Below are 57,671 nucleotides of genomic sequence, written 5' to 3'. Positions count from 1 at the left end.
TGGTTTTAGCAACCTTAAGCATAAATATCTGTTTCATTTTGCTAGCAATAAACCCTTAGAGGGAGAACAAATAATTGATGCCAATCCTGGGACGTTTTACAGTGCACTGAGTAATGTTGCAATTGTAATAAAAGATGGCAATTCTTCAGCAGTTGCTGTTCGATCGCATTTTGCACAGCATTCTTTTATTTCACATGTCGACTTTTATGTTGGTAATGCTCTGGCAGGCATTGAAGAGATTGGTAATGAAATTGAAGATTGTAGCTTCGTGGATGGGAAATATGGCATTATTGCAACTAAAACCTCACCAAGCTGGCCATTTCTTATCATAGATTGTACTTTCGAAAATCAGAAAAATGCCGCAATTAAAACTGAAGAAGCCGGTCTTACTATTGTTAATTCTGTTTTCAAAAATTTATATAACGCAATTACTGTTAATCCAGATAGATCAGAAAAACTTTTCATCACCCATTCTTATTTTGAAAACATCCGCGCCACACTCCTTACACTTAGCGAAGAATATAATTCGACTGCGCAATATAATTTGAAAGATGTATTGTGTATAAATGTTGATACTATTGCATTTTTTAGAAAAAGTGGGAAGACAATAAAAGTGCCCGATAAAAAATTTCGGATAATTAATTTTATACATGGACTTCAAATCGATAGTCTATCTGCCAGATCTGAAATCAAGACACTCTTTGAATATGACAATGAAAATGAGCCCTTAATAAACTATACTAAAGAAATTCCTCCACTTCCTAAAGAAAAAGACTGGGTAAATATCAAAAGACTCGGAGCGAAGGGGAATGGAATTGATGACGACACAGAAATTATCAAAGAAGCAATTTCAAAATATGATGTTATTTATTTCCCTTCGGGTAGATATAAAGTTAAAGAAACTATCCAGCTAAAGAATAATACTGTTTTAATCGGCTTGAATCCTATTACTACACAAATAGTTTTAGAAGAAAAATCACCTGAATTCAATCGTGAAGGCAGTCCAATTGCTTTAGTGGAAACTTCAAAAGGTGGGAATAACATAGTGACTGGTTTAGGTATCGATCCAGGTCTATATAACAACAGAGCAGTTGCAGTAAAGTGGATGGCAGGGAGTAAATCATTAATGAATGACGTACGGCTTCTTGGTGGACACGGTACTTATACTGTTTCAGGTAAGTACGTCCCAATTTATAATGAATACAGAACAGGAGATCCTTTGAAGGATTGGGACTGGGATAAACAATACTGGAGTTTGTGGATTACCAATGGAGGTGGAGGAATATTTAAAGATATCTGGACACCGAATACGTACGCAACAGCAGGTGTCTACATTTCCGAGACTTCTACACCGGGTAAAATTTATGCTATGTCTGTGGAGCATCACGTACGCAATGAAGTTATTTTTAAGAACGTCTCTAATTGGGAAATTTATGCTTTACAGATGGAAGAAGAGAGTGCCGAAAGCCCCGAAGCGCTCCCATTGAAAATTGAAAACTCATCAAATTTATTATTTGCGAATCTCTATCTCTATAGGGTAATTAGAATTAAAACTCCATATCCGTACGGCATCCTTGTAAATAAAAGCAAAAATATTGACTTCCGCGGCATACACGTTTACAGCCCTACAGTATTTTCATACGACAATACATTGTATGATGTAAATAAAAAAATTTACGTTCGTGAAAGAGAAATTGCACGACTCTTAATTAAAGGCACTGAATCGCCAGATAAAAAATGCAACTTAGTAAAGTTGACAGGCGGTTTTGAATTTATTGCTGGTGCTACTCTCGATGAAAAAGGCAACCTCTATTTTACTGATTCACGTTTTAAGAGGATATATAAATGGTCGGCAAATGACAGCACACTTTCTACCGTTAAGGATTTAACATTTGAGCCATTGGCTCTTGCTTTTGATAAAAGTGGCAATTTAATAATTACTTCAACTTCAGGAGGAGTTTATAGTACAAACTTAGACAGAACTGATGAAAACCTTTTACCCTTGAAAACAATTAAACCTGGAATTATACAGCCTCAATATGCTGCGCACCCATCTCATCTATGGCGGGACGAACACGATTTCCTGACGATTACAACAGATTCCATTGCTTGCAACCCATATAGCCATTCTTCATATACTATCTATTTCCGAAATAATAACAATCCATTCGAAGAATATTTTATTTCGATAGACAGTACGTTGATTATTCCAAAGTACAATGACCTTAACAGAGCAGTCGCGCTCAGACTCGCATTTCCCGGTAAAGAATTTTATATGGCAGATGAATTCGGTCAAAAAACCTGGAAATTCAAAGTCAGGAATAACGGTATGCTTACCGATCCTGAATTATTTGCAGAACAGGGAGAACTCGACGTAGCAGTCGATTCGCAAGGAAATGTCTACATTCCTGCAGGCGATGTTTACGTCTACGATAAAACTGGTAAATTGCTGAAAAGAATTAAAGTACCAGAAAGACCAACTAATGTGGTGGTCGACAATAAAAAGAATCAGCTTTATATCGTTGCAAGAAGTTCAATTTATAGTTATAAAATCAGCGAATAATCGGCATATAAGTGGCGCAATGAAATTTTTTACCACGATTTTTTTTCTATTAACAATTTTTACTATCGAGGCACAAGTTATACTGAAAGATACAGTTATAACATGGTATACATTCAAGTACAACCTTAATGACGATTATACGATTGCATACTATTCACAAGAGCCATTCGATACAGTATCAATTAAATTAAATGCTTTTATCCTCGAAAACGATTATTTAAAAATTTTATTGGTACCTTAATTTGTAGTAAGAAAACTTTCCATGATATATAAACCAACAGGACACGAACAGCTATACAGAAATCCCGTTGGTGTACCGTATGGAGTTGGTCAGGATTGGTTCTATTAGAAATGGTTGATGGTTTATGGTGGCATATTCCCTACATTAACTGAGCCAGAGCATGGTAAAACCTGATTCTTACCCTGGGATTTTGATACTCTTCATCAATCTGTGGACAGCATAAGTTGCGTTATTAGGTGGTGGGATACAATTCAATTTAAAGATGCAGATCCGTATAAGTGGAAATACGGTATGACCGATATCCTATGCGATTATATCATTACACTCGTTAAAGGAATGCCAGTTCTTAATACAGAAGTAGTACTTAAGAATAATAAAGGTGAAGACATTGAGTATGAATACTGGACATGTATGAGACTAGCGCCAGGCTCAACGCCAGATAATACATTTTGTACGGGCGGTCTTGAAATAATTGTCCCTGCCGAAAAAATTAAAATACCTTCCTGGTATCCTGACATTGCTCGACAAGAAAAACAAGTGATTGGTCAAAGAGGCATCTATTACTTCGAGGAATTACGTTTTTGGAAAAATTGGACAAACGACGGCATCGCTTATATCTGGGATGACGAAAATCGTAATTACTGGGGAGCAATAAATCGCAACAACGAAGAGGGATTGATAAGGATTGCTGATAATAACATTACTCCTGGTACAAAAATCTGGGCATGGAAATACGACGATTATGAAAGTATCAATCCACTTGTTAATCCGCAAAATATGAGAAGACCTTATGTGGAATTATGGGCTGGCAATTCACATGAATTTTTTGAACCAGCAGTTCTACCAGCTGGTTCTACGCTTAAGTGGCAGGAAAAATTTTTTCCTACTATAAATATCAATAAAATAACACGGGCAAATTATAACTTTATCCTCTCCTTAGATACCACAGATTTTTATAACAACAGAGAAATTCAAATTAAATTTGCCACAGATAGCCCCGCCGTTGACCATATCGTTTATGTGAAAGCAGAAGGCGATACAAATTTTATCGTAGTATTTAAACGGAATATAAAACCAGATCCCTACTCAGGAAACGAGATCTTATTCGAAATACCCGACGAAGTTTATGCTTCCAGTATCGATTCGTTACGAATAATGGTAACAAATCCGAACAACAATAAAAACATAGACGTTACCATACCACTGAAAAAATAACCTCTGTAAGTGAAAAAGGATTAAAAAGAATCGACAAGTTTTATCTTAAACAGAACTATCCGAATCCGTTCAATGCTGTTACGAATATCGACTATTATATCCCTGAAGCTGGCGAAGTAAAAATTATTGTTATTGATGCTTTAGGCAGAGTACTACTTTATAGTGGAAATAAGCACGAGGGCAAACAGAGCATCGAATGGTATGCGAGTTAATTTGCTTTGAGAATATACTACTACGGTATTTTTTATAATGGCAAATCGGAAATAAGAAAAATGATTCTGTTGATATGAAATTTTAACAACTCTACTTAATAAAATTCATCTATGTTGATTCCATAGTGTCCTGTTTGATTTTTTCTGAGTTGAGCGAATAAGTATAATTAACTATCAGTATCGATTACAATAATTAAACTCCACTATTTCTCTTTCTATTTCGAGCGTTTATCGAAATATTTTTTTATACTTGCCGTCGTTAATATTCAATCAAAGAAGAGCAACGATATGAGAGCTACAAAAGTTTTTATATTAACCATAATATTATTTTCGTTTGTAAACTCTACAGGCGCAGAGAGTAATGAAAACATTAATGATTGTGATACTCTGAAGTTTGTCAGTTTCCCGGACTTTTTCAATTTCGATATACCGGAGCCCTGGCCAGATTATGATACTGCGGTTGACTATTTTCTGACTCAGGTTAAAAACGAAAATCCCGATTTTGTATTGATTGCTGGTGATCTTGTCAATGGCCACTGGTGGGACAGTCCTCAATGCGTTGAACATATGGGCACTGTTTACTATTCTGGATGGGTACGACGACTCAACCGATACGGCTTAAAATACTTTACAGCTGTGGGCGATCATGAATTGGGCGACGATCCCTGGCCGCCCGAAAAAATTAAATTGATCCCCTATTTTGAAGAGATTTACCGGAAAATTCTTGACATGCCTCAAAATGGTCCCGAAGGGAAAAAAGGATTGGCATATTATTACAGGGAAAATGATTTGTTATTGATAACTGTAGAAACATTTGAAGTCGTATCAGACACTATGAATCTTGGAGTTATAGGAGAACAGCTCGACTGGTTAAAAAAGGTATTGAGCGAAAATCAAGATGCAAAATTCAAAATTGTACAGGGGCATGTTCCGATATGGGGGAATATTAATGCACGTTCCTCCAGTAAATTGATGCTCAATGGAGGAAAAGAGAGTGAATTCTATAAAACTTTGAGAGATTATAATGTCGACTTATATCTTGCTGGTGAATTTCACGACGTTACAATTCTTCAGTCAGAAGGTATATGGCAGATTGTTCACGGTTCGTCGTGGGGAAGAGAAATAGTAAACACACTCGATTATCTCGTTGGCGAGTTGTGTGGTAATCAGCTGAAACTGACGATGAAAAGAATTTATATTGACGCTCAGGGTGAATATATGTGGAATCTCAACAAGGATAGAGGACCACGAGAAAAAGTACGAATTAATGATAAAACACTTTTAAACGGACCTGAAATAACGGGAACTCTAACGATTATTAAAGACAAAAACGAAAAGATATTTACAGAAAGAACAGGTTATTTTAATGAGTAATTATGATCAATAAAGTTCAATATCTAATTGCAGCAGGAATTGTAATCTCTTTCTTACATTACTTATTATTATAGCTAAAGCACAGGCTCCTGAGAGGATAGCTCTTTTTGCAGTATATTTAATTAATATTGAAAAGTAATGTTCATTTAATCAGTTACTGAGTTAATTAAGTGAGAAATAATAAACAGGCTGAATTGGTATTGAGCCACTTTCAGCCTGCTTTTTTATTATTTTGCAATATAAGCTCCAACGGCTTTGTATCTTTTCCCGATTAACTTTTCAATATAAGTCGGCAATTCCGTACCGGCCTTTGCAGCAGGAAATTCTTTTAAGAGTTCAAGGTTATGTAGTTCTATATTTTTGAACAACGGACCATTATAGTTTTTGTAATATTTACTATGCTCTGTGTATTGTGGAAATGCAACTGCAAATTCATCGTATGAATCAAATAGATATTGGCAGCGTTCGTTATTAGCAGGACTCCAGATAAAAGCCGGTTTGTGTGGGTCGACTGACTTATGAATATAAACATTATAATCCAATTTTAATACCTGAGGATCATTAATGGAATCACAAATAGTTGCAGGCTGCCATATATAAAGCAAAGGTCTGTTGTAACTTTCGTCGGCATATAATAGATTGTTAACGAATTCGTGTCCCACTCTTTCGTCTACATCAGGGCCTGTGCTTGGATGCCATCCGAAATGGTCGCCCTGAGCGCTTCGTGCATTGCGGGAAATACATGCCATACTATTTATAAATGTATTATTATAAAACTTCACATTTGAGCTGTTGAGCGCCCAGACGCCGTGGTCGCAATTAACGAAAACATTACCTGCACAAATGGCTCCCTTCGAAATTTCGAAGAAAAAACCGTTGTTACTCGGCCACGGTTGTTCGATTGAATAAGGCGATTTGAAGTTCCCGATATTTTCAATCCAGTTATTTATGAAAACGCCGTCTACATTACCTACGTCGTACCATATTCCGTTCGAGTATGGATGGTCAATTACAAGATTATCATTACATGTTACCCGATAACATTGATTAAATATTTTTACTGCTGCCGGATAGTAGCCGGTGATTTGTTCAATATTGTTTCGTTTAATAATATTCTTTTCTAATAACACGTCAGAAGAACTGAGGATGTAGATTCCCTCCGTGCTTGTGTCGCTGATTAAGCAGTTGCGAATTACGAGACTATCGCCTCGGAAATATCCAGCTACGCGCGAACAGTAAGTAATTGTACAATTTTCTATAACTGTACCGACGACGTCTTTTCCATGATCTTTTTCATTAGACAAACCTTCAGGGTCTTTGCCTTCGATTTCGATGGCGCGGTATGCATATTGCGTCAATGTAATGCCTCTGAGTTTAAAACCTTTTTTATCTGGAGTCTTTCCATTGATTTCTTTGGTTGTTCTAATAAACGCCGCATCGAAAGCTGTAATTTCGATTAAATGATTTTCGGGATTAATGCCAATATAAACCAGTCCTCTTTCGTAATCGATGTAATAACTGTTTTCGTCCACTTCGCCTTCCCATCCAGCAGATTGGAGGAATCTCCCGTCGACAAAAACCATATCATTGTTGAATTTATGCAATGGCGTATTTTTGCCTTCACGATCCCTGCGCCACCAGCTTTGTGGTTTGGAAGGGAATAGACGTTCCCATTTTGTAATCCAGAGACCATTACCCAGGTTCTCCCATTTATCGGCGACGTACGTACCTTTAAGAATTGGCTGTTCGTCCTTATAAGGTTGAATTGTTATCCCTTGATTGAATATCAGGTTGCCAGTTCGATACACACCACCGCGCATAACAATGGCATCGCCGGTTTTTGCTCTTTTAATAGCTTCCTCGATTGTTGTAGGGTTATCGAGACTTGTTCCTTCAGCTCCGATATTACCATTTGGAGAAACATAATAAATCGTACCGCTTACTTTGGGCAAATCGTATTTCAAAGTCATCGGTCCATAAGGACCTCCGGAAGGTTGTGCTAAAAGAGGAGTACTAAACATTATAAATAAGAGTAATTTTTTTACAGATGATTTTAGTAAACTTAAAAGAATTTTCATATTTCCCCCGTCTTTAATTAAGCAATTGAAAATTAATAACGATTGTAAGTTAATAAAATTAGTGTATTAAATACATAAATAAGGAATGACTTGTGTGCTATTAATTTTTAATCTGTTTCAGCTTACTTTTTGCAGTTCTGTAACCGATTTCAATTAATTCTTCTGCTTTATTGAATTCGAGGAGTTTGTATTTGCAGGTATCCGGCTCGATCAAAATATCGGGTCTGGCAATTCGTAGTGTAAGCTCGCTGATTTGAACTTGGACTATAATGAACATCTGATACAAAATTTCCCAAAACTTTGGGTCGGGTGTTTCATTCCGGCTATTGATGTAATGAAGAGGATTTTTTATAAAGTACTGAATCTTTTCGTTTAGTGATAACTTTTTGAGTTCGTTGTCGGACATCTTTTTGTTTTCCGTTTCGTGAATTTGATTTATTCCATAGGTTTCGAATCTTCGTAAGTTGACGGCAATAACGGTATCGATATTTTGTTTCCTTACAATATCCACAGGAGTCGGATTAACCAATCCTCCGTCAAGAAGTTTATATTTACCGTAAGTAACCGGAGAAAAAATAATCGGCAGAGAGATACTGGCACGTATAGCAGTTGTCAAATCTCCCTTGTCAAGAACCACCATTTTACCGGTTAAAATATCGGTGGCAATTGCAGAGAATGGAATCTTTAGGTCATTAAAATTTTTGCCGCCGAAAATAGTACTCAAAAATTCATCCAGATAATCTGAATTAACAAGGGATGATAAAGATAAAGTAGGGGTAAAAATTTTAGCCATCAATTTCCAGTTGGTCTTAAGGGCAATTTCTTCAATTTCTTTTGCGCTCATTCCCATTGCATAAGCGCCACCTATCAATGCACCAATACTACTGCCCGATATGTAATCAATTTGAATTCCGTATTCTTCAATGGCTTTAAGCACTCCAATATGAGTAAGTCCTCTTGCGGCGCCTGTACCAAGCGCAAGACCCGTCTTCTTATTTTTCATGTCCATCATTTTCAGTAAAAAATAAAATGGAACACAATTTAAGAATAAATGATGGATTAAAGTTATTTGAGTCGTTAAAAAAATTGACAGGCGGTAAATTTTAATAAAAAATTGAGCAATCTACTTGACAAAAGAATGAGGAAGTGTTAGATTCGCTTAAAGGTTTTCGAAAACCTTTTCGTTATTGAATTTAGACTCTGTTTCTTGTCCTCTTTATAAAATTAAATAAGAGGAGGGTTGTTTTGCCCGGCTTCGACATAAATAATGATGCGGCTAAAAATTACGACTCGGAAGAGAAAAAGTTTATTACAGCTATAGTTGATGAAATTTCCCGCTCGATTGAAAGAAAGTATAGCACTTTCTTTAGAAGTACCTTCCCTCCAATCCCCGTAGGTGTGTCAAACAGGCACGTTCATCTTACCGAAAAGACATTTAAAAAACTCTTCGGTTTAGATGCTAACCTCGAAGTTATGCGCCCTTTATATCAACCGGGAGAATTTGCCTCGAAACAGACACTCACAATCGTCGGACCAAAAATGAGATGTATCGAGAATGTAAGAATACTTGGGCCTTTGAGAAAGTATGATCAGGTAGAAGTTTCACTTACTGATTCGATCTATCTCGGGCTGGAACCGCCGGTTACAAACTCGGGCTCACTCGATTCAGCGGCCCCTATTACCCTCGTTGGTCCTAATAGCTCGGTTTTCCTAGAAAAAGGCGCAATAATTGCAAATAGACATATTCACATGAATTCTCAAGACGCTCTCGCTCTTGGAGTCAAGAACGGCGACAATTGTAAGGTTAGAATAGCAGGAATCAAAAGCACTATATTCGAAAATGTTTTGATTAGAATTAATGACAATTGGCGGCTTCAGATGCACCTTGATACAGACGACGCAAATGCAGCATTCATAAAAGGCGAAGTGTATGCCGAATTTTTGGGGAAAATGTAAATATGAAATTTGGTCTAGTCATAGGAAACGTAGTCTCAACCAGAAAAGCAGGTAGAATGAAAGGCTTGAAAATTCTTGTGGTTAATTATCTTAATGAAAATTTAGAACAGACTGCTCACACTGCCGCGTGTATCGATACAGTTAATGCCGGTCAAGGGGATATTGTTTTGCTTTGCTCGTCATCATCGGCAAGATTAACAGCACAAACTAAAGAGGTAGCAACCGACAATACGATCATCGGAATTGTCGACTCGGTTTCACACGGGAATAAAATTATTTACAAAAAACAAAAAAGTTAGTCTTGGACAAAATTAATATCAAAACACTAATCGAAGTAATTATTAAAGAAGTTATAAAAGAATTAGAAAAGAGAGGTTACGAATTTACCTATGAAGAAATCGAGAAAAGTAAAAACGACTCATTCGAGATTGATATGAGTAATTTCAAAACACCTGTGCTTACAGAAAACATGCTAATGCAGATTGAAAAAAACTTTTCTGAGATTATAATTCCCACAGGCACAGTTATTACACCTGGCGCAAAAGAGTTTTTGAATCAAAGAAGAATAAAAATAAATTATAAACAAATCGGATAGGAGAAAAAATGACAAAAGGAGTTGCTCTTGGTTTTATCGAAACAAGAGGTAATACAGGAGCAGTTAATGCAATCGACGCCATGCTTAAAACGGCAAATGTAGAATTTGTGAAGCGCGTTGAAATAGGCGGAGGATATGTAACTGCTCTGGTAAGAGGTGAAGTGGGTGCTGTCCGTTCTTCTGTCGAAGCAGGTGCAGAAGCGGCTGCACGAGTGGGAGAATTGGTCTGTACCAATATTATACCGTCGGCACACGAGGAAGTCTTCGAACTATTAATGTTAAAAAAATAGGAGCATGATATGCTGGAAGCATTGGGAATAATTGAAACCCTGGGTTTTACGGCTGCAATTCAAGCTGCTGATGCAGCAGTTAAGTCCGCCAATATCAGATTAGCACAATGGATTAAAGTAGGAGGCGGCAGAGTGAGCATTGTTATAAGAGGCGACGTAGCTGCCGTTAAAGCTGCTGTAGAAGCCGGCACACAGGCAGCTTCGAATATTGGAAATGTATTATCCCAAATTATTATCCCTCGTCCTTCAGAAAAATTGTCGGGTAAATTTCCTATTGAACCTCTAAATTTGAAGAAGTAATAAAAGCTAAACGAGGATTGCAGTGAATCTGAACGAAAATGAAATTAGAAAAATTGTCGAACAGGTAGTCGAAAAAGTAGTGTCGCAAACAATGACCCGTTCAGCTGAAGTAAGCTCGGACAAGGGTGATTGGGGAGTATATACTGATATGAACGAAGCAGTCGAAGCCGCTCACGAAGCTTTCCAGAAGTATAAAGAAAGAAGCCTTCAGTGCCGTAAAAATTTTATCGATGCAGTACGAAAAATGGCTCTCGAAAATAAAGAAGAATTAGCTGAAATGACTGTTGAAGAAACAGGGATGGGGCGTGTCGACCATAAAATAGCAAAATTTGTGAATGCCGCTAATCATAGTCCCGGGGTAGAATATTTATATCCAAAAGCATGGTCGGGCAAAAACGGTCTGGCAATTGACGAATATGCGCCGTTTGGTGTTATTGGTAATATTTCACCAAGTACACACCCTGGTCCCACTATAATTAACAATATCATAATTCAATTGGCAGGCGGAAATACGATTGTTTTTAATCCACATCCGTCGGCTAAAAAGGTGAGTGCAAAAGTAATTCAACTTGCAAATAAATATATGGTCGCCGCAGGTGCTCCGAAAAATCTGGTAACCTGCGTTGCCGAGCCCACGCTTGAAACGGCAAAAATTTTGTTTGGACATGAAAAAGTTGAACTTTTGTCGGTCACCGGGGGACCTCAGGTGGTTAAAATGGCTCTGCAGTATCTCAAAAAAGTTATTGCGGCTGGTCCAGGAAATCCTCCTGTATTAGTTGACGAAACCGCCGACCTCGAACTCGCAGCAAAAGAGATTACTATGAGTGCAAGTTTCGACAACAATATTCTTTGCATCGCTGAAAAAGAAATTTTTGTTGTCGATACTGTCTTTGAACAATTTATGGATGAAATGAAAAAAGCAGGGAATTATCGCCTTTCAAACGAAGAGATGAATCGACTGGCTGAAAAAGCTCTTGAATTATCGGGCAAACACTGGTTGATAAAAAGAGAATTCGCTGGGAAAAGTGCCGCCTTTTTAGGAAGTGCAATAGGTCTCAAATTGCAGCAGGATGTACCTTTACTGTTCGGTGAAGTTGAAAAGAATCATCCCTGGGTGGTTGCTGAACAGATGACTTGCTGCATACCAGTTGTGAGAGTAAGAGATTTCGAAGAAGGGCTTCAGGCTGCATTAAAAGCAGAGCACGGTTTTAAACACACTGCCAGTATTTTTTCAAAGGATATAGAGCGGGTCACACGATTTACTCGCATTTTGGACTGTGACGTTCATGTAATTAACGGCGGAACTTTGAGAGGAAATGGCGGCGACCTCGGTGAAGGTTATTTTTCTCACACAATTGCAACGCCAACCGGTGAAGGCATTTGTACTCCAATTCACTTTGTTAGAAAACGCCGTATAATGACGCATAAATCTTTCAGATTTGTATAAAAATATTAATGGAAGGAGCATACAATGGCAATTAAAAATGCAATCGGTATTCTGGAAACAAAAGGCTTTGCGCCTTTAATATTAGGTGTCGATACAGCGGTAAAAGCCGCTAATGTCGATATTGTGGAATGGCGGCAGGTGGGAAGCGGATACGTTTCGTTTGTAATTGAAGGCGATGTGGCTGCAGTACGCGCGGCAATCGACGCTGCCAACGAAGCAGCCTCCAGAGTCGGAGAGGTTATTTCTCAACTGGTAATTCCACGACCGGTAGATGAATTGGAAGAATCATTTAATCGTGATATTAAATAATGATATTTGCAAAAGTAATAGGAACTGTAGTTTCAACTCATAAAGATCCTAAATTAATAGGGAAAAAAATGCTACTATGTAAAGAAGTCAATCACGAGGGGAAACCGATCGGCTCGTACCATGTGGCAATCGATGCCGTTCAAGCAGGCGATGGCGATTTTGTACTTTTGACTTATGGTTCGTCTGCCCGTATGACGGAAATTACAAAAGATTCTCCAATCGATGCAGTTATTGTAGCTATTATTGATGACGTCCAGATTACTAAAAAGATTACAGCTTAGTCATGAAATTGGGAATAGTTATTGGAAAAACCTGGGCATCTAAAAAAGTTAAAGAACTGGAAGGATGTCATTTGTATATCGTTCAACCTGTTTCGTCGGAAATACAACCGATCGGCAATCCAATTGTAGTAGCCGATCCAAAAAATATTGCTGCCGAAGGCGACCTGGTGGTCTACGTTACAAGCACCGACGCGACGCAAGCGTTCGATTCAGGATTTGCGCCCGTTAATGCAAGCATAGTTGAATTAGTTGAAAGTGTGGTTTAATGTATCTTGCAAAAGTTACAAAAAAAATAGTTTCCGTCGTTAAGCACGAAGCTTATAACGGTAAAAAAGTTTATGTCGTTAGACCTGTGCTTCCAGACGGTACGATATTAGAAGATGAACATGTGGCTCTCGATTATATTGGAGCTGGTGTGGGCGACATTGTTGTTTGTGGTGGCGCCCCAGGTGTGGCTCAATCTATTTTCGGTCTCAACCTGGCCCCCATCAGGACGCTTATTATTGCCATCGTAGACAAAATTGATTATAACAAAACTGAATTATAAAATATCAGCTGGCATTTATAAAGATTATATTGCATGTTCAGAAAAATATTGGATATTTTATTTAGATGTTTACAAAAGAAAATAATAATAAAGGAATAAACCATGCAAAACGAATGGGAACTACGTAAACATATTGTGGAGGTCGGTAAAAGGATCTGGACGCGGGGATATGTAGCTGCAAACGACGGCAACATAACAGTTTTATTAAACGACAATGAGGTTTTAACTACTCCAACTGGAGTCAGTAAAGGTTTCATGACAACCGACATGATAATTAAATGTGATAGAAAAGGGAACGTAATTACAAAAAATTCGAAATATCGTCCTTCGAGCGAATTAAAAATGCATCTCGAAGTCTACAAAGAACGACCCGATATCAAATCTGTGGTACATGCGCATCCGCCATTTGCAACAAGTTTCGCGGTTGCCGGCATCCCTCTGGACAAATGCGTATTGCCAGAAGCAATTATTGTAATAGGTGCTGTGCCTATAGCCCCTTACGGTTTACCATCCACCTCTGAAATACCAGATAAAATTCGACCTTACATTAAAAACTCGGATGCAATCTTGCTCGAAAACCACGGGGCTCTCACTCTTGGCAGTGACTTGTTCAATGCTTATTATAAAATGGAAACTCTTGAACACACTGCCAGCATTGTCTGGAAAGCCATTCAATTGGGCAATTTAAATATTCTTTCGCCTGAAGAACGCGATCGGTTGCTTGGTTTGAGAGAGAAATTCAATCTACCAGGAAGAGTTACAGTCTGCAGTACGGATCCTCTGCCAATAACTCAAACTAAAAACACTCAGCCACAGAAATTAAATGAAAGTATGATTCAGGATATTGTGGAACAGGTGATGGCAAACTTAAAGAATAAATTAACAAAATAGATCGCCATGAAAATATTAATTGCTAACCCGGGTAGCACATCGTACAAGTGCAAGTTTTATGATGCCGAAAATATGGATATAGTGTTTCAGGCAGTAGTTGAAAAGATAGGTCAAAAGGATGCAATATTCAGATATGCTTTCAAAGGAGAGAAAGAAATTATAAATTATCTTGAGATTAAAGATTATTATTCAGCAGTTGATATGACTTTAACTGCACTTAAAGAAAAATATTCGACAGACGAGATTTCAGCGGTTGGTTTCAAAACTGTTCATGCAAAAGGAATATCGGGATGCGTTGAATTAAGTGAAGAAGTTTTAGAAGCAATGAAAGAATATCGTCCTCTGGCTCCGGTACACACAGACGTTTATTTAACTGCCATATCGATTTTCAAAGATCTGTTGCACTCCGTTCCTTTAGTTGGTTTGTTCGAAACACATTTTCATACAAATATTCCTCCCGAAGCTTATATGTACGGGATCCCTTATGAATATTACGAAAAACATGGAATTAGAAAGTATGGCTTTCACGGTGCATCGCATCGTTATATTGCAATGCGCGCAAAAGAATTGTTCGATGCAAACAAAGTAATTTCGTGTCATCTTGGCGGCAGTTCTTCGGTCTGTGCCATTAAAAATGGAGTATCGATTGATACTTCGATGGGAATGAGTCCTCAATGTGGTTTGATAAATGCCAAACGTGTTGGCGACCTCGATTCGTATGCACTTCTTTACTTAATGCAAAAAGAAAATCTATCAATCGAAGATACAGTCGAAATATTAATGACAAAAGGTGGACTCTATGGTATCTCCGGCATTAGATCGGGCGATTTAAGAGATATTGAATTAGAAATGGGGAAAGGCAATTACCGCGCAAAACTCGCTTTCGATACTTTTGTCTATAACGTGAAAAGGTATATTGGAGAGTATCTTGCAATACTTAATGGTGCTGATTGTATAGTATTTACTGCTGGTGGAGGACAAAATAGCATTTTATTGAGAAAAAGGATTACGGAAAACATGGAAAATCTCGGTGTCATCCTCGATGACCAAAAGAACGAAATGAATCCTAAAGAAGGGTTGATATCAAGCGAAAATTCACGTGTTAAAATTGCAATTATACCTACTAACGAAGAGTTCATTGTTGCCTCTGAGGTAAAAAAATTTCTGGATAAAAAAAATTAATGAAAACAAAAGAAGAATTGTTGAAAGAGTTTATAATCAATGCAGAGGCTGCCTGTGCAAATGTAGTTACGGTAAGAGGGGACATTTCCTCAATTAAATCAACTTTACAAAAAATTACTGAAGGCGAAAATGAAATACTCGTATCGAATCCAGGCATTATAGAACACAGTTTTTTCGAGAGGCTATTCGATGAAAAAAAATATTTAAAAAGTTTCGACAAAGAGAAATTAAAAAATACCCGCACGGGAATTACACCAGCAATATGCGGCATCGCTTCTTCGGGCTCGGTTGTAGTTCCAATTCTCGACGACTATACAAGTTATATTTCCATGTTAGTACGAAATCATATAGTAATACTCGACGTTAAAAATATTGTAAGCAGACCGCGCGAACTTTTTGACGAAGAAAAAGGAAATATATTTTTGAATGGGAGTTACTCAATCATAACAGGGCCGAGCGCTACAGCCGACATGGGACCTCTGGTGCGGGGTGTACACGGACCAGGTAAATTGCATATAATTGTAATGGAAGAGTAATGAACGATAAATCAATTCATCCGAAAGATTTTGCAAGCAAAGCTATTAAAGATAATTTATTTAAAGCAATCGATTATTCTCTGGCATTTGAAACCGATTCAATTCGACATAACACACAAACTTTTAATAATGGACGTTACAGGGCAATAAGTCAAATTGAGGATTATGAAAGACTAAAGGTGAGGGCACGTGAAATCAAAGAGAACTCGATCAGGAATCTCCCCTTCTTGATCGAAAAACTTACTGAAACAATCGAAGCGCGAGGGGGAACAGTATTTTATGCAAAAGATAAAAAGGAAGCTGTAAATTTCATAAAAGAAATCTGCCTGGCAAATTCGGTTAAATTAGCCGTAAAATCCAAATCGATTACTTCAGAAGAAATTAAATTGAACGAAACACTTAAAAAAGAAAATATCGAAGTGGTCGAAACCGACCTGGCAGAATTTATTTTGCAGTTATCCAATGAACAGCCTTCGCATATTGTAGCCCCTGCAATTCACCGCAGCCGGGAAAGCATTTCAAAGCTCTTCAAAGAAAATATTAAAACTACTGACCCTCTTGAAACAGGAGAAGAATTGACTGCATTTGCCAGCAAAACGTTACGCGAAAAATTTCTCAAAGCAGATGTTGGAATTACAGGTGCAAACTTAATCTCTGCAGAAGAAGGGACAATCCTTCTGGTTGAGAGCGAAGGGAATATAAGATTGACGACGCATCTGCCAGCAATTCACATCGCAATTGCTGGCATTGAAAAAATTATTCCCACCAGAAAAGATTTTGGAATTTTTATCGAATTACTCGCTGCCAGTGCTACCGGGCAGGTGTTGACGTCCTACACTAATATACTTGAACCTCCTTTGAAAGCGCCAGTACTCAATCTTAACAAAAGATCCGATAAAGAGAGAAAATTCTATCTGGTTTTAATCGACGACGGTCGAATGAATATGAGAGATGATCCCGATTTAAAAGAAGCACTCTACTGTATTAGATGTAGTGCTTGTATGAATGTATGCGCAAATTTTCAGACTGTAGGAGGACACGCATTCGGAGGCGAATGTTATACCGGTGGTATCGGCGCAAGCTGGGCTGTCGGAACTACCGGTAAACTGGAAGAAGGACGTTTCGCAGAACTGTGTACTGGCTGTTCACGTTGCATTCCAAATTGTCCGGTTAAAATTGATATACCGGCTTTGAATACAGTTATCAAGAATAGATTATTAAAACTCGAGGCTCCTTCTTTTCAAAAGATATTCTTTGCTTACTTCAGCTCTTTGGCGAAGATTGCTGCTAAATTTCCTTCGATCGTAAATAATTTTATGAAGTTGAGTCCAGTTAAACTATTGATGGATAATTTCTTAGGAGTCGAAAAAGAAATAAAAATTCCTGAATTCCCCAAACATACGTTTATTGAATTGTATAAAAAAAGAGAATCAATAAGTACCGATAAGAGAAAACAAAAAATTATTGTCTTTGCGGATGTCTTTACAAATTACAATAATCCCAATGTAGGCCTGAGTGCAATTGAATTATTAGATAAACTTGGAATTCATGCGGAAATTAGCAAGGTATTTGATGACGGGCGAGCAGCGTTGTCGCAGGGCATGATTCAATACGCAGAAAAAAAAGCAGCACAAACAGCATCTTATCTAAAAAACTTAATAGACGAGGGCTACGATATCATCGTACTCGAACCGAGTGTATTGGCTATGATACGCTCTGATTACAAAAAGTTATTACATGACGATAAATTGTTTAACGGAATAAAAGGAAGATGTTTTGATATGTTCGAGTATTTGAATCGAAAGATTGCTGATGGAATAATCGATATAAATTTTCTAAGAAAAATTATTAAACCAGTCAGCGAGAAAATATTTTATCATGGACATTGTCAATTGAAGTCGATTGGTCTGGGAAATGAAGTTTCTGAGTTTTTTAAAAAGCTCGATTTCAACGTAGAAGTATCGACTCAAGAATGTTGCGGGATGGCCGGCAGTTTTGGATATAAAAAGCATTACTATAAAATCAGTAAGTCATTAGGGATCAGTTTGTGGGAACAAATAAAGAATAAATTTGGAAACAAGGACGAAATAATAATACTGGCAAGTGGAACTTCTTGTAGAGAGCAATTAAAAAATTATTCTGAAACTATAGAAAAAGTTTATCATCCTGCAGAGTATTTAAATAGTTTGATTGACGTGAAAATAGACGTTAAGAATGGCGGATAAAAAAAGTTTTATACTAAAAAAATAACTTGACAGAAGAAAATATTCTTAATATTTTCCTGTCGACATCGAAAACGTTTAAGTAATGGTACGAGGAGCTTAGAAGGCTCTTTTTTAGGGTTAAATTACTTAAAGGTTTTCGAAAACCTTTTCCGACTGTTGTTTATTTCTCCTTTTTCTCTATAAGTCATTCAAAATTTGGGACTTACGTGGCGGAGCTGTACCCAGACCTTCTCCTTAAATACTCTTGAAATTAATTACTTTATATCGTAATATTAGCCATCAATAATACTACTTTTGAGTTTTGACTGTGAGCATTAAAAAGAAAAAAGTTACCCTTAAAGATATAGCTACCGAACTATCTCTTACTCCTGCTACTGTGTCAAAAGCACTGAGAGATTCAACCGATATTTCTTCAGAAACCAAAACTCTTGTTAAAGAAAAGTGTAAAGAGATGGGCTATCGCCCGAATATTTTGGCTCGATCGCTTATTACAAACAGGAGCAAAATCCTGGGCGTCCTCATTCCTGATCTCAGAATTTCGTTTTTCTCAGAAGCTGTTCGAGGTATGTATGAAGAATCGGGCAACGAAGGATACGAATGCATTTTAATGGTTCACGACGAGGATGCTAAAAAAGAAAGGAAAAAAATTGAATTCTTATCGGATATCGGCGTGGACGGTATTTTATTGAATGCTGTTGGCGGTGACGAAAATTTAGAACTCTACAAAAAAATGGACGAAGAAGGAATCAAAATTGTGTGCTGGGATCGTAAAATTCATCAATTGCCATTTACTACCGTTAAAATTAACGACGTCGACGCTGCCTACGAACTTACAACCGACATGATTAAAGAAGGTCGCAGAAACATCCTTTTTCTTGGACCGAATACACTCATACCTGTTTGCGAGGACCGTTTCCAGGGCTATAAAAAAGCACTCGAGGATAATAACATCGATTTTAATCCCGACCTCGTACTTCAAACATTCCGTAGCATTGAAGACAGCTATAATAAAATGACAGGCCTTCTAAATACCGGCATTAAAATCGACGCTGTAATTAGTATCGGTGGCTTGATTACTTATGGCGCAGGCAAAGCTATTCTCGATAAGAATCTTTCTATTCCAGATGATATACTCCTTGGCGAATTTGGCGATAACACGATTGTTTCCCGTCTTGGTGTGCCGTACTATTCCGTCCAGCAAAATCCATATATAATTGGAAAAACTGCTACCGACATCCTTATCGATATGCTCGAAAATAAAAAAAGCTACGACGATTACGAAGACGTAACAGTAGAATACAGCATACTCAAAAGATAGCGTAAAATGTCTGGACATTTTTCCTTGGGGTTTCTTTCTTTTCCATTTCTACTAATTATCTATTCTTTTATCGAAGCAAATTAAATAGGTAATAGATTTATTTGTACAAACGGGTTATTCCCATTTAACTTCATAGAATCATAGGCTCATCTTTTCTCTTAAAAAGAATATCAATCTTTCTTTCGACAAATAATAATCACGGGTAATTTATGGCTGAAAAAAAATTTATTGCATTCGACATCGGCGCCGAAAGCGGCAGATGCATGGTGGGTCTTTTAAATAATAAAATTATATCTCTCCACGAAGTGCATCGTTTCAGAACTCCATCAATTAAATATGATTACGGATTCCACTGGGATATTCTGGCAATTTATGAAGAAATTATCGAAGGACTGAAAAAGGCAAAGAAAGAGTTCGGTAATTATTTCGACGGGATTGGTATCGATACATGGGGAGTGGACTATGTACTGCTCGATTCCGAAAACCGACTTCTTGGATATCCTTACCATTACAGGGACGATCGTACTGATAATATGATGGAAGAAGCTTTCTTACTCTTGCCTAAAGAAAAAATATATAAATCCACCGGCATACAATTCGTTCAGATTAATACCATTTATCAATTATTATCCGAACGAAAAAGAAAAGCAAGTCTTTTGGACGTCGCCGATAAAATTCTTTTTATCCCTGATTTCCTAAATTTTTTGCTTACTGGAGAAAAAGTATCCGAGTATTCGATTGCATCAACTTCAGGACTGGTTAATCCTGTTACCAGAAATTGGAGCTGGGAAGTTATTGAAGCTTTAGGTCTCAGGAAGGGCATTTTCCCAAAACTTATTGAACCAGGTTTAGTACTGGGAAAAATTTCAGCTTCGACGGCAAATTTAACCCAGCTGGATCCAAACATATCTGTTATAGCTACAACGTGTCACGATACTGCTTCGGCTGTAGTCGGTGTTCCGGCCTTAAGTGATAGCTGGGCATATTTAAGCTCGGGCACATGGTCATTAATGGGAGTGGAACTTAATCAACCTGTATTAAGTGATGATGCACTTAATAATAATTTTACAAATGAAGGCGGTTTTAACAATACAATTAGATTCTTAAAAAATATCCTGGGACTTTGGCCTATTCAGGAATGCAAACGTTACTGGGACGAAAAAGAAGAGAAGAAATTTACTTATGCAGAATTAACTGAAATGGCTGATAATTATGGTAGTGCAGGAGCCTGGGTAGACCTTTCTGATTCGAGATTTTTAAAATCAGGCGATATGCCCGAAAAAATAATTGCTTTTCTAAAAGAGACCGCACAAAAGCACGACAATAATTACGGGTTTGTCATCAGGGTTATAATCGAAAGTCTTGCATACAGTTACAGGGATACATTAAAAAAAATCGAATCGGTTACCGCTAAAAAAATAGAACGACTTCATGTAGTTGGTGGTGGTATTCAAAACGAACTACTTACTCAATTAACGGCAGACGCAACAGGATGCGAAGTAATTGCCGGGCCGGTTGAAGGAGCGGTGTTGGGTAATATCGGAGTGCAGGCAATTTCAAAGGGGATTGTTAAGAATATCAATGAGTGGAGAGAAATTGTCGGTAATTCCTCCAAACTGAAGACCTATTTACCCAATAACAAAGACTATTTTGATAAAAACATCGAACGATATAATAAAGTATTGAGATGAAAAAATAATTCTATAATTAATAATTCTCTAATTAAAAAGGGAGTTAAGTTATGAAAGTAAGTAAGACAATACTCAAGTGTTTGATTCTAATCTTGTGTATGGCAGGTATTATTCAGGCTCAGAGCTCGGGCAGAATAAGAGGTAAAGTTCTGGATAAAGAAACAGGCGAAGTTCTCCCGGGTGCAAATGTATTATTGGAAGGTACCAGTATTGGCGCTGCAGCATCATTTGAAGGTGAATATTACATCCGTAGCGTTCCCCCCGGAAATTATACTCTGATTGTAAAATATCTGGGTTACAAAGATGAAAGAATACCTGTTACGGTGGTCGCAGGTAAAACTATTGAACTTGATGTTGAACTTGAATACGTGGCTCTTGAAACAGGCGAGGTTGTAATTACAGCTCAGGCAGAAGGACAGATGGAGGCTATCAACCAGCAACTCTCAGCAAATACTATTAAAAATATCGTATCGTCCGACCGCATTAAAGATATACCGGATGTAAACGCTGCTGAATCGGTAGCTCGCTTACCCGGTATCTCATTAATACGCAGTGGTGGTGAAGGACAAAAAGTTACAATAAGAGGTCTTTCACCTCAATATAATGTTATGATGGTCAATGGTGTACGATTACAATCAACAGATCGTGAAAATCGCAGTGTCGATCTCAATATGATTGCTCCAAATATTCTCTCTGGCATTGAAGTTACTAAAGTTCTTACCGCCGACATGGATGCAGATGCCGTTGGCGGAACTGTTAATCTTAGAATCAGCAAAGCTCGCGAGGGCTTGCATACTAACTTTTCTATGCAAGGTGGATATGCTTCGCTGGCTAACGACAATCCTTATGGTAATTACAGAGCTACTGCGCTTGTAAGCAACCGTGTTTTTAACAATAAACTGGGGATACAAATTTCTGGCTATCTCGACAATTACAATAGGAATTCTGATAGACTAAGTGCCTCCTATACGACCAACGTTGAATCAATAACAAATGAGGGACTAATACCGACACTATTAAATGATGTCAATATTTATGACATAGTTAGAGATAGGAAAAGATTGGGTGGTAGCCTTGTGTTTGATTATCAGTTCACAAACGGCACGTTATTGTTAAATAACTTCATTGGCAGTCTAAAAGAGCATCAAGTCGAGCAGAGAAACTATTTCACAACCTCGTATGATTGGAGAGGGTATGCTTATGACCAGGAATTTACAAATACAGTCATAAGTAACGCTCTGCAAGGTGAATTTGAATTTCTAAATCTAAATCTCGATTTCTCTCTTTCTAATTCAATTACCACGCAACGTCATCCTGGTGATCTGACACTCGACATGAGAACTCGCTCTGGTGGTGTTCAGGGTTGGGTGCCAGATTCTGTTATAGCCGGTAAAGAAAATCAGGTTTCCCCGAGTATGCTTTTAAATCATCTGCAGGTTCTTGAGCAGGATAAAATTATTAATAACGCCAGCACTCTCAAACGTGATGTCGATGAAACTGCTCAATCGGCCATCTTAAATGTTAAAATGCCGTATAATTTTTTAAGTTTTATTAGAGGCGAAGTAAAATTAGGCGGTAAATACGAAAGGAATACTAGAAAAAATGACGAAACTGCGTGGGGTATTGATGTAGATAGAGGAGGTCTTGCCCTGGATTTCAATACTTTGCTAAGAGATGTAATATGGACAGACCTTGGCATTTCTACCCAGGATAACGGTCTCAAGGCTTCTTTATTTGCCGATCCAGAATATGATATCGGCGATTTTCTATCTGGCGAGGAAGGAATTGGCAGCAATGTTTTCTATAATAAAGTCTCGATCTGGAAAATGCATCATTTAGCTGATCTGGCTAAAGAATACGGGTACTATCTTATTTCACCCCTTGAGTCGACTCAGTATGATTATCACTATACAAGAAACTTCTATGCCTTTTATGTAATGACCGAAATGAACATCGGGAAATTTATTACTTTGACTCCAGGTGTAAGATATGAAAAATTTGGTTTCGATTATACTGCAGATTCAACGTATGTATTTGGTCGCTTGACAACACCGGGCGAATATTATTATGACTATAAAGAAGTACACTGGGATTCAACAAAAGGTGAAAATTGGTTCCCTCAAATTTTACTGCGTATTAAACCGACAAATTGGCTTGACATTCGCCTGGCAAGCACAAAAAGTATTATTTATCCCGACTATCGTGCTGTCTCCCCTTATCTCTTTATCGATACTTACGGAGATCCTGTTTTACGCATGGGTAATCCTTATCTAAAATCTGCCATCACACAAAATTATGATGCTTATGTCTCTGTTTATGATAATTACATTGGACTTTTCACAGCAGGATTATTTTATAAAGAAATTGAGAATTTAATTGTACCTATTACTTACTTTACCAAAGATGCTTCCAAAATAAATTATCGCTACCCGCTAACTCCAAATCAAAGAACAACTATTTATACCTGGACAAATCTCGAAGAAAAATCTTATGTACGAGGTTTTGAAGTAGACTGGCAAACTCATTTCTGGTACATGCCATCTTTCCTTAAAGGGCTGGTCCTAAATATCAACTATACACATATAAATTCTCAAACTCGTTATCCATACTTCAAAAGTGTAGCAATAGGCAGCGGCATCTTTAAAAAATATACTTATATTGATACAACTCGCTCGGGCAGATTAGTTAATCAACCCAATGATATTTTGAACTTAACTGTCGGTTATGACATAGGTGATTTCTCCGCAAGGCTATCGTTCCAGTATACTGATAATGTTTTAAGAAGTGCTCATACAGTTTATCAGGAATTAGACTCATATACCTCGCCTTATTCACGATGGGATTTTACTGCATATCAAAAACTTCCGTGGCTAAAAGGTCTTCAAATTTATCTCAACATTAATAATATAACGAATGAACCGGATCGTCAATATGTAAGTGTTCTGGAAAAACTTTCAGGTGTCGAGTATTATGGTACGACAGCTGATCTGGGAATACGATATTCGTTTTAAGCTATCTTTCCTTTTGCAAGGTTATGAAATAAAGGAGGTGATGAAATTTAAGTGAAAATTTTAATCACAATGCCAAATGCTCCCATTAAATTAATTATCAAATTAAAATCTAGGAGGACTCAATGAAAAAGTTAGTATTACTTTTTATGTTTTTTGTTATGCTATCGCCGTATTTACTTGCACAAAAGGTGCTGGATCCAAATCAATTTGTAAATGTGCAAATTGCTGCAGATACACTCGCTGACGGGACGCACGATCCAGCTAAGACTGTTTATTTAGCCGAAAGCGGCAAGATTTATGCATTTGATGGTACTCTCGATGTCGATTTTGACCTTGTTATTTTAGGACCTGACAATACATGGATCAAAAATCAAACTGCACCGCCTGTATTCTTGCAAATTCCCGCTGCAAATGGAGCTGCAAGAGATATGATCCATATCAAAAGTGGCGGAAGCGTTAAGCTTAAAAATGTCATTTTCGATGGCAATCTATCTAATGGTGAACTTGTTGGCGCGTTTATAGTTAATCAAGGAGGGAATAAAGTAATTTATGACAATTGTGCATTTGGCGAATGTCAGTGGTTTACAATGAGAAACCAGGCTTATGCTGATACAATCAGTGTTACCAACTGTCTTTTTATCAATATGGTTCGTAAAGCCAGCTCACCTTTTAACGGTATGCTCCTCCGTATCGATGCAGGTGTAAAAAACTTTATATTTGAAAACAATACCTCAATCAATTCAGGCAGGTTATTTGGCAACGGTGGCAATTTCTTTACATCAAAGCAAATCGAAGTTCATAATACTTTTCTCAATATGCAGATAAATGGGCATGAACTACACTGGTACGAAGCTTTGCAGGCAAATAATATTTATTATAACTGGAGTTATAGAGGACGGACTCTAAGAACGAATTTTTATGAAGCACCTTTTACAACATGGGAGCATCATTATGAAATAGCCGAAAAGCTGGATTCTATATCACTCTATGAAGGTATGAATGCATTTTATCTTGACCCCGCTTTCCCTGAATTCTGGAACAAGGAAATTAATCCTCTCGTTGCATCTGATTCTGACAAAGTTATTCCATGCTTTTTGTGGCCAAAAGGTGTTGATACCACGATTACTGTAGATAATGATTTTACAATAGGAAAAAATTATTGGCAGTTTGATCCCATGTTTGTTAATAATACCAGTAAGCTTGATAGTATGCTGGCATGGGATAAATATTACTGGCTTAAAGGAGCAACCTGGCCAGACTGGCGCATTGAATTAGTAGTTGATTACGATGCAGAAGGTCAACCGATACTGAATTGGCCTCCGAAATTTGATTTGAGTTATACGAATGATACTTTACTTACGGGAGGTACCGACGGATTGCCGCTTGGCGATTTGAACTGGTTCCCGGATAAAAAAGCTATTTATCTAGCAAACCGAGACCAGTATCTTGCAGCTCTGAGAGATTCCATGACGAATGCGAAATTTGTTTATATCCCGGGCGATAGCCTCTCAGCATTCATTACAAAAGAAAATCTTGTCTCTGTTGAAACATACGATAATAATGTTCCAAATCAATATTATCTCGGTAATAATTATCCCAATCCTTTTAATCCGACTACTACAATTCGTTTCGGTTTGCCAGAACAAGCCACCGTTACTTTGACCATTTACAACGTTCTGGGTCAAAAGGTATATGAAATGACCGAAAAAAATCTCTCTGCTGGAAATCATTCCTTCAACTTCAACGCTTCTAATCTAAGTAGCGGTTTGTACATCTATACATTATCTGCTACAGGTACAAACGGTAAAAACTTTGTTGCCTCCAAAAAAATGATGCTGCTGAAATAATGTAGCTTATTTTTGTGCCGCTTATTGGATCAGTGGTCAGTCTGTAATCAGATTGACCACTAACTTTTATCTTTACGATGATCAAAAATGTCAAAGAGATTTATGAATGTGGAAAGAGACATTCCTATTTATAAGGAGTACATTTAATTTGAGTGATAGTAGTGAGATAAATGGATTACATTTATAGTCATTTCAAATTAGTATTCTCTTTTTTATTCAGCAATTTTTAATCCCGCAGTGATCTGAATCAAATCGAAAAATTTATAGTGGGAGGGTATTAATGAAATTAGTATTGAGGATTATCATAATAGCAACTATGGTATTGAACTACACATCGATTAATTTATTCGGGCAATCGTTTCGAAATGAAAATCTGGGAAGGGGAGTAATTGCAGTGCCCGCAGAAGATGGGGGGATTTTTATCGGGTGGCGATTACTCGCTGACGATCCCGACAGTATAAAGTTTAATATTTACAGAGGGAACACTAAAATTAACGATATGCCATTATCGACGACTAATTTTATAGATTCAGCTGGAACTCTAAATGATAATTATAAAATTGTAGCTGTCATCGATGGCAATGAAACTTCAATATCAGAAGTAGTAACACCGTGGGAGAATATTTATAAAACAATACCGCTCCAGCGACCGCAAGGTGGAAGAACTCCAGATGGAGTTGACTATACATACAGTCCCAATGATGCTAGTGCTGCCGATCTGGATGGAGACGGACAATATGAAATAGTTTTAAAATGGGATCCTTCCAACTCAAAGGACAATTCAAAAAGTGGCTATACTGGCAATGTATATCTCGATGGTCTTGAGCTCGATGGTACTCTTCTCTGGCGTATCGATTTAGGGCGAAACATTCGTGCGGGTGCGCATTATACGCAATTTATAGTATATGATCTCGACGGCGATGGTCGCGCTGAAGTAGCTTGCAAAACAGCTGATGGTACTATTGATGGTCAGGGAAATGTAATTGGTGATCCCAATGCAGACTATCGGAATTCAAGCGGTTATATCCTAGCGGGCCCAGAATATTTTACAATATTTGATGGATTGACAGGCAAAGCACTGGCGACTACCGATTATTTACCGCCTCGAGGTAACGTAAGCCTTTGGGGTGATTCGTATGGAAATAGGGTCGATCGTTTTCTTGCTTGTGTCGCATATCTTGATGGAGAACATCCAAGTGTTGTTATGTGCCGTGGTTATTATACTAGAACTGTTCTTGCTGCATGGGATTGGCGCAATGGACAATTGACTTCACGGTGGGTCTTTGATACAGATAAAGGATACCCAACTTATGCGGGGCAGGGGAATCATAACCTAAGCGTGGCCGATCTCGACGGTGATGGTAAGGATGAAATTATTTATGGCTCTATGGCTGTCGATGATGATGGAACAGGGCTGTGGAATTCAGGACTCGGACACGGGGATGCATTGCACGTTTCTGATATTGACCCTAATCGTCCTGGCCTCGAAGTATGGGGCATTCATGAAAAAGCTCAAGTTGGTTCAGCTCTTCTCGAAGGAAGAACAGGCAAAATTATATGGGGCACAGGCCCCGGTGATGTAGGCAGAGGTGTTGCAGCCAATCTGTTAGATTCATACGAAGGAATGGAATGCTGGGGCGGTACAGATGGATTGAGAAGCGTTAATAATATTAAAGTAGGTCCAAATCCTCCTTCTTCTAATTTTGTTGTCTGGTGGGATGGCGATCTTGAACGTGAATTGCTCGATAATATTTATATTCAGAAATATGGTAACACCACCCAACTGTTACTAAAAGCAAATGGTTGTGCCTCTAATAATGATACTAAAGCAACGCCTTCACTCCAGGCTGATTTATTCGGCGATTGGAGAGAGGAAGTGATCTGGCGAACAAGCGATAATACAGCGCTCAGAATTTATACAACAAACATTCCGACATCTTATCGTATTGTTACTTTAATGCAGGATAGGCAATATCGTCTTGCAATTGCATGGCAAAATGTTGGGTACAACCAGCCACCTCATCCAAGTTTCTTTGTCGGTAAAAGCATGTTTATTCCCGATAGCCTCAAACCTCCAGCAAAACCAATAAATTTAAGAGGGACATCCTTAGGAGATACAATCCTGGTTGAATGGGATATGAATGTAGAAACCGATGTTGCAGGTTATCTCCTTTACAAAGGAAAATCTGCAGAAAAATTCACCGACTCGATCGATGTCGGCAATGTGACGTCTTACCTCGATACAAATGTTAAATATGATACTACATATTTCTATGCATTGAGAGCATACGATTTTCACGGTAATAAGTCAGATTTATCAGACGTAATTTCTGTTACTCCAACTTTAAGACCGGAGCCTCCAACCGCCATTTCGTATCGGCACGATAATAATTCGTGTTTGCTTATGTGGGAGTATTCAGATATCAATTTAATTTCACAAATAAATATTTACAGATCGGAGTCAAAAGATTTATCCTCGCCAGTAAAATTCAAGGCGGAAAAGAATGTAACTTCATACGAGGATAAAAATCTAACTAAAGGGAAAAATTATTACTACGCATTAACGGTTACAGATACAAATAATGTGGAATCTTTACGAACGGGAGTAATTCAAATTACACCAGCAGATTCTTTTGTTTATCAATCAGAGGATGCAAATTTAATTGGAACTGTCTTTGTGGAAAATAATCATCTTGGATATCACGGATCTGCCTTTACAAATTTCGACGCCAGCAATAGTACAGTTGAATTTACCAGTATGCCCGGTTACGGCGGCGGTCCTAAGACTTTATTATTCCGTTATGCGCTGGGAAATACCGACAGAACTGGAAGTCTGATAGTCAATGGGAAAGCGACTAATCTTACTATGCGAAACACCGGCGACTGGACTAATTATGTCATAGACAGTGTTGAAGTAAATTTAAATGAAGGATACAATAACACAATCAGTTTTTCTGCCACAGGTTCAGATTTCGGAAATTTAGATGAAATTATTATCAAATCTACTTTTCTTACAACCGTAGAAACAATCTCCGAGTTACCTGCTAAATTCGTACTTTATCAGAATTATCCAAATCCTTTTAATCCATCTACAATTATCAGTTATACTATACCAGTATCAAATAAAGCCGATAATTCAAGAATCCACGTGTTATTGAAAGTTTATGATGCACTTGGCCGTCAGGTTGCAACACTTGTAGACGAACAAAAAGAACCGGGAATTTACACAGTCGAATTCAAAGCGGATGATTTACCAAGCGGTATCTACTTTTATCAATTATCGGCAGGCAATTATATCTCGACAAAGAAGATGATTCTACTTAAATAAATTTTTTATATTGACAATACTTGTATGATTCATTTTCTTCTCAATTTTGTGGATTAAAAAAATACAGGAAAATCTATGATAGTTAATCCTATAAGAAAATCAAATCTGTCAGCACTTTCATTTGTAATACTATTTTTAATGGGACTAACAGTTTGCGGAAAACCTGGCAAATTGACTGTACTGAATAGTAACGAATCATTTACTTCATTCAAGATAGAAAACAGGTACGGCCATAATATTTTAATTGTACCGGCAGATACTCTGGGTGCTATTGGTTTTGTAGTTGGCGGCAAAGTTAATTGGCTTATGGGAGTACCCGAAATAAAAAAATCTTCCGATAATCAATTTATGTATTTATGGGAAAACGATTCCGACACAGTCATTTTAGTTACCAGAGAAACGGATAAAGAAATTCAATTTAATTTCAGATTGGTAAATAAAGATGTCCAACCTTCCGGCTGGATAATAAATACAAAGGCTGAGCCCGATGAATATTTTACTGGCATTTTCGAAAGAGTTGTTGATGGCCCTCAAGAAAAATCGTGGGAAAAAGATATCAAAGAAGGACTTGATTTAAGAGGACAGCGAGTTGAAGTAAAGCTAAAACCAACAGTATCTGCTTATGCTCCCTTCTATATCTCATCGGGAAATTATGCTCTGTTTGTTAAAGGAACGTGGCCAGGTATAATCGATTTTTGTAAAGAGTTTGAAAATGTGGTTCATATATCCTTTGAAGGTTCTCAATTCTCTTTTTCATTAATGATGGATGAATCGCCTGCAGAACTTGTTAAGAGACATGCGCTTGAGACCGGTCCGTCATTTGTGCCTCCTAAATGGGCCTTCGGACCGTGGAGATGGCGCGATGAACATTTTAATAATAAAAAATACTATGACAGTACAATTGTAGAATCTCCTTACAATTCACAGATAACCGAAGAAATATTATTAATGGCTGCTTACGATATACCATGTACAGCATATTGGATCGACAGACCGTGGGGACCGGGTGTAAGAGGTTTTGACGACTACAAAATTGATTATGAACGCCTACCCAATTTTGAAAAAATGATTAAATGGTTGGATTCGAAAAATATTAAAACAATGCTCTGGATAGGTCCGTTCGTAATGGGGAAAATGGCTGATACGGCAGCAGCTAAAGGCTACGAGTTGAAAAGTCGTATCTGGAAAAATTCCCGACAGGCTTTAATCGATTTCACTAATAAAGAAGCCTGTAAATGGTGGGGGGAAAACGGACCTGCAAAATTGGCTAAAATCGGCATAAAAGGTTTTAAGCTCGATCGAGCAGACGGTGAAAAGCTTCTGGATTCATTACATTTATTTACATCAATTGGTACTAGTTACAGAGAAAACTATAACGATTATCCGCGGCAATATGTAAAAGCAACTTACGAGGCAGTTAAACCGATTTTGGGCGACGATTTTATTTTATTCCCACGTGCACAATACACTGGAAGCGCAAGATATGGAGGAATGTGGGCTGGCGATACAGGAAATCCTCCCGAAGGTCTCAGGTCTGTAATAATTGGGGCTCAAAGATGTGCTATTATGGGATATCCTATCTGGGGTTCTGATACCGGTGGCTATCCTAGAAATATTAATAGAGAAGTTACAAAACGCTGGCTGGGTTTTTCATGTTTCTCTCCAATTATGGAAGTGGGACCCACAAATAATCGAGTCTTCTGGGATATGGATTATGAACCTTCTTTTGATGACGAACTTCTAGCAGTGTGGCGATTCTATGCAAAGTTGAGAATGTACCTTGTAGACTATATTTATAATCATGCTAAAATTGCAAATGAAACTGGCATGCCGATTATAAGGCCACTCTTTCTCGAATATCCCGAGCAAAAAGAGTGCTGGAAAGATTGGACTACCTATAAATTTGGAAATGATATTCTTGTATCGATTATTTGGGAAGAAGGTAAAACAAAAAAGAAAATCTATTTACCCGAAGGCGAAGTGTGGATCGATCAGTGGGATAAGAAAGAATATAACGGTGGACAATTTATTGAAGTTGATGCTCCATCTTATAAAACACCTTTCTTCATACGTAAGGGCTCAAATTTGATTTTGCCTGACTTGAATGAACTATATAAAGAATCAGTCGAAAGAACCAGAATCAGGTATAACCTCAAAGAACTCGAATCGAGAGAAAATTGGCAATAAAAATAATCTTTTAGCTCTCTGAGTTCTAACTCTATTTTATATCAATTAATTCTGCTTCAAGAGTAATCCCCTTGATTTAAGAAGAGGAAGGTATGTATAAAAAAATAATTTTTACTCTTACGATTTTATTATCTACAGCACTTAACGTTCAGTCACAAATTTATGTTGCCGCGGATGGGAACGATGCAAATCCTGGAACTATCGATAAACCACTCAGATCGCTCCAGAAGGCGCAGGCACTGGCTAAAGCCGGCGATACGATATATATACGAGGAGGACTTTACAAAATTAAAGAAGATCAAATTTCCCGAATAGTATCGAATCTTTTTGCGTGTGTTACTTATCTGGATAAAAGTGGTTCGGAAGGGAAAACTATCAAATACTGGGCTTATCCTGGTGAAACTCCTGTATTCGATTTTTCGGAAGTTAAACCTGCCAATCAAAGAGTAGTGGGTATTTATGTAATAGGCAACTATATCCATTTGAAGGGAATCGAAATGACAGGCATTCAGACCACAATTACAACGCATACGGAATCATATTGCATTTATAGTAAAGGGAATCACAATATATTTGAACGAATTAGTATGCACGACAACGTAGGAACAGGCTTAAGGCATTATTCGGGTGGATATAATTTATTCTTAAATTGTGATTCATACAGGAATTGGGATAATGTTTCTGAAAATAAACTTGGTGGAAACAATGATGGCTTTGGTTGCCACCCAGATGCAGGTGGGAAAGGGAATGTCTTCAAAGGTTGTCGTGCATGGTTTAATAGTGACGACGGCTTTGATATAATAAGAGCCGACGAATCTGTTATATTCGATAGTTGCTGGGCTTTCTTTAATGGCTATTCAACTTCATTCCAGAGTCTGGGTGATGGTAATGGATTTAAAGCCGGTGGCTTTGCTCACGATACCCAGGATAAAATTCCTGATCCTGTACCGAAGCACAAAATCGAATTCTGTATTGCAGCTGGAAACAAATCAAACGGTTTCTATTCAAATCATCACTTGAGCGGCAATGAGTGGTATAATAATACGGCCTATAAAAATAGTGTCAACTTTAATATGCTGAATCGCCCAAAACGTGAGGATGCGACTAATATTGATGGCGATGGATACGACCATGTATTAATAAATAATTTGAGTTATCAAAAGGGATTTGGCTTAATAGATTTTGCTAATATCGATACAAGCAAAAATACACTCATTACCAATTCCTGGCAGTTCAACTTATCACTTAACGACGCCGATTTTAAAAGTCTCGATATAAATTTACTTATGTCTCCAAGAAAGGAAGACGGTAGTTTACCAGAAATCGATTTTATGCGTCCTGTTCAAACCAACAAGGTTATTGATGCAGGAACAATTATTGGATTTCCTTATTTCGGGAATGCACCCGATTTGGGTGCCATCGAATCGGAATTCATCACTTCTATTAATTATAACGACACTAATTTACCCGCTAACTTCAGCTTATATCAGAATTATCCCAATCCTTTTAATCTGGAGACAAATATTACATATTATTTGAAAGAACCAGCTGAAGTAAAACTTGCAATTTATAATTCCATCGGGGAGAAAATTAGTACACTTGTTAATGAGTACCAAAAACAGGGCTATTATAAATTGACATTTGACGGCAACGGTCTGGCAAGTGGAATTTATTTTTATAAATTGGATATAAATGATAAATCAATTATGAAACAAATGACGCTGCTTAAATAAAAATTATTCATTCATTAAGAATTAATATGACTAAGTATAATTCTCATAGTGGTGATTTCTTCTTCTTTTTATTAATTGTTGTAATCTTTTTTTTGCGCAATGAAATCAGTTTAGGACAAAAAGATTTATGGCCTGAAATAAATTATACTACAAAACCATGGACAAGATGGTGGTGGCACGGGAGCGCAGTTACAAAGGATGACCTGAAATTTAATATGGAAGAATTGAGCAAAGCCGGCTTCGGAGGCGTTGAAATAACTGCAATTTATGGTGTAAAAGGCTACGAAGATTATGATATAAAGTTTTTGACTCCGGAATGGATCGATATTTTGAAATATACTTTGAATGAAGCTAAAGAATTGGGACTTGGAGTTGATGTTGCCAATGCATCCGGATGGCCTTTTGGCGGTCCCTGGATTTCTGAGGAAGATGCTTGTAAGAATATCCAGTATAAAATTTATAGTTTGAAAGGAGGAGAAAAATTAAAAGAAGAGATAGAATTTATTCAGGAACCGTTAGTTAGAGCCGTAGGACGCAAAGTTGATATTTCGGAGATAAAATTCCCAATCAATGCAAATCCGAATTTACAAGAGTTAGCGCTGGATCAAGTACGCTTCGAAAGGAAATTGCCTTTAATTGCACTGATTGCTTACAACAGTAACGGTGCAATGCTCGACATAACAAATAGAGTTGACAAAAGTGGTAAATTACTCTGGACAGCTCCTGAAGGGAATTGGGAAATTTATGCACTCTTTCAAGGATGGCACGGTAAAATGGTAGAGCGAGCAAGTAGAGGAGGAGAAGGAAATGTAATCGACCATTTTTCAGAAAAAGCGCTTAAGCATTTTTTAGAGCAATTTGATAAAAATGCAAAAGGGAAAAATCTTGACGGTATAAGAGCATTTTTCAACGATTCTTACGAGGTAGACGATGCCATAGGCGAAGCGAACTGGACTCCACTTATGTTCGAGGAATTTAAAAGTTTGAGAGGCTACGACCTGAAGAACTATTTACCTGCTCTTTTCGGAAAAGATTCTGATGAGATGAATTCTCGAGTGCTCACTGATTTCAGAGAAACTGTTTCCGATTTACTATTGAAGCGTTTTACTAAAGTCTGGCAAAAATGGTCCCGTAATTATAACTCAGTTGTCCGTAATCAAGCACATGGTTCGCCGGCAAATGTTCTTGACCTTTATGCGGCAAGCGATATTCCAGAAACCGAAGGCACCTTGCCTCTACGAATTAAACTTGCTACTTCAGCAGGGCATCTATCTGGTAAACAATTAATCTCTGCTGAAGCTGCTACATGGCTAAACGAGCATTTTTTATCGACATTATCGGATGTTAAAAAAAATTTCGATCGCTATTTTGCAAATGGTGTCAATCATCTGGTTTATCACGGCACGCCGTATTCACCACAATCAGAAGACTGGCCTGGACGGCTCTTTTACGCCTCTGTCCATTTTGCACCCACAAATACCTGGTGGGACGACCTTAAAGCTGTAAATTCTTATGTAGCCAATTGTCAGGCATTTCTACAATCCTCCAGACCTGATAACGATATTTTACTCTATTTCCCTATTTATGATATCTGGTCAAAACAAGATGGAAATTTATTAAAACATCTGGGCACAAATAATGATGAATTAACAGAGGACCTAAAACGGCTTAGCAATTTGTTTTTGAATGAAGGGTATCAGTTTGACTTTGTTTCCGATAATCTATTGCGAATGTTGTCGGTAAAGAACGGTAAGATTGTATCCGCTAATTTTGCAGAATACAGAGTCTTAATAATTCCTGAGACAATTTTTTTACCGCTTAATACCTTCAAAAAAATTATTGAATTAACTAAAGCAGGAGCAACAGTAGTATTTAGTAAAAACTTACCTGCTGACGTACCCGGCCTTCATAACCTCGCAGAGCGAAGAAAAAGATTCGAGAAACTCAAAAGCAATATTAAATTTGAAAAAGCTGACCAATGCCTTCTAAGCAAATTAGGAAGAGGAAGATTAATTATAGCTGAAAATATTCAGGAAGTTTTGAATGATATAAATATTAAGCCAGAAAATTTATTGAAAGAAGGACTCTGGTTTAATCGAGTTAAACGTAAGGAGGGGCTCTGTTATTTTATTAGTAACTGGAGCGATAATGAATTTGATAAGTGGGTCAGAATACGAAGGAGTGGGAGTGATGCCCTCTGGTTCAACCCGATGGAAAGAAAGTTTGGAAAAGCAAAAGTGAAAGTCGTCAACAATGAATTTGCAGATGTCTATCTTAAACTCGACAAAGGTGAATCTATAATTTTGCAGTGGTATTCAAACAGTCAAAACGTCGATGAATATAAATTCTATCGTGCAACAAAAGATACCGTTGAATTAAACGGCGAATGGAAAGTAACTTTTGTTAAAGGAGTCCCCACTTTACCGGATTCAATGTCTACTCATACACTGGATACATGGACAAAATTTTCTGACGAGCTAAAATGGTTCTCCGGTACTGCAAAATATACAATCACATTCGCAAAGCCAGATTTTGCTACTGATGCAATTCAACTGGATCTCGGTAAAGTTTTTCAATCGGCTGTTGTTTTTCTTAACGGTCACAAGTTATCAACACTTGTTGGACCTCAGTATCGTGTTGTTATTGATTTAGAAAAACTAAGAGAAATAAATACTCTCGAAATATTAGTGACAAATTTGATGGCAAATAGAATTATCTACATGGATAGAAATAAAATTAATTACAAAAAATTTTACAATATAAACTTTGCTGCTCATGAAAGAGAAAACATGGATGAAAATGGTTTGTTCACTGCCCAAAACTGGGAACCGCTGGATTCAGGTTTGGTTGGTCCAGTAAAATTAATTGGTCTTGTTGCTGAATAATGAGTATACCCTTCGTATTATTTTTAACTTATCAGAGATAAATAAATTTTATATGGGCATATTAAAAAAATTGTGATGTTATTTTATTCCAGAAGATTAACTTGTTTAGCTAAAATTGGTTTAGTACCTCTTCTCTTTTGCTTTCTTACAAATTCGAATTTTGCACTGAGCTACAACAATTTTGGAAGCGGCAATTTCCGAATTGTATCTAAAGGAAATAGTGTGCCAATCATCTATGATAAGAACGATGCTGAAGTAGTTTATAATTGTGCAGTTGCACTGGCAAATGATATAAAACTAATTACCGATATAATGCCTGATATTCATAACAATTTAGAAGTCAATGATGAGTCAGCAATTATTGTGGGTACAATTGGGAAATCAAAAATCATCGACAGTATTAAGGCAACGGGAAAATTATCTGTTGCATCAATTGAAGGCAAATGGGAGAGCTTTGTAATTCAAAAAATAAATAATCCCTTATATGGTTTAAACCAGGCACTTGTAGTTTGTGGTAGCGACCCGCGCGGAACAGCTTTTGGCATATTCGAATTGTCCAGACTTCTTGGAATTTCACCCTGGGTTTACTGGGCTGATGTGTTGCCGCAAAAGCAAAAAGAACTTGAAATATCGATCGATAAAATTGTAATGGGGCCGCCTTCAGTAAAATATCGCGGAATTTTTCTCAATGACGAAGACTGGGGTTTGCAGCCGTGGGCTGCTAAGAATATAGATACCGATATTAAGGATATTGGTCCTAAAACATATGCCCGTATTTTCGAGCTTCTGCTGAGACTCAAAGCAAATTTTATTTGGCCTGCAATGCATCCATGCACGAAAGCATTTTTCTACTACAAAGCAAATCCTTTAATGGCTAAAAAATATAATATAGTCCTTGGTTCAAGTCACGCCGAGCCGATGCTAAGGAATAATGTGGATGAATGGAATAATAATTTTATCAATGAGTACGGAAAAGAACCTAGCGAATGGCGTTACGATACTAATTCCGACGAGATTAAAACATACTGGGAAGACAGAATCAAAGAATTAGCGTATTTAAATCTGGAAACTGTAGTAACCATCGGGATGCGTGGAATTCACGATAGCGGTATGCCCGGACCTGACAAATTAGAGGATAAAGTTGAACTCCTGAATAAAGTGATAGAAGATCAGAGAGATTTACTGGCCAAACATTTCAAAAAAGATGCTGCTGAAATTCCTCAAATATTCTGTCCCTACAAAGAAGTGCTCGATCTCTATTATGCTGGCGCAAAAATACCAGACGATGTTACGATTGTTTGGGCTGACGATAATTACGGCTATATTCGCAAACTCTCGACATCTGAAGAACAAAAAAGAAGCGGAAGAAGCGGAGTCTATTACCATTTATCCTACTGGGGCTACCCTGAAGACTATCTCTGGTTGTGTTCAACATCTCCTTCTCTTATTTCTTATGAAATGAGTAAAGCTTATGAATACGGCGCTGATCGTCTATGGATCTTTAATGTAGGCGATATTAAACCTGCCGAAATGGAAATTGAATTTGCTATGGATTTAGCATGGGATATCAATTCGTGGAATCCAGTAAATTCAGAAAAATATATTGAATATTGGGCATCAAAAACTTTCGGGAAAGAATACGCAAAAGAAATAGCTGAAATAAAAACTTTATATTATCGATTGGCAGCCTCCGGAAAACCTGAACATCTCGATAAAATCGATTTTACAGAAAATGAAGTTAAAGAACGTCTTGCAACGTATCAGAAGATTGCACGTAAAGCCAGAAGCTTGAAGGAAATAATTCCAGAACGTCTCCAGAATGCTTATTTTGAATTAATCCTCTATCCCATTTTAAGTGCTGCATACATGAATGAAAAAATATTTTATGCTCGAATGGGAGATTACCAGAAGGCTAGCCGTGCTTACAATGAAATAAAGAAACTGACAGATATTTATAATACTAAAATTGCCAATGGCAAATGGAACGGTATGATCTCTATGAATCCTCGTAATCGACCAGTTTTTAATGCGCCGGATTCAATGAATAATTTTTATAAATCCGTTTCAAAGGATAACCGACTAAAACCGATAAAAATTATTTATGTCAGAGAATTAAAATTTGATACAACAAAATTATGCCTCCTGCCAGGATTGGGAATCGACGGCGAAAGTCTGTCATGGAAAAACTTTACTGGCCCCATCTATGACGAAGGAAATGCGTTAGATGCTCCAACTGCCTCCATTCAATTGCAACTTCCATCAGGCAAGCATATTATTGAATTAATCTGTTTGCCGACGCATTCCGTAAATGAGACACGCGGACTTCGCACGGCAATATCGATAGATAATCGCCTTATCGATATCATCGACGTAAACACGATCTCTGGAACTGCGGAGTGGAGTCTGAATGTTCTCAGGGGTTTTGCTTCTGCCAGAACGGAATTTAATCTAAACGTGAATAGCATGGTCAAGCTACAGCTGTCGCTTCTCGATCCTGGTTTATCTATTAGCAGAATTATTATCTACTGAATATGCTAATATTCTTTCTCTATCTTATCACATCATTGTAAATTAATTATTAACTAATATAGTAGAGAGTTATGAATAACATGTCAAGAAAACTTGTAAGTTCATTAATTTTTTTATGTTCGATATCAATTCTCTCGGTGATTATCAACGCCAGACCATCAAATAACGATACCATCTGGTTAAAAGGAAAGTGGAACTTTCAAATTGACCGGGAAGATATTGGTGTCAAAGAAAAATGGTATCAAACAAAATTTACGGATGTTATTATTCTACCCGGTTCGATGAGAGATAACAACAAAGGAGATGATCTTTCAGTTAATACAATATGGACAGGTAGCATTTACGACAGTTCGTGGTATTTTCGACCCGATATGGCAAAATATAGGGAAAAAGAGAACCTGAAATTTCCATTCTGGCTTACACCCAATAAACATTATGTTGGAGTTGCCTGGTACCAGCTCGAAGTAAAAATCCCGGATGATTGGAAAGGTCGTAAAATAGAATTGTTTTTAGAACGCCCTCATTGGGAAACGACGCTCTGGATTGACAGCATTGAAATTGGAATGCAAAATAGTCTTTCAACACCACACAGGTACGATTTATCGCATAAATTGACACCAGGTCGTCATCTGCTTACTATTCGTGTGGATAATAGAATTAAAGAAATTAATGTAGGACCCGATTCACACAGTATTACCGATCAAACTCAGGGGAACTGGAATGGAATCGTGGGCGATATCTATCTCAGTTCAACTTCTCCAGTGTCTTTTTATGACATTAAACTTTTCCCTGATATCAATAATAAAACCGTAGCTGTAAGAGCAGTATTATCTAATATTACTGAGAAAGAGAGAGCTGCAAAGATTGTATTAAAAGCAAAATCATTTAATACTGAAAAAGTAGATGAAGTAGCTCCTTTGATCAGAGATATTAAAATTAATAAAGGGAAGACTGACGTTGAGATAATTTATCCGATGGGAGAGAATATTCAATTATGGGATGAATTCAATCCAGCTCTCTATAAAATGACGATAGAGTTAATTGATGAATCGGGTAATATAGACGAAAAAGAAATTCAATTTGGAATGAGAGCTTTTACAATTAATGGTACCCGCTTCAAAATTAATAATCGACCAGTATTTTTAAGGGGAACGGTTGAAAATTGTGTATTCCCTTTAACAGGTTATCCACCTACAGATGTTGAATCGTGGGAAAGGATATTCAAGATTTGTAAAGATTTTGGTCTAAACCATATGAGATTTCACTCTTGGTGTCCGCCCGAAGCCGCATTCCATGCTGCAGATAAGTTAGGATTTTATCTTCAGGTTGAAGGTCCCAGCTGGGCTAATCACGGAGTTACATTAGGCGATGGTTTGCCAATTGACCAGTATATCTATGAAGAAACCAAACGTATATTAGATACTTATGGAAATCATCCTTCTTTTTGTATGATGGCTTACGGGAATGAACCTGCCGGTAAAAACCAGGTTCAGTACCTCGGGAATCTTGTCAATTATTGGAAATCGATTGACAATCGCCACGTCTATACATCTGCTTCAATTGGTAAGAGCTGGCCACTCGTTCCGGAAAGTCAATTTATTGTTCGCTCTGAACCGAGAGGACTTCCATGGGATCAACGCCCCAGTAGTTTATTCGATTATTCTAAAAGAATCGAAAATTATTCTGTCCCTTATGTAGTTCATGAAATGGGGCAGCACTGTGTCTTCCCAAACTTTAATGAAATAAAAAAATATACTGGGGTATATAAAGCCAAGAATTTTGAATTGTTTAAAGAACTATTAGAAAAGAATCATATGGGTGACATGGCTCAGGAATTTTTAATGGCTTCGGGGAAATTACAGGTGATTTCTTACAAAGCTGAAATTGAGGCAGCGCTCCGCACAAAAGGTTTAGCCGGTATACAATTGCTTGCTCTTAACGATTATCCCGGACAGGGAACTGCACTCGTTGGTCTACTCGACGCATTCTGGGACGAAAAAGGATATATCGACGCAAAGAAATTCAAACAATTTTTCGGGGAAACTGTACCTTTAGCAAGAATTCCAAAATTCGTCTTTTATAACAATGAAATATTCCAGGCTGATATCGAAGCTTTTCATTTCGGCAAGCATCAATTATTGAATGTTACACCTCAATGGAAATTGATTGATTCAGAGATGAATACTATTGCTGAAGGGAAATTAAATACGACAGATATTCCAATAGATAATTGTACTAAACTGGGCAGTATTACTTTTCCACTTTCACAATTTAATTCTGCAATAAAACTTACTCTTGAAGTTTCGATTGGTCAATACAAAAACAGCTGGGATTTCTGGGTCTATCCATCTGAACTTCCTGAAATAGATCACAGTGAAATTTATTTTACGGATAAACTTGATGCTGAAGCCAAATCGGTCTTAATTAAAGGCGGAAAAGTATTTTTATTTGCGGCTGGGAAAGTTGAAAATGGGAAGGATGTTGTTCAGTATTTAAATCCCGTCTTCTGGAATACTTCATGGTTTAAAATGAGACCGCCACATACGCTTGGAATCCTATGCAACCCTGAGCATCCGGTATTTTCATATTTCCCCACGGATTTTCATAGTAATCTCCAATGGTGGGAAATTCTCAATCGTCAACAGGTAATGAACCTTGAATTATTTCCACCTCAATTTAAACCTTTAATACAAACAATCGATACCTGGTTTTTGAATAGAAGATTGGCAGTGTTATTTGAAGCGCGGGTTGAGAATGGAAAAATTATGGTGTGCAGTGCGGATTTACAGAATAACTTAAATGAACGACCGGTGGCAAGGCAATTACTCTATAGTATAACAAAATATATGCTGTCAAATAAATTTAATCCCGAATACAAAGTGGATTATTCAATCATCGAAGAACTGTTTGAAAAGAAAGATCGCCCACCAGCTATTGATTTCCATACAAAACAATCCACAGACGATTTAAAACCAGTGAAATAGATTTCTAACTATAACACCGTCAAGGGCGCAAAATATGAATTTAATTTAAGAGATATAGTTCTCTTGAAATGCCTTTCTAAATTCATATCAAAAAAAATAATAACTAATTTATTAACGAGGAGGGGTTATGAAGCATAGGTTCACGTTTCTTTTCTTATTGTTCTCTGTGCTTTGCATAAGTGCTTTGAACGCACAATTTGTGCAAAGAAGTGATTCACTCGGGTTGGTAGTGATGCCAGCAGAAAAGTACGATGTATATCGACCTGGTCTGGAGGCTAAAGTTGGTGACACTTTTGCATTGGAGGATTCTATCGAAGGCTTTATGGGTCAGGGTTATATGCGCGCATATATGGCTAAAGGTGACGGTAGTACAAGCAACGCCGAGACAATCAATATTAAATTATCTTACTATGTTAACTTTGTTGATACAGGCACGCATTATATTTGGGCGTATGTATTTTTCCCCGACGGCAATAGCGATTCTTTCTTCTATGGCGTTGATGGAAAAGTTATTGGACAGGTATCCGGCCAACCGCGAGGTTCATGGTCGTGGCATAAAGGGAGTGCTCCTTTTATCATTGATTCTGTAGGTGTACATTCTATCGATTTCTTCGGGCGAGAGCCAAATGCCATGCTTGACCATATCATCATAACTTCCAGCGAGACTTTCGATCCTAACATTAATACTGAATGGCTTCCGAAGGTAATTGCTTTTGTGAGTCTTCCCGACAAAATTGACCCGGCAACTAATGAGAATGCGGATAAGCCTTTTATCGATGACTTGATAGCTGCAGGTTATGAAGTTTTTACAGTTTATACAAATTCTCTTGAAACTGCGTCTCAAGGTTTACTGGACAGTTTAAATTCAGCAGATCTGGTAATTATCGGTCGTTCAGGTGCAAGCGGTGATTTCGGCGGTTCTCATAAAACTGCCTGGAATAATATCAAAGCACCGATTATGCTACTCCATTTGTGGGCTGCGCGCAACAATCGTTTGAACTGGTTGCCTACTGGTACAACCACTTCGTATGATAATGCTGGGGATACTATAAAAGCCAAAATTGTATTGCCGGCTGACCCCGTATTTGCAGGTATAACACTTGCAGAAGATAGTACCATGAATTGGGTTGTATCTCCTTATGATTTTATGGCAACAACCAGTGGCGGAAACGGAACTGTTCTTGCACGTGAAGCCGGAACGTCAAATGTCTTATTCGTTCGATGGGAACCATGGGTAGAATTTTATGATGGTGCAGGTGATATGCCAGCAGGATACCGTACTTTAATTGGTAACGGTAACGACCATGCAGGTCCCTTTAATTATTATAACTTTACTCCAGAAGCTAAACAGGTATATCTGAGAGAAGTTGAAAGAATGGTAAATTTACCTGAACCACCACCCCGACCAGTCGGCCTGGGTAAAACAATTGCTCTAATAACTAAGGCGGATAATATCGACCCAATTACAAATCTAAGTGCAGACCAGCCAGTAATTAATAATTTATTGGAAATGGGGTATAAAGTTTACACACTTTATTCTGCAGCATTGGAAAATGCTTCTCAGGGCTTGATTGATACATTGAATTCAGTTGATTTAGTCATTATCGGGCGCTCTGGTGCAAGTGCAGACTTTGGTTCAACTCATAAAGAGGCATGGAATAGTATTACCTCTCCTTTATTACTCCTGCATCCATGGGTTGCTCGTAATAATAGATTAAATTGGTTGCCTACAGCAACTGTTACAACCTTTGATGTCGCAGGTGATACTCTAAAAGCCAAGATAGAATTACCAGACGATCCTGTTTTCCAGGGGATTGTATTTTCTTCCGATAGCACTTTGCCCTGGGCTACTTCGCCTTATGATTACCTGGAGACGTCAGATGGTGGTAACGGCACTGTATTAGCAAGAGATGCTGGAAATAATAATGTACTCTTTGTTCGATGGGAACCGTGGGTCGAATTTTATAATGGTTCAGGCGACATGCCGGCTGGATATCGGACTTTGATTGGTAATGGTAACGACCATGCCTACGCTACCACTGGAAATGCTTCTTTGTTCAATTTCTATAATTATACAAAGGTTAGCGGACAGGTAATTCAAAATGAGATAGTTCGTATGGCTTCGCTTGGAAAGGTACCAAAACCTGTCTCAGTCAATGAAAAAAATAATCTACCAAAGACCTATACTTTAGAACAAAATTATCCCAATCCGTTTAATCCTACAACGACTATTAAGTTTTCAGTGCCGAAAAAAAGTAATGTTAAAATTACGATTTATGATCTATTGGGTAGATTTGTTCATCAACTTGTAAATGCGGAGTATGATCCTGGAGTCTACTCGGTTCAGTTCAATGCAGCCAATCTTTCATCTGGAGTATATTTCTATCGCATCGAAGCAGATGATTTTATCAGTGTAAAAAAACTTATGCTTTTGAAGTAGCCAGTCCTATTTCAACGCCAGGTTGTGAAATCTAAGGCACAGCCTGGCATGACAATCTTATCATATATTATGAAAAAAAATTTTAATAATTATTTTCTCTTTTACATTAAACTACGAGTTATTCGTTCTCTCTTCTTATTGATTTGTATAAGTACCACAAGTTTAATAGCTCAAAACTTACCCGATAGATCTGTCATACTTGGAAAGATGCTCCTGGCTAATGAATATTTTATGAATAAATGGCCGGACCCAACTATTGACATTGTTACAGACAAAAGAAGACCAAGCAATATATGGACTCGTGCTACGTATTACGAAGGATTAATGGCATTATACAGAATTGATCCTGACGAAAAGTTTTATAACTATGCAGTTCAATGGGCAGAAAGTCACAACTGGGAACCTGCGTACGGAGGCACTACGACTCGTAATGCTGATAATCAAGCCTGCGGTCAAACTTACATTGAGTTATATCAAATTGATCCGAAGCCGGAACGAATCGAGAAAATTAAATCTGTCATCGACAATATGATTAACAGTCCTGAGATTAACGATTGGTGGTGGATTGATGCTTTGCATATGGCAATGCCTGTATTTGCAAAACTTGGTACTATCTATAACGATACGACATATTTTAATCGAATGTATGAAATGTATATGCACACAAAAACTGTTGAAGGTGATTCGGGTTTGTACAATAAAATTGATCATTTATGGTGGCGGGATAAAAACTTCGACCCGCCCCACAAATCTCCAAATGGTGAAGATACTTACTGGTCAAGAGGAAACGGCTGGGTCTTTGCAGCACTCGCTCGCGTCCTGGATGTACTTCCAGAAAACGCTCCTCATCGAGATGAGTACATTGAAACATTTATCGAAATGGCAGAAGCAATAATTAGTGTCCAGCGAGAAGATGGATTCTGGAATGTAAGCTTACACGATCCCAGCGAATATGGTGGAAAAGAATCATCGGGAACGGCGTTGTTTACGTTTGGCTTAGCCTGGGGTATTAATAAAGGGTTATTGAGCGCTCCGACTTACAAACAATCAGCAATCAAAGGCTGGATTGCGCTTTCTGAAGATGCACTCCATGAAAACGGATTTTTAGGTTACGTTCAAAGTACAGGGAAACAACCATCCGATGGTCAACCAGTTACTTACGACAAAGCTCCAAATTTTGAAGACTATGGACTTGGAGCTTTCCTGCTTGCCGGGAGTGAAATATATAAAATGGCAGGTGACATTACAGATATTTCATCGTATACATCGAATGTTCCTGCAGAAGCAGTAGTTTATCCTGCATATCCAAATCCATTCAATCCTCAAACAACGATTTCATTTAGTTTACCAGAAATAAGCGATGTTAGAATTGAACTTTATGATTTGCAAGGTCAATTAATAGAAACCTTTCTCAATAAAACGCTTAACGCTGGTTTCCATAAAATAAATTATCAAGGGAAGTATTTATCTAACGGTGTTTATCTACTCAAAATAATTATACGATACAAAAAAGCTAATAAAGTTTTTATGGAAAAATTAGTTTATATGAAATAACTATTCAACGATAAATAAGATATCATGAAAAAAATCGATTTTGTTTACGAGGTCTGCATCAATAGAATAATTAATGTATCACTTTTTATAATTATTCATAGCCTCTACCTTGGTTTAGCAGATGCACAGGATTTCAAATCGGTAAAACTAAAATGGTTAGACAATGCTCCTCCTGAATTTTCAACTGGAGTTAGCTGGGGTGTACCATTTCCTGAAGGTAAAATCGATACATCCGCAAAATTTATTTTAAAGGATGAATCCGGTAAAACCTTACCGCTTCAATTCTGGCCATTGGCTTATTGGCCAGACGGTACGTTGAAATGGATCGGCTTGAGCACTGTTGTCACACCGAGTGTCGGTTCTTCATTACACTTAATGTTAAATGAAGATATTACTGAAGAACTTACGAAACAAAAAGTAATAGTGAATGAAAACGATAACGATATTGAAATTAATACAGGTGTTATAGAATGTAGAGTACCCAAAAGTGGTACTCGATTGATTAAACAAATTCTATATAATAATAAATTGATTTCAAGTAGCGGAAGTTTAATATGCTTATTGCAAAATGGTTCTTCTAAAGAATATGGAGAGCAACCGTCTATTGAAAGATTTGTAGGAATGATTGAAAAGGTAACAATAGAACAGAATGGTCCAGTGAGAGCAGTAATAAAAATTGAAGGTAAACATCATTCTGAATCGAGAAACAGAAGCTGGTTACCATTTATTGTGCGACTCTATTTCTATGCAGGGCAACAATCGATGCGTATTGTTCATACAATAATTTATGATGGTGATCAGAATGTAGATTTCATAAAAGGATTGGGATTTGTGTTTGATATCCCGCTCGACGAACAATTGTACAATCGACATATTCGATTTTCTGGTGACAATGGTAGATTGTGGGATGAGCCATGTCAGCCATTGAGCGGGAGATATCCGTTAGACCGCAGAGAAGAATATTACGACAGACAGCTAAGAGGTCTACGAATTCCGGAGCCGGATTCGCTTTCAAAACAACAGCAATTCCTCATAAATAATTGGGCTTCGTGGAACGACTATAAATTAATTCAGCTCAATGCTGACGGCTTCAGAATCCTGAAAAGAACAAACGATAAAAGTACATGGATAGATGCAGGTTACGGTAATCGGGCGAGTGGATTGGCTTTTGTCGGCGATGTATCTGGTGGATTGACTGTGTGTCTGAGAGATTTCTGGCAATCATTTCCTTCCGCTTTTGAAATATCTGATGTCAAAAAAGATATAGCACACTTAAAAACCTGGTTGTGGACACCAGACGCAGAGGCAATGGACATGCGCCACTACGATACATTAGCCTGGGGTCATAATCTCGATGCAAGTTACGAAGACGTTCAACCAGGATTCAGTATTGCAACAGGTGTTGCCCGCACAAGCGAATTAGTTCTGTTCCTTTCTGACAATGTACCCAGTTACGAAACCCTTCATCGAATGATAAAAACGGTCAATCAACCTCCGCTTCTTGTGGCTACTCCTGATTACTTACACAGTATCCCCGTCTTCGGGGTATGGAGTTTGCCAGATAAAAGTAATAATGTAAAATGCTGGATTGAAAACCAGCTCGAAAACGCATTCAAGTATTATCAACTGGAAGTAGAGCAGCGTCACTGGTACGGTTTCTGGCATTACGGGGATATACAACATAGTTACGACCGTCGCCGACATACGTGGAAGTACGATATGGGAGGCTTCGCCTGGGCTAATACAGAACTGATGCCTAATTTATGGCTCTGGTATAGCTTTTTAAGAACCGGCCGAAGTGACATTTTTAGAATGGCAGAGGCTATGACACGACACAACAGCGAGGTGGATGTTTATCATCTCGGACCTTTAAAAGGATTGGGCAGCAGACATAATGTTGTTCATTGGGGATGCGGTGCAAAAGAAGTACGTATATCTCAAGCAGCATTAAATCGATTCTATTATTATCTTACCACCGATGAAAGGTTGGGCGATATAATGCATGAAGTTACTGACGCAGCTAACGAAGCTATTGGAAGAATTGACCCTTTGCGTTTAATTAAAGAAAAAAGTAATTATCCTACACACGTTCGCTTCGGTCCCGACTGGCTTGCGCTTGTTGGCAACTGGATGACTGAATGGGAGAGAACTGGCGATACTATTTATCGTAACAGAATTATGACTGGTATTAATAGTCTCTACGAAATGCCGTATGGTTTCTTCTCTGGAAAAGATGCAGCATTTGGATACGATCCTGAAACTTATAAGCTCTATCGTCTCAATGACAATGATATTGGTTCGGCGCATCTTTCGGTATTAATGGGAGGACCGGAAGTTGCATTCGAATTAACAAATTTATTGAAGAATGAAAAATGGAATAAACTGTGGAATCAATTTTGCAAATTATACGGCGCACCTGTTTCGGAAATAGAGAAGGAATTCGGAAAGAAAGTCGAACTTGGTACTCCAGGTTCATGGTACGCCAGATTACCTGCCTGGTATGCTAAAGTTTCAAAAGATTCTGTCTATGCTGTCCGTGCCTGGGAAGAATTTCTTGATGCAAAACCAAGATACTTCCGTACAGTTTTCAATATAACTAAATTCGATAGTATTCAGAGTTTGCAACCTGTATGTGAAGTTCAGGGAGTTTCTACGAACAATACGGTACAGTGGTGTCTGAATGCAATTGAATTACTTGAACTTGTGGGCGATAAAATTCCTGAAAGTATTATCCAAAAATTTAGCGATAGCCTTTGTACAGAACAATACCAGATAGGCGATTTGTTGTACAGTGACGACTTTGAAAATGGACTGAATAATTGGATCGTTGAAACAAAAAAATCTCCCTTTTCAAAAGTCGGAATCATTAACGGGAAATTGAGTATCGATGTCGAATACGGCACTACTATTTGGTTCAAAGAAAAACTCGAAGGCAATTTGTTGATTGAATATAAAAGAAAAGTAATTGTTGACAAAGGTTACAACGATAGATTATCAGATCTCAATCAATTCTGGATGGCTTTAGATCCACGTAATAAAAATTTGTTTACACGCGACGGCACATTTTCTTCATATGATTCGCTGTGCCTTTATTATGCCGGCATTGGTGGTAATAGTAATACAACAACGAGATTCCGTAAATATCAGGGCAATGGCCAACGGACTCTCATTTACGACTTTAATGACGAAAAACATCTACTTCAACCTAATAAAACCTACTTTATACAGATTGTAGTTTATAACGGTACTACAAGTTTTTTTGTCGACGGCAATTTATACTTTAGTTACAAAGATAGCGAACCATTGACCGAAGGATATTTCGGGTTCCGCACTGTTAAATCGCACCAGGAAGTTGACGACTTTAAAGTGTACCGCTTGAAATAATTTAATTCATACTGGAATTAAAAGTGAGAACAAAAATAATATTTATATGGCTTGCTCTAATAATAAACGGGGTATTTTATTCAAATGTCTTTTCACAAATAGGAAAAAGATTTCCATCCGAACGGAAGGTGATTAAAGATCCTATTACGGGAGTAAAACTGATTTTTTTAACAAGCACTGCAGCGGGCGATTCTAAAATTTATCCTACACACAATCAATGGACATCAGACGGTAATTGGATTATTTTCAGGTCGAGAAGAGTTAGAGGCGAAGCTCTGGCCGTTAACGAAACAAGCGGCGATATCGTACAGGTTACCGAAGGAGGTTACGTTGGAACGTTAATAGTTGCCAGAAAATCGATGAAACTCTATTATATGAAAAGATTTAGCGACGAAAATAGTCCAAGAGAAATTATCGAAGTTAAACTTGACAGATTATTTGAAGACAGTGAAAAAGGCACTTTGAAAGATGCATCTTTTTATCAAAAAGTTTGTGGAATTATTCCGGCTGAATACGAAGCCAACGGCGAACTTGCTTTTGATGCAGACGAAGAATGGCTGTGGTTCCGTGTAGGAAGAAAAAAAGCAATGCAGTATCTACCTGAAGGTACTAAAATCGAAAATAACTTCGGCCCGCGTAATATGGGTGCCGGTCCAGGAGGTATTGCCGGTATTAATATTAATACGGGAGAAATTAAGTATGTAGTATCAGTCCCATTTCAGGTTGGGCACATTCAAACTAATCCCTGGGTGCCTGGCCAGATTATTTTCTGCTGGGAAACTGGCGGAAAATCTCCTCAACGTACATGGATTGTAAATTCAGATGGTACTGGCTTAAGACCACTTTATCCAGAAGCTCCATATGAATGGGTTACTCACGAAGTAGTAATTACCCCCGAAGAAGTTGCCTTCGCAATAATGGGGCACCGTAAAATTCACTTCGATAATAGCAACGTTTCAAACGATACGATAATAGACGAACCAGGACAGGAAATCGAATGGGGCAATTGCGGAACAAGAGAAAAACCGACGGGACTGGCAATAGTAAACATTAAGACACGAGAAATGATAATCGAAGGCCAAATACCATATGGAAGTGGATTCTGGCATGTCACCGGATCTTCTGACGGGCGATTTGTTGCCGGCGATAATTTTGCACGCGAAGTTTATTTAATCAACCGACATTCCCATGAAATGATCTTACTCTCTGCTGGCCATAAAACTACAGCCGCAGATCATCCTCATCCTTCTTTCAGTCCTGATGGTACTAAAATTATGATTCAATCTGCAATGCTTTCAGAAGATGGCAAATCGATGAATATTTGTATCATTCCTCTTCCGGATAATTGGCTCAAGTAATAAGATTAGCGACATTTACTTATTTAAAAAATAAAAAGGAGATAAACTGTGAAACGAACGTTAATTTTTGCAATAATCTTATTTAGCAGTTCAGTCTTATTTGCACAGGTCAATAGTGAAGACGAAAAAGTAATCAGAAAAGTAGCCGACTATATTGTGGAACATGGAGTTCTTGGTTTTAAAGACTTGAAGACGGGAAAAATTTATCAGTCAACCCAGGATGCTCCTGATGGGGCACAACTACGGTTTATTTCTCCCTTCGGTGAATGGCATTATACAAACGGCGTTATTAATATGGCTCTAATTAATCTGTCTAAATTCACCGGTGATAAAAAGTATGCAGATTACGCTGCAGCGCACGTATCCTTTGGCATGGACAATTATAAATATTTCCAGACGAGATATAATGAAGAAAAAGATGGACCACACTATAACTTCCCATTTGGGCAATTGTGGACAATGAGTGAACTCGACGATTGCGGTGCAATGGGGGCAAGCATGATGGATGTCTATGAATATGTTAAACGCGATGACTACAAAAAGTACATTGAAGATGCCGCCAGACATATTTCCGAAGGTCAGGAACGTCTTGAAGATGGAACACTGGTCAGAAAATTTCCACACGAAATGACACTATGGGCAGACGATCTTTATATGAGCGTCCCGTTTTTGGCAAGAATGGGTAGATTCTCGGGCGATACAAAATATTGGAACGATGCAATCCTTCAGATTAAAAACTTTACAAAATACCTGTGGGATGATAATAAAGAATTATACTGGCATTGTTACTATAGCGATGTGAAACGCAATGGTGTGGCACATTGGGGTAGGTGCAATGGATGGGTAATGATGGCTAAAGTTCATCTTTTAAATATCTTACCTGAAAATTATCCCGGCAGGGAAGAAGTTAGAAAAGACCTCGAAAGACAGATACTCGGCATTGCCAAATACCAAAGTCCTGAAGGTCTATGGCATCAATTGCTCGATAAAAATGATTCTTACCTCGAATCGTCCTGTTCGGCAATGTTTGTCTATTCGATAGCACGTGCGGTTAACCAGGGATGGATCGACAAACGCTACGCATCCGTTGCACTTAAAGGATGGGAAGGCTTGAAAAAATATAAAATCAGGTCTGATGGTCAGGTAAACGATATTTGCGTAGGTACAGGTATTGAGGATAATCTTGTTTTTTATTATGAACGTCCTGCCAGATTAAATGAAAAACATGGTATCGGTTCAGTAATAGATGCAGGAATTGAAATCATCAGGTTAAAAGAGAAATTGAAAAATAAGTGAGGTGAATTTATGAAAACATTTGCCTTTAAAATGAAACTTAAACCCGGCTACAAAGAAGAATACAAAAAAAGGCATGACGCCATCTGGCCGGAGTTAAAAACTCTATTGTTACAAAGTGGTGTTAGAGATTATTCAATATTTCTGGATGAAGAAACAAATACTCTCTTTGCCGTACAAAAACTTGCGGGCGATTCTTCCTCGCAGGATCTGGGTTCAAATCCTATTGTCCAGAAATGGTGGAAATATATGGCTGACATAATGGAGACCAATCCAGACAATTCACCTGTTACCGTCCCTCTCGAGATGGTATTTCATATGGACTAATAAATAAAAGGATAAATAATATGGACTCATTAATGAGTATTATTCTTATTGCATTCGGCAGTATATGCGCTGCCAGCTTTTATGTCCCCATTAAAAAGATCAAAGAATGGTCGTGGGAATCGTACTGGATTGTTCAAGGAGTGGTATCGTGGATACTGGCACCATGGATTTTTGCTTATTTCACAGTTCCAAATCTTCTGGACGTTTTGATTAATTCTGACGGCAATGCTGTATGGGCCGCATTCATCTTTGGAGCACTCTGGGGCGTGGGCGGTTTGACATTTGGATTGAGTATGAGATATCTGGGAGTTGGACTCGGACAATCGGTTGCGCTCGGTTTTACGGCTGCCCTTGGAACTTTGATTCCACCTTTTGTCTCGGGAAGAAATTTATTTACAACTTATGAAGGAAGATTAATTTTATTAGGTGTGGCTCTCTGTGTGACTGGTATTGCAATCGTCGGATACGCAGGCGTTCTCCGTTCACGCAATATGCCTGAGGAAGCCAGAAGGGAAGCCATAAAAGATTTTGCTCTTAAAAAAGGATTGCTGATAGCCGTTCTTTCGGGTTTAATGAGTGCCTGTTTTAATTTTGGAATTAACGGTATTCCCGGTGTAATCGACGCAGGCTATGAAATTCAAAAAGTTGCTGCTTCTTATGGGACTGACCCTCTCTTCGTTGTAAATCCCGTATATATTATTGTGATGTTCGGAGGTTTTGTGACGAATTTTGTTTATTGCATGTATCTAAATTATCAGAACAAAACCTTCAGCGATTATGTAAATGTAAATAAACAGGTACTGCTAAATAATCTGCTTTTCAGTCTCCTTGGTGGAACGCTCTGGTATTTGCAATTTTTTTTCTTTGGAATGGGGCAGAGCAAACTACCCGAAGAAATGTTTGTCTTTGGCTGGAGTATTTTGATGGCGCTTAATATTCTATTCAGCAATGTATGGGGCTTGTTGCTTAAGGAATGGAAAAATGCGGGTGCCGGTACACTTGCTACTTTGATTGTCGGTTTAGTGATATTAATTCTTTCCACATTTGTAATCAAATTATAATCATACACTAATACGGAGGATTAAATGAAAAATCCAAAAGCAGTTGAACAGGCATATCAAATTGCCAGAGAAGTATATGCTGAGTTAGGTGTAGATACCGACGAAGCACTTAAAAAAATGGAAGAGGTGAACATAAGTCTTCACTGCTGGCAGGCCGATGATGTCGGCGGATTCGAAACTCCCGATGCAGAATTGAGTGGAGGAGGAATCCAGGTTACAGGAAATTATCCCGGGAAAGCCCGAACTCTTGAAGAACTAAAAGCTGATATTGAAAAAGTTATGAGCTTGCTTCCTGGCAAACAGCGTCTTAACCTTCATGCTATCTACGGAGATTTCCAGGGTAAAAAAGTTGACCGCGACCAGATTGAAATAAAACATTTTCAAAGCTGGATCGACTGGGCAAAAAAACTCGATATTGGTATTGATTTCAATCCTACTTGCTTTTCACATCCATACGCCGAAGATGGATATACTTTATCGAGCAAAAACGAAAAGCACAGAAAATTTTGGATCGAACACGTCAAACGTACAAGAGAAATTGCTGCTGAAATAGGAAAACAATTGGGTAAACCTTCAGTTAACAATATCTGGATTCCCGACGGTTCGAAAGATATACCAGTAGACAGAGCAACACATCGCGCTCTGTTAAAGAAATCGCTGGATGAAATTTTCGAAACGGAATTTCCAAAAGAATATCTTAAAGACTCGCTCGAAAGCAAACTCTTTGGCATCGGCTCCGAATCGATGGTTGTTGGATCTCACGAATTTTATACCGGTTACGCAGTTAAGAATAATAAATTGATTTGTATCGACAGCGGTCATTTCCATCCAACTGAACAAATCGGGGATAAGATTTCTTCATTATTATTATTCGTTGATGAATTACTTCTGCATATCAGCAGGGGCGTCCGCTGGGACAGCGACCACGTTGTAATTTTTAACGACGAAGTTAAATTAATAGCTGAAGAGATTGTGAGAGCCAATGCTCTGAAAAGAATTAATATTGGTCTCGATTTCTTCGACGGAAGCATGAATCGCATCGGGGCATACGTCATTGGCACAAGAGCAACACAACTTGCATTTCTCTTTGCACTGCTTGAACCAACTGATAAGCTTAGAGAATATGAAGAAAACGGACAATATTTTGAACGCCTGGCTTTTCTTGAATTGCTGAAGACAAAACCATTCGGAGCTGTATACGATTATTATTGCCTTATTAACGACGTCCCTGTGGGCGAAGATTATATTACAGTAATTGAAAATTACGAAAAAGATGTACTCAGTAAGAGAAAGTAATTTATTTGTAAAGGGCAGATCATTATAAACCGTCTAACTTCTTTCATCTCATTTACTCAATTATTTACGATGATATATCGGTAATTTTTATTCCATCCTAAATATTACTTTTTTAGACAAAGTAGATTACTAAGGTCTAATACGATTTATAATATTCTGCTCTTTTTTGTAAAATAGAGTTAGTTTTTTATAGGTCTGATATTTTGTACAAAAACATAACAAGGGAAATTTTATGAAACGTCGTGATGCCATTATAAAAACTGTTGGCGCCATTGCATTGACTACCATTTCGCCGTCATTGAGTCCTTTTATCTTTGCATCAAAAGGAGGAAAGGGAAAAGAATATAACGTACTTAAATTTGGTGCAACTGGAGACGGAAAGACGCTCGATACAAAAGCCATACAGGAAGCAATTGACAGAGCATATGCAAGCGGAGGCAATGCAAAAGTTATTATCCCTGAAGGATACAAATTTTTGATCGGTACTATTGTTTTACAAAGCGGAATTGAATTTTTTATCGATCAGGGTGCCGAACTAATAATAAGTACAAATCAATCAGATTATAAAAATTCGACGGTGTTTTATGCAGAAGGAGCGGAAGGATTGACTATATCGGGTTACGGTAATATTGAAGGACGTGCCACAGAATTTATGTCACACTACGAAGAAGAAAACGAATGGTGGATTCCCAAGGAATGGCGCCCGAAAATGTTTATTCTGAAAGAATGCAAAAACCTACAACTGAAAGATTTTTCTTTCAGTAAAGCACCCGAATGGGGCGTGCATATGCTCGGATGCGAAAATGTCCTTGTCGATGGAATACGGGTAAGGAATTATCTGGATGTACCTAATTCCGATGGTATTGACCCCGATCATTGTAGAAAAGTTGAAATAAAGAATTGCGACATTGTTTGCGGCGACGACGCAATTGTTGTTAAAGCTACCAGACAGGAGAAAGATTACGGTGCGTCTTCAGATATTCGTGTTTATGATTGTATACTAGAAACTCAGGATTCTGGACTGAAAATTGGTACAGAAACTACGAGTAATATTAATAATGTTGTTTTTGAAAATTGTAAGATAAAGTCGAGCTGCAGAGGAATAAACATTCAACTCAGGGATAACGGAATTGTAAGCGATATAGCTTTCAGGAATATCGAATTTATATCGAGATATCATTCTGACCCATGGTGGGGACGAGGAGAAGCTATTTCATTTACAGCTATTCCGAGAAATCCTGACACAAATTCAGGTATAATTCGTAATATACTTGTGAAAAATGTTTTTGGGAAAGCTGAAAACAGCATCCGTATTAACGGCACGAAAGAGAGTATTATCGAAAATGTTACACTAGAAAATGTATCGGTAAAATTCGAACGATGGACTAAATACAAAGGTGGCCTGTTTGATAATCGTCCTACAAAAGTTTACGAACCGATTGAATACAGAGACAATCCGGCAATAAGTATAAAATATTCAAAAAATGTTTCTATAGTAAACTCCTCGGTCAAATGGGGCGAAAATTTGCCTGAATATTTCTCAAATGCCATAAAGGTTGAAAATTCAGAAAACGTAAGGATTAAATCTTTTTACGGAAATTCTGCCAATCCAGATCAATATGACGATATTTTATTTCTATAGGAATAAGAAATGATGACATCATTAAGAAGTATATCGTTGCTTCTTTTAATAACAATATCCAGTTTTCCCCAGATGCGGGAGGATACAACCTTTAAAATATTCCAGTTTCCACATAATAAAATTCCTGTTATCGATGGTAATATAAATGATTGGTCAATAGTACCCGATTCATTTGCAATTGGAATAGAACAGCTGTGGGAGGACTCAGGAAAGCAAGATAGAGTTGATAAAAAAAATCTTGATGTAAAGGTAAAAGTTGGCTGGGTCAAAGGATTAAATCGACTCTATTTTCTATATGAGGCTTACGACAATTTCTGGAATTTTTCACGAAGGGATCATCACAACGACATTTTCGAAGTCGTAGTCGACGGCGATTTATCAGGCGGTCCTCTGGTCGACCATGTTCATTATAAAGTCTGGCGCGAAGATGCAGTAGGTACTGCAAGAGTTAAGCTTGATCCGAGAATTAAACCGGAGGACGAACATAGGTCAATGCACGGAGTGCACGCTCAAAACTATCATATCTTTACACCGCCGGGTAAAAAGGATTGGTGTATGGTGTGGGGTGTACAGCCATGGATAAAAGAATTCCCGTACGCTCTCTCAGCCTGCAGATATGATTTTAATAAAGCTGGTGACGCCGGTAAGTTGATCCTCGAATTTTACATTACACTGTTTGACTATGCGCCTGCTGATGGTCCTACGAGAGCGGTAGAATCAAAACTGAAAGAAAATAATTTTATTGGACTATCGTGGGCGGTTATCGATTATGACGATTCGACTTCAACAAGTCATAATGGATTCTGGAATCTCTCGCGTGAACATACAATGTACGGCAATGCATCTTATTTGTGTCTTTTCAAATTAATGCCGATGCTGCCAGAATATCTTCCCAGAATTAAAGCAGACTGGGATTTTAAGATAATCAATTTTGACAAACGGATTGTTGCATTTCAGGATCAATCGATAGGTAATATTAAAAAGTGGAAATGGGATTTCGGCGATGGTAACTTTTCATACGAGCAAAACCCAATTCATCAATATGAAAAAGGAGGGGATTACAATGTAACGCTTTATGTTGAAGGTCCGGAGGGTAATGATGAATTGACAAAAGTCTGGGACGTCTCTTTTTAAATAATCTAACAAATTTTCATTTTAATGATGATAAAGAAAGATATGTCCTGAAAATAGTAACTCGATTATAAGCTTTACGAATGGGCAATACAATAAAATTAAAAAACCTCATTTCTTTAACAGGAATGAGGTTTTTTATTTACTTAAATTAAATTCAACTATCTGTAAAGATTAAATAAGATATAAACAAACGTATAAAAAAATTGCCGGTTTTAATTTTTATGATCTTGAGTTACTTAAATTTTTACTCACCACATGCAGCCTCCGACCCGCTGATTTAAAAACAAAAAACCCGGAATTAAAACTTAATCCCGGGTTTAGCTATCATTGGTGGGCCCAGAAGGACTTGAATTTTACCCGCCTCAGGCGGGCCTCCGACCCGCTGATTTAAAAAACAAAAAACCCGGAATTAAACTTAATCCCGGGT

41 protein-coding genes (1 of these 41 running past the window's edge) are annotated in these 57,671 nt (G+C 37.8%); 39 read left to right on the top strand and 2 right to left on the bottom strand.

What is annotated here, in order from left to right:
* From ACUN8G_RS14015 to ACUN8G_RS13995, 5 genes are all read left to right on the top strand, one after another.
* Positions 1-2,563, top strand: the 3' portion of a protein-coding gene (locus ACUN8G_RS14015) for a glycosyl hydrolase family 28-related protein (RefSeq protein ID WP_437347768.1). It extends 344 nt beyond the left edge of the window; only the last 2,563 of its 2,907 coding nucleotides appear in the window; its start codon lies off the left edge, out of view; it ends in the stop codon at positions 2,561-2,563.
* A gap of 19 nt (positions 2,564-2,582) precedes the next feature.
* A complete protein-coding gene (locus ACUN8G_RS14010) occupies positions 2,583-2,804 on the top strand; it encodes a hypothetical protein (RefSeq protein WP_437347769.1) in 222 nt (73 codons plus the stop codon).
* 291 nt (positions 2,805-3,095) lie between these two features.
* A complete protein-coding gene (locus tag ACUN8G_RS14005; RefSeq protein WP_445480955.1) occupies positions 3,096-4,019 on the top strand; it encodes a DUF5107 domain-containing protein in 924 nt (307 codons plus the stop codon).
* Entirely contained in the window at positions 4,016-4,231 is a 216-nt protein-coding gene (locus ACUN8G_RS14000) for a T9SS type A sorting domain-containing protein (protein WP_445480958.1), read from the top strand. The genes ACUN8G_RS14005 and ACUN8G_RS14000 overlap by 4 nt, the downstream gene beginning before the upstream one ends.
* 288 nt (positions 4,232-4,519) lie before the next feature.
* Positions 4,520-5,605 (top strand): metallophosphoesterase family protein, encoded by a 1,086-nt coding sequence (locus tag ACUN8G_RS13995; protein ID WP_437347771.1) that lies wholly within the window; start codon positions 4,520-4,522, stop codon positions 5,603-5,605.
* Between the two features lie 227 nt (positions 5,606-5,832).
* Here ACUN8G_RS13995 and ACUN8G_RS13990 read toward each other — a convergent pair whose 3' ends face one another.
* Positions 5,833-7,683 carry a right-handed parallel beta-helix repeat-containing protein gene (locus ACUN8G_RS13990; protein ID WP_437347772.1) on the bottom strand — a complete coding sequence of 617 codons (1,851 nt, stop codon included), beginning with the start codon at positions 7,681-7,683 and terminating at the stop codon, positions 5,833-5,835.
* 100 nt (positions 7,684-7,783) lie between these two features.
* The gene (locus ACUN8G_RS13985) at positions 7,784-8,686 is read right to left on the bottom strand and encodes a patatin-like phospholipase family protein (RefSeq protein WP_437347773.1); all 903 of its coding nucleotides are present in this window, start codon (positions 8,684-8,686) and stop codon (positions 7,784-7,786) included.
* A 242-nt stretch (positions 8,687-8,928) separates the two neighbouring features.
* Here ACUN8G_RS13985 and ACUN8G_RS13980 point away from each other — a divergent pair, with 242 nt between their 5' ends.
* From ACUN8G_RS13980 to ACUN8G_RS13815, 34 genes are all read left to right on the top strand, one after another.
* A complete protein-coding gene (locus ACUN8G_RS13980) occupies positions 8,929-9,639 on the top strand; it encodes a PduL/EutD family phosphate acyltransferase (RefSeq protein WP_437347774.1) in 711 nt (236 codons plus the stop codon).
* Positions 9,640-9,641: 2 nt separating this feature from the next.
* Complete coding sequence (locus ACUN8G_RS13975; RefSeq protein ID WP_437347775.1) at positions 9,642-9,938, top strand: EutN/CcmL family microcompartment protein; 297 nt, start codon at positions 9,642-9,644, stop codon at positions 9,936-9,938.
* 2 nt (positions 9,939-9,940) lie between these two features.
* Positions 9,941-10,234: an HAD family hydrolase gene (locus ACUN8G_RS13970; RefSeq protein ID WP_437347776.1), complete on the top strand. Its 294-nt coding sequence runs from the start codon at positions 9,941-9,943 to the stop codon at positions 10,232-10,234.
* Between the two features lie 8 nt (positions 10,235-10,242).
* The gene (locus ACUN8G_RS13965; protein WP_437347777.1) at positions 10,243-10,524 is read left to right on the top strand and encodes a BMC domain-containing protein; all 282 of its coding nucleotides are present in this window, start codon (positions 10,243-10,245) and stop codon (positions 10,522-10,524) included.
* Positions 10,525-10,533: 9 nt separating this feature from the next.
* Complete coding sequence (locus tag ACUN8G_RS13960; RefSeq protein WP_437347778.1) at positions 10,534-10,824, top strand: BMC domain-containing protein; 291 nt, start codon at positions 10,534-10,536, stop codon at positions 10,822-10,824.
* Between the two features lie 22 nt (positions 10,825-10,846).
* Entirely contained in the window at positions 10,847-12,271 is a 1,425-nt protein-coding gene (locus ACUN8G_RS13955) for an aldehyde dehydrogenase family protein (RefSeq protein WP_437347779.1), read from the top strand.
* A gap of 24 nt (positions 12,272-12,295) precedes the next feature.
* The gene (locus ACUN8G_RS13950; protein ID WP_437347780.1) at positions 12,296-12,580 is read left to right on the top strand and encodes a BMC domain-containing protein; all 285 of its coding nucleotides are present in this window, start codon (positions 12,296-12,298) and stop codon (positions 12,578-12,580) included.
* On the top strand, positions 12,580-12,861 hold the full coding sequence (locus ACUN8G_RS13945; protein WP_437347781.1) for a EutN/CcmL family microcompartment protein: 282 nt from the start codon (positions 12,580-12,582) through the stop codon (positions 12,859-12,861). Before ACUN8G_RS13950 ends, ACUN8G_RS13945 begins: the two co-directional genes overlap by 1 nt.
* A 2-nt stretch (positions 12,862-12,863) precedes the next feature.
* The gene (locus tag ACUN8G_RS13940) at positions 12,864-13,127 is read left to right on the top strand and encodes a EutN/CcmL family microcompartment protein (RefSeq protein ID WP_437347782.1); all 264 of its coding nucleotides are present in this window, start codon (positions 12,864-12,866) and stop codon (positions 13,125-13,127) included.
* Positions 13,127-13,408 carry a EutN/CcmL family microcompartment protein gene (locus tag ACUN8G_RS13935; RefSeq protein WP_437347783.1) on the top strand — a complete coding sequence of 94 codons (282 nt, stop codon included), beginning with the start codon at positions 13,127-13,129 and terminating at the stop codon, positions 13,406-13,408. The genes ACUN8G_RS13940 and ACUN8G_RS13935 overlap by 1 nt, the downstream gene beginning before the upstream one ends.
* A 102-nt stretch (positions 13,409-13,510) precedes the next feature.
* Complete coding sequence (locus tag ACUN8G_RS13930) at positions 13,511-14,299, top strand: class II aldolase/adducin family protein (RefSeq protein WP_437347784.1); 789 nt, start codon at positions 13,511-13,513, stop codon at positions 14,297-14,299.
* Positions 14,300-14,305: 6 nt separating this feature from the next.
* Complete coding sequence (locus ACUN8G_RS13925; RefSeq protein WP_437347785.1) at positions 14,306-15,481, top strand: acetate/propionate family kinase; 1,176 nt, start codon at positions 14,306-14,308, stop codon at positions 15,479-15,481.
* Positions 15,481-16,017 (top strand): LUD domain-containing protein, encoded by a 537-nt coding sequence (locus tag ACUN8G_RS13920; RefSeq protein ID WP_437347786.1) that lies wholly within the window; start codon positions 15,481-15,483, stop codon positions 16,015-16,017. The genes ACUN8G_RS13925 and ACUN8G_RS13920 overlap by 1 nt, the downstream gene beginning before the upstream one ends.
* Positions 16,017-18,242, top strand: coding sequence for an LUD domain-containing protein (locus tag ACUN8G_RS13915; RefSeq protein ID WP_437347787.1), 2,226 nt, complete (start codon positions 16,017-16,019; stop codon positions 18,240-18,242). The genes ACUN8G_RS13920 and ACUN8G_RS13915 overlap by 1 nt, the downstream gene beginning before the upstream one ends.
* Before the next feature lie 307 nt (positions 18,243-18,549).
* Entirely contained in the window at positions 18,550-19,560 is a 1,011-nt protein-coding gene (locus tag ACUN8G_RS13910; protein WP_437347788.1) for a LacI family DNA-binding transcriptional regulator, read from the top strand.
* A gap of 209 nt (positions 19,561-19,769) precedes the next feature.
* Positions 19,770-21,251 carry a rhamnulokinase gene (locus ACUN8G_RS13905; protein ID WP_437347789.1) on the top strand — a complete coding sequence of 494 codons (1,482 nt, stop codon included), beginning with the start codon at positions 19,770-19,772 and terminating at the stop codon, positions 21,249-21,251.
* Between the two features lie 50 nt (positions 21,252-21,301).
* A complete protein-coding gene (locus tag ACUN8G_RS13900; protein WP_437347790.1) occupies positions 21,302-24,262 on the top strand; it encodes a TonB-dependent receptor in 2,961 nt (986 codons plus the stop codon).
* 122 nt (positions 24,263-24,384) lie between these two features.
* On the top strand, positions 24,385-26,109 hold the full coding sequence (locus ACUN8G_RS13895) for a T9SS type A sorting domain-containing protein (RefSeq protein WP_437347791.1): 1,725 nt from the start codon (positions 24,385-24,387) through the stop codon (positions 26,107-26,109).
* A 280-nt stretch (positions 26,110-26,389) separates the two neighbouring features.
* Complete coding sequence (locus ACUN8G_RS13890) at positions 26,390-29,437, top strand: rhamnogalacturonan lyase family protein (RefSeq protein ID WP_437347792.1); 3,048 nt, start codon at positions 26,390-26,392, stop codon at positions 29,435-29,437.
* 75 nt (positions 29,438-29,512) lie between these two features.
* Positions 29,513-31,624, top strand: a complete 2,112-nt coding sequence (locus ACUN8G_RS13885; RefSeq protein ID WP_437347793.1) for a TIM-barrel domain-containing protein — start codon at positions 29,513-29,515, stop codon at positions 31,622-31,624.
* A gap of 92 nt (positions 31,625-31,716) precedes the next feature.
* Positions 31,717-33,357: a right-handed parallel beta-helix repeat-containing protein gene (locus ACUN8G_RS13880; RefSeq protein ID WP_437347794.1), complete on the top strand. Its 1,641-nt coding sequence runs from the start codon at positions 31,717-31,719 to the stop codon at positions 33,355-33,357.
* A 26-nt stretch (positions 33,358-33,383) separates the two neighbouring features.
* Entirely contained in the window at positions 33,384-36,242 is a 2,859-nt protein-coding gene (locus tag ACUN8G_RS13875) for a glycosyl hydrolase (protein ID WP_437347795.1), read from the top strand.
* Positions 36,243-36,464: 222 nt separating this feature from the next.
* A complete protein-coding gene (locus ACUN8G_RS13870; RefSeq protein ID WP_437347796.1) occupies positions 36,465-38,771 on the top strand; it encodes a glycosyl hydrolase 115 family protein in 2,307 nt (768 codons plus the stop codon).
* Positions 38,772-38,842: 71 nt separating this feature from the next.
* Positions 38,843-41,755 carry an exo-beta-1,4-galactosidase gene (locus tag ACUN8G_RS13865; RefSeq protein ID WP_437347797.1) on the top strand — a complete coding sequence of 971 codons (2,913 nt, stop codon included), beginning with the start codon at positions 38,843-38,845 and terminating at the stop codon, positions 41,753-41,755.
* A 127-nt stretch (positions 41,756-41,882) separates the two neighbouring features.
* On the top strand, positions 41,883-44,195 hold the full coding sequence (locus tag ACUN8G_RS13860; protein WP_437347798.1) for a T9SS type A sorting domain-containing protein: 2,313 nt from the start codon (positions 41,883-41,885) through the stop codon (positions 44,193-44,195).
* 69 nt (positions 44,196-44,264) lie between these two features.
* A complete protein-coding gene (locus tag ACUN8G_RS13855; protein WP_437347799.1) occupies positions 44,265-45,749 on the top strand; it encodes a glycoside hydrolase family 88 protein in 1,485 nt (494 codons plus the stop codon).
* Between the two features lie 24 nt (positions 45,750-45,773).
* Positions 45,774-49,133: an exo-rhamnogalacturonan lyase family protein gene (locus ACUN8G_RS13850; protein ID WP_437347800.1), complete on the top strand. Its 3,360-nt coding sequence runs from the start codon at positions 45,774-45,776 to the stop codon at positions 49,131-49,133.
* Between the two features lie 23 nt (positions 49,134-49,156).
* On the top strand, positions 49,157-50,491 hold the full coding sequence (locus ACUN8G_RS13845) for a beta-propeller domain-containing protein (protein WP_437347801.1): 1,335 nt from the start codon (positions 49,157-49,159) through the stop codon (positions 50,489-50,491).
* 48 nt (positions 50,492-50,539) lie between these two features.
* Entirely contained in the window at positions 50,540-51,787 is a 1,248-nt protein-coding gene (locus tag ACUN8G_RS13840) for a glycoside hydrolase family 88/105 protein (protein WP_437347802.1), read from the top strand.
* Between the two features lie 9 nt (positions 51,788-51,796).
* The gene (gene rhaM, locus ACUN8G_RS13835; RefSeq protein ID WP_437347803.1) at positions 51,797-52,111 is read left to right on the top strand and encodes an L-rhamnose mutarotase; all 315 of its coding nucleotides are present in this window, start codon (positions 51,797-51,799) and stop codon (positions 52,109-52,111) included.
* 20 nt (positions 52,112-52,131) lie between these two features.
* Positions 52,132-53,172 carry an L-rhamnose/proton symporter RhaT gene (locus tag ACUN8G_RS13830; RefSeq protein ID WP_437347804.1) on the top strand — a complete coding sequence of 347 codons (1,041 nt, stop codon included), beginning with the start codon at positions 52,132-52,134 and terminating at the stop codon, positions 53,170-53,172.
* Between the two features lie 24 nt (positions 53,173-53,196).
* Positions 53,197-54,468: an L-rhamnose isomerase gene (locus tag ACUN8G_RS13825; protein ID WP_437347805.1), complete on the top strand. Its 1,272-nt coding sequence runs from the start codon at positions 53,197-53,199 to the stop codon at positions 54,466-54,468.
* Between the two features lie 232 nt (positions 54,469-54,700).
* Positions 54,701-56,110, top strand: a complete 1,410-nt coding sequence (locus tag ACUN8G_RS13820) for a glycoside hydrolase family 28 protein (RefSeq protein WP_437347806.1) — start codon at positions 54,701-54,703, stop codon at positions 56,108-56,110.
* A 9-nt stretch (positions 56,111-56,119) separates the two neighbouring features.
* Positions 56,120-57,244: a PKD domain-containing protein gene (locus ACUN8G_RS13815; RefSeq protein WP_437347807.1), complete on the top strand. Its 1,125-nt coding sequence runs from the start codon at positions 56,120-56,122 to the stop codon at positions 57,242-57,244.
* Positions 57,245-57,671: the final 427 nt, after the last annotated feature.

The sequence above is a fragment of the Melioribacter sulfuriphilus genome (genome assembly GCF_052656625.1).
This window is presented reverse-complemented; position numbering and strand designations above follow the sequence as displayed.

Bases quoted from the DNA above. Each gene is read 5' to 3' on its own strand.
- ACUN8G_RS13990 (WP_437347772.1), bottom strand. From the start codon at position 7,683: ATGAAAATTCTTTTAAGTTTACTAAAATCATCTGTAAAAAAATTACTC.
- ACUN8G_RS13820 (WP_437347806.1), top strand. From the start codon at position 54,701: ATGAAACGTCGTGATGCCATTATAAAAACTGTTGGCGCCATTGCATTG.
- ACUN8G_RS13860 (WP_437347798.1), top strand. From the start codon at position 41,883: ATGAAGCATAGGTTCACGTTTCTTTTCTTATTGTTCTCTGTGCTTTGC.
- ACUN8G_RS13825 (WP_437347805.1), top strand. From the start codon at position 53,197: ATGAAAAATCCAAAAGCAGTTGAACAGGCATATCAAATTGCCAGAGAA.
- ACUN8G_RS13815 (WP_437347807.1), top strand. From the start codon at position 56,120: ATGATGACATCATTAAGAAGTATATCGTTGCTTCTTTTAATAACAATA.
- ACUN8G_RS13905 (WP_437347789.1), top strand. From the start codon at position 19,770: ATGGCTGAAAAAAAATTTATTGCATTCGACATCGGCGCCGAAAGCGGC.
- ACUN8G_RS13850 (WP_437347800.1), top strand. From the start codon at position 45,774: ATGAAAAAAATCGATTTTGTTTACGAGGTCTGCATCAATAGAATAATT.
- ACUN8G_RS13890 (WP_437347792.1), top strand. From the start codon at position 26,390: ATGAAATTAGTATTGAGGATTATCATAATAGCAACTATGGTATTGAAC.
- ACUN8G_RS13960 (WP_437347778.1), top strand. From the start codon at position 10,534: ATGCTGGAAGCATTGGGAATAATTGAAACCCTGGGTTTTACGGCTGCA.
- ACUN8G_RS13975 (WP_437347775.1), top strand. From the start codon at position 9,642: ATGAAATTTGGTCTAGTCATAGGAAACGTAGTCTCAACCAGAAAAGCA.
- ACUN8G_RS13950 (WP_437347780.1), top strand. From the start codon at position 12,296: ATGGCAATTAAAAATGCAATCGGTATTCTGGAAACAAAAGGCTTTGCG.
- ACUN8G_RS13930 (WP_437347784.1), top strand. From the start codon at position 13,511: ATGCAAAACGAATGGGAACTACGTAAACATATTGTGGAGGTCGGTAAA.
- rhaM (WP_437347803.1), top strand. From the start codon at position 51,797: ATGAAAACATTTGCCTTTAAAATGAAACTTAAACCCGGCTACAAAGAA.
- ACUN8G_RS13865 (WP_437347797.1), top strand. From the start codon at position 38,843: ATGAATAACATGTCAAGAAAACTTGTAAGTTCATTAATTTTTTTATGT.
- ACUN8G_RS13935 (WP_437347783.1), top strand. From the start codon at position 13,127: ATGTATCTTGCAAAAGTTACAAAAAAAATAGTTTCCGTCGTTAAGCAC.
- ACUN8G_RS14005 (WP_445480955.1), top strand. From the start codon at position 3,096: ATGACCGATATCCTATGCGATTATATCATTACACTCGTTAAAGGAATG.
- ACUN8G_RS13985 (WP_437347773.1), bottom strand. From the start codon at position 8,686: ATGAAAAATAAGAAGACGGGTCTTGCGCTTGGTACAGGCGCCGCAAGA.
- ACUN8G_RS13920 (WP_437347786.1), top strand. From the start codon at position 15,481: ATGAAAACAAAAGAAGAATTGTTGAAAGAGTTTATAATCAATGCAGAG.
- ACUN8G_RS13880 (WP_437347794.1), top strand. From the start codon at position 31,717: ATGTATAAAAAAATAATTTTTACTCTTACGATTTTATTATCTACAGCA.
- ACUN8G_RS13940 (WP_437347782.1), top strand. From the start codon at position 12,864: ATGAAATTGGGAATAGTTATTGGAAAAACCTGGGCATCTAAAAAAGTT.
- ACUN8G_RS13945 (WP_437347781.1), top strand. From the start codon at position 12,580: ATGATATTTGCAAAAGTAATAGGAACTGTAGTTTCAACTCATAAAGAT.
- ACUN8G_RS13885 (WP_437347793.1), top strand. From the start codon at position 29,513: ATGATAGTTAATCCTATAAGAAAATCAAATCTGTCAGCACTTTCATTT.
- ACUN8G_RS13875 (WP_437347795.1), top strand. From the start codon at position 33,384: ATGACTAAGTATAATTCTCATAGTGGTGATTTCTTCTTCTTTTTATTA.
- ACUN8G_RS13915 (WP_437347787.1), top strand. From the start codon at position 16,017: ATGAACGATAAATCAATTCATCCGAAAGATTTTGCAAGCAAAGCTATT.
- ACUN8G_RS13900 (WP_437347790.1), top strand. From the start codon at position 21,302: ATGAAAGTAAGTAAGACAATACTCAAGTGTTTGATTCTAATCTTGTGT.
- ACUN8G_RS13830 (WP_437347804.1), top strand. From the start codon at position 52,132: ATGGACTCATTAATGAGTATTATTCTTATTGCATTCGGCAGTATATGC.
- ACUN8G_RS13895 (WP_437347791.1), top strand. From the start codon at position 24,385: ATGAAAAAGTTAGTATTACTTTTTATGTTTTTTGTTATGCTATCGCCG.
- ACUN8G_RS13965 (WP_437347777.1), top strand. From the start codon at position 10,243: ATGACAAAAGGAGTTGCTCTTGGTTTTATCGAAACAAGAGGTAATACA.
- ACUN8G_RS13855 (WP_437347799.1), top strand. From the start codon at position 44,265: ATGAAAAAAAATTTTAATAATTATTTTCTCTTTTACATTAAACTACGA.
- ACUN8G_RS13925 (WP_437347785.1), top strand. From the start codon at position 14,306: ATGAAAATATTAATTGCTAACCCGGGTAGCACATCGTACAAGTGCAAG.
- ACUN8G_RS14010 (WP_437347769.1), top strand. From the start codon at position 2,583: ATGAAATTTTTTACCACGATTTTTTTTCTATTAACAATTTTTACTATC.
- ACUN8G_RS13995 (WP_437347771.1), top strand. From the start codon at position 4,520: ATGAGAGCTACAAAAGTTTTTATATTAACCATAATATTATTTTCGTTT.